The 57,085-nt window shown below is 60.3% G+C and carries 54 protein-coding genes (2 of these 54 only partly in view); 22 read left to right on the top strand and 32 right to left on the bottom strand.

From position 1 onward, the window contains the following. From rnhB to rpsB, 15 genes are all read right to left on the bottom strand, one after another. On the bottom strand, positions 1–75 hold the start of the coding sequence (gene rnhB, locus V3W27_RS07815; RefSeq protein ID WP_027611036.1) for a ribonuclease HII. Its footprint begins 552 nt before the window's first position; the window shows 75 of its 627 coding nt (coding positions 1–75); its start codon is at positions 73–75; the stop codon falls past the left edge of the window. Between the two features lie 8 nt (positions 76–83). Further along, positions 84–1,214, bottom strand: a complete 1,131-nt coding sequence (gene lpxB / locus V3W27_RS07810; protein ID WP_135295057.1) for a lipid-A-disaccharide synthase — start codon at positions 1,212–1,214, stop codon at positions 84–86. A gap of 2 nt (positions 1,215–1,216) precedes the next feature. Next, a complete protein-coding gene (lpxA, locus tag V3W27_RS07805) occupies positions 1,217–1,993 on the bottom strand; it encodes an acyl-ACP--UDP-N-acetylglucosamine O-acyltransferase (protein ID WP_007964278.1) in 777 nt (258 codons plus the stop codon). Continuing rightward, positions 1,990–2,430 (bottom strand): 3-hydroxyacyl-ACP dehydratase FabZ, encoded by a 441-nt coding sequence (gene fabZ / locus V3W27_RS07800; RefSeq protein ID WP_003222142.1) that lies wholly within the window; start codon positions 2,428–2,430, stop codon positions 1,990–1,992. Before fabZ ends, lpxA begins: the two co-directional genes overlap by 4 nt. Positions 2,431–2,536: 106 nt before the next feature. Next, complete coding sequence (gene lpxD, locus V3W27_RS07795; protein ID WP_123587100.1) at positions 2,537–3,592, bottom strand: UDP-3-O-(3-hydroxymyristoyl)glucosamine N-acyltransferase; 1,056 nt, start codon at positions 3,590–3,592, stop codon at positions 2,537–2,539. 3 nt (positions 3,593–3,595) lie between these two features. Beyond that, complete coding sequence (locus V3W27_RS07790) at positions 3,596–4,099, bottom strand: OmpH family outer membrane protein (RefSeq protein ID WP_003222140.1); 504 nt, start codon at positions 4,097–4,099, stop codon at positions 3,596–3,598. A gap of 45 nt (positions 4,100–4,144) precedes the next feature. After that, positions 4,145–6,520 (bottom strand): outer membrane protein assembly factor BamA, encoded by a 2,376-nt coding sequence (gene bamA, locus V3W27_RS07785; RefSeq protein WP_247269401.1) that lies wholly within the window; start codon positions 6,518–6,520, stop codon positions 4,145–4,147. Between the two features lie 74 nt (positions 6,521–6,594). Beyond that, entirely contained in the window at positions 6,595–7,947 is a 1,353-nt protein-coding gene (rseP, locus tag V3W27_RS07780; protein WP_330206335.1) for a sigma E protease regulator RseP, read from the bottom strand. A gap of 54 nt (positions 7,948–8,001) precedes the next feature. Further along, on the bottom strand, positions 8,002–9,192 hold the full coding sequence (gene ispC / locus V3W27_RS07775; RefSeq protein ID WP_135295055.1) for a 1-deoxy-D-xylulose-5-phosphate reductoisomerase: 1,191 nt from the start codon (positions 9,190–9,192) through the stop codon (positions 8,002–8,004). Continuing rightward, on the bottom strand, positions 9,189–9,995 hold the full coding sequence (locus V3W27_RS07770) for a phosphatidate cytidylyltransferase (protein WP_027611029.1): 807 nt from the start codon (positions 9,993–9,995) through the stop codon (positions 9,189–9,191). The genes ispC and V3W27_RS07770 overlap by 4 nt, the downstream gene beginning before the upstream one ends. Next, entirely contained in the window at positions 9,995–10,750 is a 756-nt protein-coding gene (gene uppS, locus V3W27_RS07765) for a polyprenyl diphosphate synthase (RefSeq protein WP_003222128.1), read from the bottom strand. Before uppS ends, V3W27_RS07770 begins: the two co-directional genes overlap by 1 nt. A gap of 14 nt (positions 10,751–10,764) precedes the next feature. Continuing rightward, a complete protein-coding gene (frr, locus tag V3W27_RS07760) occupies positions 10,765–11,322 on the bottom strand; it encodes a ribosome recycling factor (RefSeq protein ID WP_047291868.1) in 558 nt (185 codons plus the stop codon). Then, positions 11,319–12,062 carry a UMP kinase gene (pyrH, locus tag V3W27_RS07755; protein WP_003222124.1) on the bottom strand — a complete coding sequence of 248 codons (744 nt, stop codon included), beginning with the start codon at positions 12,060–12,062 and terminating at the stop codon, positions 11,319–11,321. Before pyrH ends, frr begins: the two co-directional genes overlap by 4 nt. Positions 12,063–12,274: 212 nt before the next feature. Then, positions 12,275–13,138 carry a translation elongation factor Ts gene (tsf, locus tag V3W27_RS07750; RefSeq protein WP_027611027.1) on the bottom strand — a complete coding sequence of 288 codons (864 nt, stop codon included), beginning with the start codon at positions 13,136–13,138 and terminating at the stop codon, positions 12,275–12,277. 203 nt (positions 13,139–13,341) lie between these two features. Further along, positions 13,342–14,079: a 30S ribosomal protein S2 gene (gene rpsB / locus V3W27_RS07745; protein ID WP_003222119.1), complete on the bottom strand. Its 738-nt coding sequence runs from the start codon at positions 14,077–14,079 to the stop codon at positions 13,342–13,344. 373 nt (positions 14,080–14,452) lie between these two features. Between rpsB and map the strand changes: the two genes are divergently transcribed. The 5 genes from map to V3W27_RS07720 all read left to right on the top strand — a co-directional run bounded on the left by map (position 14,453) and on the right by V3W27_RS07720 (position 21,065). Then, the gene (gene map / locus V3W27_RS07740; protein WP_007964271.1) at positions 14,453–15,235 is read left to right on the top strand and encodes a type I methionyl aminopeptidase; all 783 of its coding nucleotides are present in this window, start codon (positions 14,453–14,455) and stop codon (positions 15,233–15,235) included. A 41-nt stretch (positions 15,236–15,276) separates the two neighbouring features. Then, on the top strand, positions 15,277–17,979 hold the full coding sequence (locus tag V3W27_RS07735) for a [protein-PII] uridylyltransferase (RefSeq protein ID WP_098967462.1): 2,703 nt from the start codon (positions 15,277–15,279) through the stop codon (positions 17,977–17,979). Positions 17,980–18,100: 121 nt separating this feature from the next. After that, positions 18,101–19,300, top strand: coding sequence for a succinyldiaminopimelate transaminase (gene dapC / locus V3W27_RS07730; RefSeq protein ID WP_115988116.1), 1,200 nt, complete (start codon positions 18,101–18,103; stop codon positions 19,298–19,300). Positions 19,301–19,463: 163 nt separating this feature from the next. Further along, a complete protein-coding gene (locus V3W27_RS07725) occupies positions 19,464–20,156 on the top strand; it encodes a M12 family metallopeptidase (RefSeq protein ID WP_097086437.1) in 693 nt (230 codons plus the stop codon). A 147-nt stretch (positions 20,157–20,303) separates the two neighbouring features. Beyond that, positions 20,304–21,065 (top strand): hypothetical protein, encoded by a 762-nt coding sequence (locus V3W27_RS07720; protein WP_223849621.1) that lies wholly within the window; start codon positions 20,304–20,306, stop codon positions 21,063–21,065. Between the two features lie 21 nt (positions 21,066–21,086). Here V3W27_RS07720 and V3W27_RS07715 read toward each other — a convergent pair whose 3' ends face one another. Further along, positions 21,087–22,718 carry a Na+/H+ antiporter gene (locus tag V3W27_RS07715; protein WP_027611022.1) on the bottom strand — a complete coding sequence of 544 codons (1,632 nt, stop codon included), beginning with the start codon at positions 22,716–22,718 and terminating at the stop codon, positions 21,087–21,089. Between the two features lie 293 nt (positions 22,719–23,011). Between V3W27_RS07715 and V3W27_RS07710 the strand changes: the two genes are divergently transcribed. The 4 genes from V3W27_RS07710 (at position 23,012) to V3W27_RS07695 (ending at position 26,200) form a co-directional block, all read left to right on the top strand. Beyond that, entirely contained in the window at positions 23,012–23,374 is a 363-nt protein-coding gene (locus V3W27_RS07710) for an ArsC family reductase (protein ID WP_003222107.1), read from the top strand. 32 nt (positions 23,375–23,406) lie between these two features. Continuing rightward, complete coding sequence (gene dapD / locus V3W27_RS07705) at positions 23,407–24,441, top strand: 2,3,4,5-tetrahydropyridine-2,6-dicarboxylate N-succinyltransferase (RefSeq protein ID WP_139055356.1); 1,035 nt, start codon at positions 23,407–23,409, stop codon at positions 24,439–24,441. 152 nt (positions 24,442–24,593) lie between these two features. Beyond that, positions 24,594–25,799 carry an aminotransferase class V-fold PLP-dependent enzyme gene (locus tag V3W27_RS07700; protein WP_330206334.1) on the top strand — a complete coding sequence of 402 codons (1,206 nt, stop codon included), beginning with the start codon at positions 24,594–24,596 and terminating at the stop codon, positions 25,797–25,799. Beyond that, positions 25,796–26,200 (top strand): SufE family protein, encoded by a 405-nt coding sequence (locus V3W27_RS07695; RefSeq protein ID WP_330206333.1) that lies wholly within the window; start codon positions 25,796–25,798, stop codon positions 26,198–26,200. The genes V3W27_RS07700 and V3W27_RS07695 overlap by 4 nt, the downstream gene beginning before the upstream one ends. A gap of 102 nt (positions 26,201–26,302) precedes the next feature. On the opposite strand, the gene tcdA is transcribed toward V3W27_RS07695, so the two are convergent. Next, entirely contained in the window at positions 26,303–27,121 is an 819-nt protein-coding gene (gene tcdA / locus V3W27_RS07690; protein ID WP_330206332.1) for a tRNA cyclic N6-threonylcarbamoyladenosine(37) synthase TcdA, read from the bottom strand. Positions 27,122–27,335: 214 nt separating this feature from the next. On the opposite strand from tcdA, the gene V3W27_RS07685 reads away from it, so the two are divergent. The 4 genes from V3W27_RS07685 (at position 27,336) to V3W27_RS07670 (ending at position 32,580) form a co-directional block, all read left to right on the top strand. Beyond that, the gene (locus V3W27_RS07685) at positions 27,336–29,927 is read left to right on the top strand and encodes a glycosyltransferase (protein WP_096795823.1); all 2,592 of its coding nucleotides are present in this window, start codon (positions 27,336–27,338) and stop codon (positions 29,925–29,927) included. Between the two features lie 239 nt (positions 29,928–30,166). Next, positions 30,167–31,318 carry a succinyl-diaminopimelate desuccinylase gene (dapE, locus tag V3W27_RS07680; protein ID WP_330206331.1) on the top strand — a complete coding sequence of 384 codons (1,152 nt, stop codon included), beginning with the start codon at positions 30,167–30,169 and terminating at the stop codon, positions 31,316–31,318. Further along, positions 31,318–32,127, top strand: a complete 810-nt coding sequence (locus tag V3W27_RS07675; RefSeq protein WP_330206330.1) for a putative RNA methyltransferase — start codon at positions 31,318–31,320, stop codon at positions 32,125–32,127. Before dapE ends, V3W27_RS07675 begins: the two co-directional genes overlap by 1 nt. Positions 32,128–32,202: 75 nt before the next feature. After that, a complete protein-coding gene (locus tag V3W27_RS07670) occupies positions 32,203–32,580 on the top strand; it encodes a hypothetical protein (RefSeq protein ID WP_330206329.1) in 378 nt (125 codons plus the stop codon). A 154-nt stretch (positions 32,581–32,734) separates the two neighbouring features. On the opposite strand, the gene V3W27_RS07665 is transcribed toward V3W27_RS07670, so the two are convergent. Beyond that, positions 32,735–32,944, bottom strand: a complete 210-nt coding sequence (locus V3W27_RS07665; RefSeq protein ID WP_003222087.1) for a cold-shock protein — start codon at positions 32,942–32,944, stop codon at positions 32,735–32,737. A 237-nt stretch (positions 32,945–33,181) separates the two neighbouring features. Between V3W27_RS07665 and plsB the strand changes: the two genes are divergently transcribed. The 4 genes from plsB to V3W27_RS07645 all read left to right on the top strand — a co-directional run bounded on the left by plsB (position 33,182) and on the right by V3W27_RS07645 (position 37,624). Then, the gene (gene plsB / locus V3W27_RS07660) at positions 33,182–35,680 is read left to right on the top strand and encodes a glycerol-3-phosphate 1-O-acyltransferase PlsB (protein WP_027611015.1); all 2,499 of its coding nucleotides are present in this window, start codon (positions 33,182–33,184) and stop codon (positions 35,678–35,680) included. Between the two features lie 97 nt (positions 35,681–35,777). Continuing rightward, positions 35,778–36,464, top strand: a complete 687-nt coding sequence (locus tag V3W27_RS07655) for a hypothetical protein (RefSeq protein WP_330206328.1) — start codon at positions 35,778–35,780, stop codon at positions 36,462–36,464. Positions 36,465–36,514: 50 nt separating this feature from the next. Beyond that, positions 36,515–36,913, top strand: a complete 399-nt coding sequence (locus V3W27_RS07650) for a YbaY family lipoprotein (protein ID WP_247269410.1) — start codon at positions 36,515–36,517, stop codon at positions 36,911–36,913. A gap of 21 nt (positions 36,914–36,934) precedes the next feature. After that, complete coding sequence (locus tag V3W27_RS07645) at positions 36,935–37,624, top strand: DUF4197 domain-containing protein (protein ID WP_086792179.1); 690 nt, start codon at positions 36,935–36,937, stop codon at positions 37,622–37,624. A 63-nt stretch (positions 37,625–37,687) separates the two neighbouring features. Here V3W27_RS07645 and V3W27_RS07640 read toward each other — a convergent pair whose 3' ends face one another. The 3 genes from V3W27_RS07640 to V3W27_RS07630 all read right to left on the bottom strand — a co-directional run bounded on the left by V3W27_RS07640 (position 37,688) and on the right by V3W27_RS07630 (position 43,253). Next, a complete protein-coding gene (locus V3W27_RS07640; protein ID WP_330206327.1) occupies positions 37,688–38,083 on the bottom strand; it encodes a DUF6124 family protein in 396 nt (131 codons plus the stop codon). A gap of 994 nt (positions 38,084–39,077) precedes the next feature. Continuing rightward, entirely contained in the window at positions 39,078–42,146 is a 3,069-nt protein-coding gene (locus V3W27_RS07635; RefSeq protein WP_139055365.1) for an efflux RND transporter permease subunit, read from the bottom strand. Positions 42,147–42,152: 6 nt separating this feature from the next. After that, complete coding sequence (locus tag V3W27_RS07630; RefSeq protein ID WP_096795817.1) at positions 42,153–43,253, bottom strand: efflux RND transporter periplasmic adaptor subunit; 1,101 nt, start codon at positions 43,251–43,253, stop codon at positions 42,153–42,155. Positions 43,254–43,347: 94 nt separating this feature from the next. Between V3W27_RS07630 and V3W27_RS07625 the strand changes: the two genes are divergently transcribed. Continuing rightward, positions 43,348–43,983 (top strand): TetR/AcrR family transcriptional regulator, encoded by a 636-nt coding sequence (locus V3W27_RS07625; RefSeq protein ID WP_247269412.1) that lies wholly within the window; start codon positions 43,348–43,350, stop codon positions 43,981–43,983. Between the two features lie 104 nt (positions 43,984–44,087). Here the strand turns inward: V3W27_RS07625 and V3W27_RS07620 are convergent, their stop codons facing one another. Continuing rightward, entirely contained in the window at positions 44,088–44,870 is a 783-nt protein-coding gene (locus V3W27_RS07620; protein ID WP_442962647.1) for a class I SAM-dependent methyltransferase, read from the bottom strand. A gap of 93 nt (positions 44,871–44,963) precedes the next feature. On the opposite strand from V3W27_RS07620, the gene V3W27_RS07615 reads away from it, so the two are divergent. After that, positions 44,964–45,584: an energy transducer TonB gene (locus tag V3W27_RS07615; protein ID WP_086792244.1), complete on the top strand. Its 621-nt coding sequence runs from the start codon at positions 44,964–44,966 to the stop codon at positions 45,582–45,584. A 4-nt stretch (positions 45,585–45,588) separates the two neighbouring features. On the opposite strand, the gene V3W27_RS07610 is transcribed toward V3W27_RS07615, so the two are convergent. The 7 genes from V3W27_RS07610 to ppc form a co-directional block, all read right to left on the bottom strand. Beyond that, on the bottom strand, positions 45,589–46,284 hold the full coding sequence (locus tag V3W27_RS07610; protein WP_330206326.1) for an extensin-like domain-containing protein: 696 nt from the start codon (positions 46,282–46,284) through the stop codon (positions 45,589–45,591). 2 nt (positions 46,285–46,286) lie between these two features. Then, the gene (locus V3W27_RS07605; protein WP_330206325.1) at positions 46,287–47,123 is read right to left on the bottom strand and encodes an isocitrate lyase/PEP mutase family protein; all 837 of its coding nucleotides are present in this window, start codon (positions 47,121–47,123) and stop codon (positions 46,287–46,289) included. 33 nt (positions 47,124–47,156) lie between these two features. Next, positions 47,157–48,017, bottom strand: a complete 861-nt coding sequence (locus V3W27_RS07600) for a DUF72 domain-containing protein (protein WP_103368432.1) — start codon at positions 48,015–48,017, stop codon at positions 47,157–47,159. Further along, a complete protein-coding gene (locus V3W27_RS07595; protein ID WP_003222071.1) occupies positions 48,017–48,325 on the bottom strand; it encodes a hypothetical protein in 309 nt (102 codons plus the stop codon). The genes V3W27_RS07600 and V3W27_RS07595 overlap by 1 nt, the downstream gene beginning before the upstream one ends. Before the next feature lie 256 nt (positions 48,326–48,581). Then, a complete protein-coding gene (gene tsaB / locus V3W27_RS07590; RefSeq protein ID WP_103368433.1) occupies positions 48,582–49,256 on the bottom strand; it encodes a tRNA (adenosine(37)-N6)-threonylcarbamoyltransferase complex dimerization subunit type 1 TsaB in 675 nt (224 codons plus the stop codon). Positions 49,257–49,349: 93 nt separating this feature from the next. Further along, positions 49,350–50,000, bottom strand: a complete 651-nt coding sequence (gene adk, locus V3W27_RS07585; RefSeq protein WP_102900560.1) for an adenylate kinase — start codon at positions 49,998–50,000, stop codon at positions 49,350–49,352. Between the two features lie 289 nt (positions 50,001–50,289). Beyond that, entirely contained in the window at positions 50,290–52,920 is a 2,631-nt protein-coding gene (gene ppc / locus V3W27_RS07580) for a phosphoenolpyruvate carboxylase (protein WP_096795809.1), read from the bottom strand. Positions 52,921–53,133: 213 nt separating this feature from the next. On the opposite strand from ppc, the gene V3W27_RS07575 reads away from it, so the two are divergent. The 3 genes from V3W27_RS07575 (at position 53,134) to V3W27_RS07565 (ending at position 55,094) form a co-directional block, all read left to right on the top strand. After that, entirely contained in the window at positions 53,134–53,478 is a 345-nt protein-coding gene (locus tag V3W27_RS07575; RefSeq protein ID WP_007964220.1) for a hypothetical protein, read from the top strand. A gap of 366 nt (positions 53,479–53,844) precedes the next feature. Further along, positions 53,845–54,249: a DUF4398 domain-containing protein gene (locus tag V3W27_RS07570; protein ID WP_007964219.1), complete on the top strand. Its 405-nt coding sequence runs from the start codon at positions 53,845–53,847 to the stop codon at positions 54,247–54,249. 56 nt (positions 54,250–54,305) lie between these two features. Next, positions 54,306–55,094, top strand: a complete 789-nt coding sequence (locus V3W27_RS07565; RefSeq protein WP_007964218.1) for an OmpA family protein — start codon at positions 54,306–54,308, stop codon at positions 55,092–55,094. Positions 55,095–55,270: 176 nt separating this feature from the next. Here the strand turns inward: V3W27_RS07565 and V3W27_RS07560 are convergent, their stop codons facing one another. The 3 genes from V3W27_RS07560 to V3W27_RS07550 form a co-directional block, all read right to left on the bottom strand. After that, complete coding sequence (locus tag V3W27_RS07560) at positions 55,271–55,600, bottom strand: hypothetical protein (protein WP_007964217.1); 330 nt, start codon at positions 55,598–55,600, stop codon at positions 55,271–55,273. After that, entirely contained in the window at positions 55,597–56,502 is a 906-nt protein-coding gene (locus V3W27_RS07555; protein WP_330206324.1) for an alpha/beta hydrolase, read from the bottom strand. Before V3W27_RS07555 ends, V3W27_RS07560 begins: the two co-directional genes overlap by 4 nt. Positions 56,503–56,653: 151 nt before the next feature. Then, positions 56,654–57,085, bottom strand: the final stretch of a protein-coding gene (locus V3W27_RS07550; protein WP_003222055.1) for a flavohemoglobin expression-modulating QEGLA motif protein. It continues 846 nt past the right edge of the window; 432 of the gene's 1,278 nt are visible here — the last part of the coding sequence; its start codon lies off the right edge, out of view — the gene reads right to left on this strand; it ends in the stop codon at positions 56,654–56,656.

Raw genomic sequence — 57,085 nt, 5'->3', positions numbered from 1 at the left:
ACGACCGACTTCGTCGACACCGGCCACCAGTTCTTCGACTTCGGCGACCAGGGTGAAATCCAGGCCCATCTGCATCGTCTTGCTCATTGTTTCTGACCGATCAGGTTGAGGACGGCATCCGCCGCCTGATTGGAAGCATCCAGCCGCAGGGTGCGGTGGATCTCGTCGAAGCCTCGGGTCTGCTCTTCGCCGCCTTCGATCAATGGCAACAGTGTCTGGGCCAGGGCCTCGACTGTCGCATCATCCTGCAACAATTCCGGCACCAACAGACGCTGGGCCAGCAGGTTCGGCAGCGACACGTACGGGCTCTTGACCATGCGCTTGAGAATCCAGAAGGTCAGCGGTGCCAGGCGATACGCAACGACCATTGGCCGCTTGTACAGCAACGCCTCAAGCGTCGCCGTGCCCGAAGCGATCAGCACCGCGTTACACGCCGCCAAGGCCAGATGCGACTTGCCGTCGAGCAGGGTTACTGGCAAGTCGCGGCCAACCAGCAACTCTTCGAGCTGAGCGCGACGCTCGGCATTGGCGCACGGGATGACGAAGCGAAGCCCGGGGCGCATGGCCCGCAGACGTTCGGCAGTATCCAGGAACAGCGCACCGAGACGGCCGACTTCACCACCGCGACTGCCGGGCATCAATGCCACCAGCGGCCCGTCGGGCAAGCCGAGTTCGGCACGCGCTGCGGCGCGATCGGCCTGCAACGGAATGGTATCGGCCAGCGTATGACCGACGAACCGCACTGGCACGCCCTGCTCTTCGTAAAATTTTGCTTCGAACGGCAACAGGGTGAGCATCAGATCGCAGCCTTCGCGAATCTTCAGCACACGCTTCTGGCGCCACGCCCACACCGAAGGGCTGACGTAATGCACGGTCTTGATCCCGGCCTGACGCAGCTTGAGTTCGATGTTGAGGTTGAAATCGGGAGCGTCGATGCCGATGAACACATCCGGTTTCTCGGCGATCAGCGTGGCGATCAGGTCCTTGCGGCGCTTGAGCAACTCGCGCAGCCGCCCAAGGACTTCCACCAGCCCCATGACCGACAGACGTTCCATGGGGAAATAAGACGTCAGGCCCTCGGCCTGCATCAACGGACCGCCGACACCGATGAACTCGACTGCCGGATGTTGAGCCTTGAGGGCGCGCATGAGGCCGGCGCCCAGAATGTCGCCGGAAGCTTCGCCCGCCACCAGCGCAATACGCAGACTGGCCATGATCAGCGGGTGATGCCGCGAGTCGACGACTGGATCGAGTCACGAAACAGCGCAACTTCCGGGAACTGCGCAGCAGGTTCGGCCAATTCGGCCAACGCTTGCTCCACGGTCAGGCCCTGGCGATACACGGTCTTATAAGCGCGGCGCAGCGCGTGAATCGCGTCTTCGCTGAAACCACGACGGCGCATGCCTTCGAAGTTCATGCTGCGCGCTTCGGCCGGGTTGCCGAACACGGTCACGAACGCCGGAACGTCCTTGCCGATGGCGGTGCCCATGCCGGAAAAACTGTGGGCGCCGATGTGGCAGTACTGATGCACCAGGGTGAAACCGGAAAGGATCGCCCAATCGTCAACGTGCACATGCCCGGCCAACGCGGTGTTGTTGACCAGGATGCAGTGGTTGCCGATCACGCTGTCATGCCCGATGTGGGCGTACGCCATGATCAGGTTGTGATCGCCCAGCGTGGTTTCCGAACGGTCCTGCACGGTGCCACGGTGAATCGTCACGCCTTCGCGAATGACGTTGTGATCACCGATCACCAGACGGGTTTCTTCGCCTTTGTACTTCAGATCCGGCGTGTCTTCGCCTACCGAGGAAAACTGGTAGATGCGGTTGTGCTTGCCGATGCGGGTCGGGCCTTTGAGGACCACATGCGGCCCGATCACGGTACCCTCGCCGATTTCCACACCTGCGCCGACGATCGACCACGGGCCGACCTCGACGCCGTCAGCCAGAACGGCCGACGGATCGATGATTGCGCGAGGGTCAATCAAACTCATAGCTTGCGTTCCGCACAGATGATTTCAGCCGAGCAGACTGGCTTGCCGTCGACCGAAGCCTGGCATTCGAATTTCCAGATCTGGCGCTTGCAGCTGATGAACTTGGCTTCCAGGATCAACTGGTCACCCGGCAGCACCGGCTGACGGAAACGCAGCTTGTCGGAACCGACGAAGTAGTAAAGGGTGCCATCGGCCGGTTTCACGTCGAGCATTTTGAAACCGAGGATCCCGGCAGCCTGGGCCATCGCTTCGATGATCAGTACGCCCGGCATGATCGGGTGCGCCGGGAAGTGGCCGTTGAAGAATGGCTCATTGATGCTGACATTCTTGTAGGCGCGAATGCGCTTGCCTTCAGTGTCCAGTTCCACCACCCGGTCCACCAGCAGGAACGGGTAACGGTGAGGCAGGTATTCGCGAATCTCGTTGATGTCCATCATTTCGGGGGGAAGCCTATGTAAAGATTGGGAGCGCGACTGACGCGCACTCCTCTAGCAAATCAAGGAGGCAGTCTAGAGGCTGTGCACACTTGATATGGAAATGGTATCAGCCATCAGATGAAGCATTGCTGCCGGGGGTCACTTCCCCGACGCGCTTTTCCAGTTGCTTCAAACGTCGCGCGAGGTCATCGAGCTGACGGATGCGGGCCGCGCTTTTGCGCCATTCGGCCGCCGGTTGCATGGCTGTGCCGGAAGAATAGGCGCCTGGCTCGGTAATCGAGTGGGTCACCATGGTCATCCCGGTCAAGAAAACGTTGTCGCAAATATCGATGTGCCCCACCAGGCCGACACCACCGGCGAGCATGCAGTGCTTGCCGATTTTGGTGCTGCCGGAGATACCGACACAGGCCGCCATGGCGGTGTGATCACCGACCTGGACGTTGTGCGCGATCTGGATCTGGTTGTCGAGTTTCACGCCGTTGCCGATCACGGTATCTGCCAGCGCGCCACGGTCGATGGCGGTATTCACGCCGATCTCGACATCGTCGCCGATGGTCACGCCGCCGATCTGGGCGATCTTTTGCCAGATACCTTTCTCGTTGGCAAAACCGAAGCCTTCACCACCGAGAACGGCACCGGACTGGATCACTACACGCTTGCCGATGCGCACGTCGTGGTACAGCGTCACCCGCGGAGCGAGCCAGCCGCCCTCGCCGATTTCACTGCGGGCACCGATGACGCAATGGGCCCCCAGGGTGACCTGCGCACCAATGCGCGCACCGGCCTCGATCACCACAAACGGACCGATGCTGGCGCTTGGATCAACTACCGCATCCGGTGCAATCACCGCCGTGGGATGAACGCCCGCAGCGGCTTTCGGTTTGGGATCGAACAGATGGGAGATACGGGCGTAAGCCAGGTAAGGATCCGGCACCACCAGCGCGTTGCCGGCAAAACCTTCGGCGTCGGCTTCCTTGAGCAATAGCGCAGCCGCCTGGGAACTTGCCAGGTATTTGCGATATTGAGGATTTGCCAGAAAGCTCAACTGAGCTGGGCCAGCCTCCTGCAAGGTGGCTAGCCCAGTAATTTGCGTCTCGGGGTCGCCACGCAGGGTGGCGCCGAGGAACTCGGCCAACTGGCCGAGCTTGATAGTCACGGTCATGGGTTACTTCAGCTGATTCATGCGCTCGATAACCTGGCGCGTGATGTCGTACTGAGGTTTGACATCGATCACTGCGCCACGCTCGAACACCAGGTCAAAACCACCTTTCTTGATGACTTCTTCCACTGCGCTATCCAGTTTCGGCTTCAGTTGCTTGAGCATTTCGCGGTCGGCAACTGCCTTGGCTTCGTTCAGTTCCTTGGACTGGAACTGGAAGTCACGGGCCTTTTGCTTGAATTCAAGCTCCAGACGCTCACGCTCGCCCTGCTGCATCTTGTCGCCACCGGCCATCAGACGGTCCTGAATGCCCTTGGCGCTGCTTTCCAGCGTCTTGAGCTTGGTCAGTTGCGGACCGAACTTCTTCTCGGCATCCACGGCGTATTTCTTGGCCGCGTCGGACTCCAGCAGTGCCATCTGATAGTTCAGAACGGCGATTTTCATGTCGGCGAACGCCGGGCCTGCCACCAGTACGGAGGCCAGGAGAACCAATTGAGTCAACTTACGCACGATGCACTCCTACAAAATCCATTGTCGTTATCTTGGGTCAGACGCTTAGAACGTCTGGCCGAGGGAGAATTGGAACACTTGAGTTTCAGCGTTATCCGGTTTCTTGACCGGCATCGCCAGAGCAAAACTCAGAGGACCCAGTGCGGTGACCCAGGTCACACCCACACCAACGGAACTGGCCATGTTGCTCAGGCTGATGTCGTTACACTTGGTGTTGGACGTCGAGCCATTTGCGTTGGTGGTGTCCTTGCACTGCGAATCGAAAACGTTACCCACGTCCCAGAATACCGAGGTACGCAAGGAGCGTTGATCCTTGACGAACGGCAGCGGGAACAGAACCTCGGCACCGCCCTGGATCAGGACGTTACCACCGAACGGCAGCGGATCCTGATCCGGGTCAACCGAAGTACCCGGATTGGTACCACGACTCGGAGTACTGCGCGGCCCCAGAGTACTGTCCTTGAAGCCACGTACCGAGTTGAAACCACCAGCATAGTAGTTTTCATAGAACGGCAAGCCGTCGGTCGAACCATAACCGTCGCCATAACCCAGCTCGGTGTGCAGACGCAGGGTGTAGTTTTCGGTGATCGGCTGGAACAACTGACCACGGTAGTCGAGTTTGTAGAACGACAGGTCGCTGCCCGGAATCGTGGTTTCCAGCGTCAGGCTCTGCGAACGACCACGGGTCGGCAGTACGCCCTTGTTCAGGGTCGACTCGGACCAACCGGCCGATGCCTTGAAGTTCAGGTACTGGTCGCCTTCCTTGTTAACGAAGTCGAAGATCTCGTCAACGGTGTACTGACCGGTCTTGATCTTGTCCTGCTGAGCGGACAGACCGAAGGTCAGACGCGAAGTCTCGCTGATCGGGTAGCCAACGTTGACGCCGGCACCCAGGCTGTCTACCGCATAGCTTGCTACGTCGACGTCGAGGTCTTTGTAGTCGGTGGTGCGATAGAACGCGTTGTAACCCAGGCTCACGCCATCGGCGGTCCAGTACGGGTCAACGTAGCCGAAGTTGTAGCGGCTCTGGTATTCGCTGCGGGTCAGGCCCACGCTCACACGGTTACCGGTACCGAGGAAGTTGTTCTGGGTGATCGAACCACCGAGGATCAGACCGGCGCTCTGGGCGAAACCGACACTGGCGGTGATCGAACCGGAGGCCTGCTCTTCAACGGCGTAGTTCACGTCAACCTGGTCGTCGACACCCGGTACAGCCGGCGTTTCAACGTTCACTTCCTTGAAGAAGCCCAGACGCTCCAGACGGGTCTTGGACTGGTCGATCAGGTAGGTCGAAGCCCAGCCACCTTCCATCTGACGCATTTCACGACGCAGCACTTCGTCCTCGGACTTGGTGTTGCCACGGAAGTTGATGCGATTGACGTAGGCACGCTTGCCCGGATCGACGGCGAACAGGATGTCCACAGTGTGATCGTCGTCATGCGGCTGAGGTACGCCGTTGACGTTGGCGAAGGTGTAACCCTCGTTACCCAGACGGCGGGTGATCAGTTCGGAGGTGGTGGTCATCAGCTTGCGCGAGAACACCTGGCCTTTCTGCACCAGCAACAGCGACTTGACCTGGTCTTCAGGCACTTTCAGGTCACCGCTGAGCTTGACGTCACGAACGGTGTACTTCTCGCCTTCGGTGATGTTGACGGTGATGTAGACGTGCTTCTTGTCCGGGGTGATGGACACCTGGGTCGAAGCGATATCCATGTTGATGTAGCCACGGTCCAGGTAGTAGGAACGCAGGCGCTCCAGGTCACCGGAGAGTTTTTCACGGGCATACTTGTCGTCGTTCTTGAAGAACGACAGCCAGTTGGTGGTTTTCAGCTCGAACAGGTCGATCAGATCGTCATCAGGGAAGACCGTGTTACCCACCACGTTGATGTGCTGGATGGCCGCCACGGTGCCTTCGTTGATCTTCACTTTCAGCGCGACGCGGTTGCGCGGCTGCGAGACCACTTCGGTGTCGACGGTCGCCGAGTAACGGCCCTGGGCAACGTACTGACGTTGCAGCTCGTTACGGACACCTTCGAGGGTGGCGCGCTGGAAGATTTCACCTTCGGACAGACCGGACTGCTTGAGGCCCTTCATCAGGTCTTCGGTGGAGATCGCCTTGTTGCCTTCGATCTCGATACTGGCGACCGACGGACGTTCGACGACCGTGATCACCAGAACGTTGCCTTCGCGGCCCAGCTGGATATCTTGAAAGAAACCGGTTTTGAACAACGCACGAGTGGATTCCACCAGGCGACGATCATCCGCCTGCTCGCCGACGTTCAACGGCAAGGCACCAAAGACGCTACCCGCGGAGACCCGCTGGAGGCCATTGACGCGAATATCAGAGATAGTGAAGGACTCGGCGTGAACTTCGGCGATCATCAATACGGTGAGAACCGCAGTTAGCAGCAGACGTTTCATGAAGTCCTTTCTTATTCCAACTGGCAATAAACAAACTGCCGCAAAATGCGGCAGATTCGCAATTCAGCGAAGCTTTACAGTCGACCCAGATCATTGACCAGAGCAAGCAACATCACTCCGACCACCAAACTGATACCGATCTGCACCCCCCAACCTTGCACCCGATCCGACAAGGGGCGACCACGCACCCACTCAATCAGATAAAACAACAAATGCCCCCCATCCAGTACAGGAATGGGCAGCAAATTCAGAACCCCCAAGCTAATACTCAGATAAGCAAGGAAATTCAGGAAATCAGCAACGCCCGACTGGGCAGAAGCGCCCGCCACTTTAGCAATGGTTATCGGCCCACTCAAGTTTTTTACCGAGAGCTCGCCAAACAGCATTTTCTTCAGTGAGTCCAGCGTCAGGATGCTCATGGTCCAGGTACGCCGGGCACCCTCGCCAATTGCGGCCAACGGGCCATAACTGACCTCGCGGATCATTTCCGGCGGCCAGTCCACTGCTTTCACGCCAGCACCCAGATAACCGCTCGGCGCCTTGCTTTCGCCACGCGCAGCCAAGGTCACCGGGACGTCGATTTGAGCACCGTCGCGCTCGACGCGCAGCAAGATTCTGGTATCAGGACGCGTACGAACGGTATCAACCACTTGCTGCCAGTCACCCAGCGCCTGGCCATCGAGCGACAACAGGCGGTCGCCGGTTTTCAGACCAGCGGCCTGCGCCGGACCTTTTGGATCGAGCTCGGCCAGCACCGGCGGCAACGCCGGGCGCCATGGGCGAATACCCAGCGAGCGAATCGGATCGGGTTCATCAGCCCCTTTGAGCCAGTGGTCCAGCGCCAGTTCGCGCGGCGTGTCAGCGGTAGAGCCCTGCTCGCGCACGAGCAATCGCAGGGAACCGCTTTCCCCAAGACGACGAACCAACTGCAAATTGACGGCCGCCCAGCCGGAAGTCGGCTCGCCATCGATGGCGACGATTTCCTGACCGGCACTCAAACCGGCCTTGGCCGCGATGCTGCCGGACTCGACGGCACCGATGACCGGACGGATCTGCTCACTGCCGAGCATCGCCAGCACCCAGAAAAACACCAGGGCCAGCAGGAAGTTGGCGATCGGTCCCGCCGCGACAATAGCGATGCGCTGGCGAACCGATTTGCGATTGAAGGACTGATGAAGCTGATCGGCTGGCACCTCGCCTTCACGCTCATCGAGCATTTTGACGTAGCCACCCAGCGGAATCGCGGCGACGACAAACTCGGTGCCCTGCTTGTCGTGCCAGCGCAGCAGGGGCATGCCGAAGCCTACGGAAAAACGCAAAACCTTGACGCCACAGCGACGCGCGACCCAGAAGTGGCCGAATTCGTGAAAGGCGACCAGTACACCCAAAGCGATCAGGGTGCCGGCAATCATATAGAGCGCGCTCATCTACTTTCTCCGCAATCCTGTTCAGTGCCGCGTGAAGCCATGGGTCTGCAACGGCTATCGGCCGTGACGATCAAGCCACTGTTCGGCCAGAATCCGCGCTTTCGCGTCCGCGGTAAACACCGCGTCCAGATCCTCAAGCGCAACCACTGGCTCGAGGTTCAGCACGTCCTCGATAATACTCGCGATTTCCAGATAACCAACGCGTCCGTCGAGAAACGCCGCGACTGCCACTTCGTTGGCCGCATTGAGCATGGCCGGCGCACTGTTGCCGGCCTCCGCCGCCTGTCGCGCCAGGCGCAGACAAGGGAAGCGCTGTTCGTCCGGCGCCTCGAAATCCAGGCGCGCAACGGCAAACAGATCCAGCGGCGCCACACCCGAGTCGATTCGCTCAGGCCAGGCCAGTGCGTTGGCAATCGGCGTGCGCATGTCAGGGTTGCCCAACTGCGCCAATACCGAGCCATCCACATAGTCGACCAGCGAGTGAATCACACTCTGCGGATGGATCACCACCTCGACCTGCGACGGCTTGGCATCGAACAGCCAGCAGGCCTCGATCAACTCCAGGCCCTTGTTCATCATGCTGGCCGAGTCCACTGAGATCTTGCGACCCATCGACCAGTTCGGGTGCGCACACGCCTGATCAGGCGAAACATGCGCCAGCTCGCTCATCGGCGTCTGCCGGAAAGGACCGCCCGAAGCCGTCAGCAGAATCCGCCGCACGCCGACCGCACCCAGTCCACGGGCAAAATCCTGCGGCATGCACTGGAAGATCGCGTTGTGTTCGCTGTCGATCGGCAGCAACACCGAACCGCTCTTGTGCACCGCCTGCATGAACAGCGCGCCAGACATCACCAGCGCCTCTTTGTTGGCCAGGAGAATTTTCTTCCCGGCCTGCACCGCCGCCAGCGTCGGGCGCAGGCCCGCGGCGCCGACAATGGCCGCCATCACAGCATCAACTTCAGGGGCGGAGGCGACCTGGCACAGGCCCTCTTCCCCCACCAGCACCCGAGTGGACAGCCCGGCAGCCCGCAAGTCGTCCTGCAAGCCACGCGCCGCAGCCACTTCAGGCACCACCGCAAACTGCGGCACATGCCGAACGCACAAGGCCAGCAACTCGCTCAGGCGCGTGAAACCGCTCAGGGCGAAAACCTGATAACGCTCGGGATGCCGAGCGATAACGTCGAGGGTGCTCAGGCCAATCGAACCGGTAGCCCCCAGGACAGTGATCTGTTGCGGGCGGCTCACGGTGCAGCCATCCACAGCAGTACGGCAAAAATCGGGATCGCAGCGGTCAGGCTGTCGATGCGATCAAGCACACCGCCATGACCGGGCAGCAGGTTGCTGCTGTCCTTGATGCCGGACTGGCGCTTGAACATACTTTCGGTGAGGTCGCCCACCACCGAAATGAACACGATCAACGCAGCGCCGATCAAGCCCTTGAGCAGTTCGGCCACGGTCCAGTCACGCACCAGGCCGACGATCGCAGTGATCACCAGACTCAGCGCCAGACCACCATAAACGCCTTCCCAGCTCTTACCCGGGCTGACTTGCGGCGCCAGCTTGCGCTTGCCGAAAGCACGGCCGGAGAAGTAAGCACCGATGTCGGCACCCCAGACCAGCACCATCACCGCCATGATCAGCCAGTTACCCAGCGGGTACTGTTTGATCTGCACCAGCCCTTGCCAGGCCGGCAACAGGATCAGCAAGCCGATCACCAGTTTGGTGGCCGCCGTAGACCAGTGCTCGCTCGAGCGCGGGTACGTCAGCACCAGGTACGTCGCTACCGCCCACCACAACACCGAAGCGCCCAACACCCAAGGGGCGAGGCCCGGCAGGACGTACATGACGAACAGCATCAGCGCGACGACAGCGGCATAGCCGACACGGAACGACTGTGCGGTAAAGCCAGCCAGGCGCGCCCATTCCCAGGCGCCCAGGCTTACGACCAGACCGATGAACAGCGCGAAACCGGAGCCTTCGAGCAGGAAAAACCCGCACAGGGCGATCGGCAGCAGGATCAGCGCAGTGATGATTCGTTGTTTAAGCATTAAACCCGGGCTCCAGCTTCAACCTGTTCGCTCGTTTTACCGAAGCGACGCTGGCGTGAAGCGAAATCGGCCAGCGCAGTGCGCATGGCTTCGTGTTTGAAGTCCGGCCAGAACAGGTCGGAGAAGTACAACTCGGCATACGCCAGTTGCCACAGCAGGAAGTTGCTGATGCGGTGCTCGCCACCGGTGCGGATGCACAGGTCCGGCAGCGGCAGATCACCGGTGGCCAGACAGGTTTGCAGCAGATCCGGGGTGATGTCCTCCGGACGCAGATGCCCGGCCTGGACTTCACGCGCCAGACGCTGCGCCGCCTGGGCAATATCCCACTGACCGCCGTAGTTGGCGGCGATCTGCAAGATGAAGCGGTTGGCACCAGCGGTCATGGCCTCGGCCTCGCGCATCGCCGCCTGAAGCTCAGGATGAAAGCGCGAGCGATCGCCGATGATGCGCAGGCTGATGTTGTTGTCATTGAGACGCTTGGCCTCACGACGCAGCGCCTTGAAGAACAAATCCATCAAGGCACTGACTTCATCGGCCGGGCGCTGCCAGTTTTCACTGGAAAAGGCGAACAGGGTGAGCACTTCGACCTTGGCCTCGGCGCACACCTCGATCACTGCCCGCACAGCATCCACGCCGGCCTTATGCCCGGCGACACCCGGCATAAAGCGTTTTTTCGCCCAGCGATTATTGCCATCCATGATGATCGCGACATGGCGCGGCACCGCGGACGGCGCAGACTGCTTGGTCTTGTCCATTAAAAGCTCGACCCTTATACGGCCATCAGGTCTTTTTCTTTCTCGTCCGTGGCCTTGGTGATCTGGGCCTCGGATTCCTTGGTCAGCTTATCGATATCAGCGATGGCACGACGCTCTTCGTCTTCACTGATTTCCTTGTCCTTGACCAGCTTTTTAAGCTCACCCAATGCGTCACGACGAATATTGCGCACGGCAACACGCGCGTCTTCCGCTGCGCTACGGGCCTGCTTGGTGAAGCCCTTGCGCGTTTCCTCGGTGAGGGCAGGCATCGGGATCAAAAGCAACTCACCCAGGTTGGTCGGATTGAGGTTCAGACCGGCGCTCTGGATCGCCTTGTCGACGGCAGCAAGCATGTTGCGCTCGAAGGCCACGACTTGCAGGGTACGCGAATCTTTCACGGTGACGTTGGCGACGCTGCTCAGCGGGGTATCAGTACCGTAGTAAGGCACCATGACGCTGCCGAGAATGCTCGGGTGAGCCTTGCCGGTACGAATCTGGCCGAACGCGTGGTTCAGAGATTCCAGGGATTTCTGCATACGCGCTTGGGCGTCTTTCTTGATTTCGTTGATCATTGTTGGCCTTCCTCGATCAAAGTCCCTTCAGCGCCGCCGTGCACAATGTTCAGCAGGGCGCCGGGCTTGTTCATGTTGAATACGCGCAGCGGCATCTTGTGATCGCGGCACAGGCAGATAGCAGTCAGATCCATCACGCCCAGCTTGCGATCCAGCACTTCATCATAAGTCAGATGATCGAACTTCTCGGCATGCGGGTCTTTGAACGGGTCTGCGGTGTAAACGCCATCAACCTTGGTCGCTTTCAGCACGACGTCGGCATCGATTTCGATGGCACGCAGGCAGGCTGCCGAATCCGTGGTAAAGAACGGATTACCGGTACCGGCGGCGAAGATCACCACGTCCTTGGAGTTCAGGTGGCGCATGGCTTTGCGGCGATCATAGTGATCGGTCACGCCAACCATGGAAATGGCCGACATCACGATGGCCGAGATATTGGCACGTTCCAGCGCATCGCGCATGGCCAGGGCGTTCATCACAGTGGCCAGCATGCCCATGTGGTCGCCTGTCACCCGATCCATGCCAGCCTTGCTCAAGGCCTCACCACGGAACAGGTTGCCACCGCCGATCACCAGACCGACCTGTACGCCGATGCCGACCAGTTGGCCGACTTCCAGCGCCATCCGATCCAGCACTTTTGGATCGATCCCGAACTCTTCCGAGCCCATCAGGGCCTCGCCGCTAAGCTTGAGTAGAATGCGTTTATAGCGAGCCTGATAACCACTGCCCTGCTGAGCCATTGCGAATCTCTCCTGCGGCGTATTTAAAAAATTCTGTGCAAGCTGTTTTACAGCTGCCGTTCACTCTAGCTTGGCGCTGCTTCAGCGCCATCGGAACCTGGCTTTGTAAGTCAGTTCCCAGTGGAAACCAATTAAAAAATGGTAACCCCATCTGAAAAGAGGCTGCGCGCGTGAGCGGGCAGCCTCTTTCGGGCGACAGTTGAAAAACCGTCTTATTGCTTGGCGGCAGCCAGCTGGGCAGCAACTTCTTCAGCGAAGTTGTCGACCGGCTTCTCGATGCCTTCGCCTACTTTGAAGTAGGTGAAGGAAACGATTTCTGCGCCGCCTTTCTTGGCCAGCTCGCCAACCTTGATTTCAGGGTTCTTGACGAACGCCTGCTCAACCAGGCTTGCTTCTGCCAGGAACTTGCTGATACGGCCTTTGACCATGTTCTCAACAATGTTTTCTGGCTTGCCTTTGATCTTCTCTTCGTTCAACTGCAGGAACACAGCTTTTTCACGCTCGATCGCTTCAGCCGAAACTTGCGAAGGCAGCAGGAACTCAGGGTTGCTGGCAGCTACGTGCATCGCGATGTCTTTGGCCAGCTCGACGTCACCGCCTTTCAGAGCCACAACCACGCCGATCTTGTTGCCGTGCAGGTAAGAACCGACAACGTCACCTTCGATACGGGCCAGACGACGGATGTTGACGTTCTCGCCTACTTTGGCAACCAGTGCTTCGCGAGCAGCTTCTTGCGAAGCGATCAGCGGAGCAGCGTCGGTCAGCTTGTCAGCGAAAGCTTTTTCAACGCTGGCAGCGACGAAGTTTTTGAAGTCGTCTTGCAGAGCCAGGAAGTCGGTCTGCGAGTTCACTTCCAGGATAACGGCAGCTTTACCGTCGTCCTTGATTGCGATTGCGCCTTCAGCGGCAACGTTGCCAGCCTTTTTCGCAGCCTTGATCGCGCCCGAAGCACGCATGTCATCAATGGCTTTTTCGATGTCGCCGTCAGCCTTTTCCAGGGCTTTCTTGCAGTCCATCATGCCTTCGCCGGTACGCTCGCGCAGTTCTTTAACCAACGCTGCAGTAATTGCTGCCATTTTCAAATTCCTCTTGGATAGGTTTTCAACCATTCCACCCGATCGAACGGGCGTTCAATTCTTCCCGAAACACCTTGTAGCTGCTGCACGTTACAAATGCAGGAGGTGCGCTGCCACAAGTGGGCGCCAACAAACGGTTTTCGAGGTGGCAAAAAGGGGGCCAAGCCCCCTTTTTGCTTACTGAGTCAACGCCAGGGCGTCGATTACTCAGCTGCAGCCTGAGTTTCTTCAGCTGCGAATTCAACAGTGCCGCCAGCAACATTGTTGCGACCACGGATCACTGCGTCAGCCATCGAACCCATGTACAGCTGGATAGCGCGGATTGCGTCATCGTTGCCTGGGATGATGTAGTCAACGCCTTCCGGGCTGCTGTTGGTATCGACAACGCCGATGACCGGGATGCCCAGCTTGTTGGCTTCGGTGATCGCGATGCGCTCGTGGTCAACGTCGATCACGAACAGTGCGTCTGGCAGACCGCCCATGTCCTTGATGCCGCCCAGCGAACGATCCAGCTTTTCCAGGTCACGGGAGCGCATCAGCGCTTCTTTCTTGGTCAGCTTGGCGAAGGTACCGTCTTCGGCTTGAACTTCAAGGTCACGCAGACGCTTGATGGAAGCACGAATGGTTTTGAAGTTGGTCAGCATGCCGCCCAACCAGCGGTGATCGACGTACGGCGAACCGCAACGTGCTGCTTCTTCAGCAACGATCTTGCCAGCGGAACGCTTGGTGCCGACGAACAGAATCTTGTTTTTGCCCTGGGCCAGACGCTCTACGAAAGTCAGAGCTTCGTTGAACATTGGCAGGGTTTTTTCAAGGTTGATGATGTGAATCTTGTTACGCGCGCCGAAAATGTACTTACCCATTTTCGGATTCCAGTAACGGGTTTGGTGACCGAAGTGCACACCGGCCTTCAGCATATCGCGCATGTTGACTTGGGACATGATAGTTCCTTAATAAGTCGGGTTTGGCCTCCACGTATCCCAATGACCAACCAGTGGCATAAAGCCAAAAGCACCCAGGTCATCGTGTCGACACGTGTGTGGATTTAAGCTTTTCGGGGCATCCCCGGAAAGCGGCGCATTTTATACCACAGGGTGCACAGAAACGGAACCCGGAATCTGCAATCGCACCAGGGACATGGGCGCAGCCCCCTTGGAATCGCCTTCAAGCGCACCATTGTATAGACAGACGCGATGCACGCAGGCGCGGATTTGCGCCTTTCGTCTGTTAGAATCGCGTTTTTCAGGGTCGCAAAACGCACACCTGCCACCCTATCCGTATCAGCAAGCGCCGCCGAGCGCAGAGAGAGCCTGTATGACCGTCAACCTCAAAACCCCCGAGGACATCGCTGGCATGCGTGTCGCCGGCAAACTGGCCGCCGATGTGCTGGAAATGATTGCCGAACACGTCAAACCGGGCGTGACCACCGATCAACTGAACCAGATCTGCCACGACTACATCGTCAACGTGCAGCAGGCCATCCCTGCTCCGCTCAACTACAAGGGCTACCCGAAGTCGATCTGCACCTCGATCAACCACGTGGTCTGCCACGGCATCCCGAATGACAAGCCGCTGAAGAATGGCGACACGCTGAACATCGACGTCACCGTGATCAAGGACGGCTACCACGGCGACACCAGCCGCATGTTCCACGTTGGCGAAGTGCCGGTCTGGGCCGAACGCCTGTCGCAGGTCACTCAGGAATGCATGTACAAGGCGATCGAAATCGTCAAACCTGGCTGCCGCCTCGGCGACATCGGTGAAATCATCCAGAAGCACGCGGAAAAGAACGGTTTCTCGGTGGTTCGCGAGTTCTGCGGCCACGGCATCGGCAAGGTGTTCCACGAAGAGCCGCAGATCCTGCATTACGGTCGCGCCGGCACCGGCATGGAACTGAAGGCCGGTATGACCTTCACCATCGAACCGATGATCAACCAGGGCAAGGCCGACACCAAGGTACTGGGCGACGGCTGGACCGCGATCACCAAGGACCGCAAACTCTCGGCGCAGTGGGAACACACCCTGCTGGTGACCGACACCGGCTACGAGATCTTCACCCTGCGCGCCGACGACACCATCCCGCGCGTCTCGGCCTGATCCCAAGAACGCTCCCAGCCCTATAGAAGGAAAGCCAATCGATGCCGCAGGTGGATCCCGAACTCTTCGACCGCGGCCAGTTCCAGGCTGAACTGGCCCTGAAAGCGAGTCCCATCGCGGCGTTCAAGAAGGCGATCCGCCAGGCGCGCGAGGTCCTCGACACGCGTTTTCGCAGCGGCCGCGACATCCGCCGACTGATCGAAGACCGTGCGTGGTTCGTCGACAACATCCTGCAAAAAGCCTGGGAGCAGTTCAACTGGAGCGAAGACGCTGACATCGCGCTGGTCGCGGTCGGCGGCTACGGCCGGGGTGAGTTGCACCCCTATTCCGACATCGACCTGCTGATCCTGCTGGACAGCGCCGATCACGAAGTCTTCCGCGATTCCATCGAGCGTTTTCTGACGCTGCTGTGGGACATCGGCCTGGAAGTCGGTCAGAGCGTACGCTCGGTCGACGAATGCGCCGAAGAGGCCCGCGCCGACCTGACGGTGGTCACCAACCTGATGGAAAGCCGCACCATCTGCGGCCCCGAACGCCTGCGCCAGCGCATGCTCGATGTCACTAGCACCGCGCATATGTGGCCGGCCAAGGAGTTTTTCCTGGCCAAACGCGCCGAGCAAAAGGCCCGTCACCACAAGTACAACGACACCGAATACAACCTGGAACCCAACGTCAAAGGCTCGCCCGGTGGCCTGCGGGATATCCAGACGATTCTGTGGGTGGCCCGGCGTCAGTACGGCACCCTGAACCTGCGCGCCCTCGCCGGTGAAGGTTTCCTGGTCGAGAGCGAAAACGCCCTGTTGGCGTCGTCCCAGGAATTCCTCTGGAAAGTGCGTTACGCCCTGCACATGCTCGCCGGGCGCTCGGAAGACCGTCTGCTGTTCGATCATCAACGAACCATTGCCGGCCTGCTGGGTTTTGAAGGCGACGACGCCAAACAGGCCGTCGAAAACTTCATGCAGCAGTACTTCCGCGTGGTCATGAGCATCGCCCAGCTCAGCGACCTGATCATCCAGCACTTCGAGGAAGTGATCCTCGCCCCGGAAGACGAAGCACCGCCGCAGCCGATCAACTCGCGCTTCCAGCTGCACGACGGCTACATCGAAGCACGCAACGACAACGTGTTCCGCCGCACGCCGTTCGCCATGCTCGAGATCTTCGTGCTGATGGCCCAGCAGCCGGAAATCAAAGGCGTGCGCGCCGACACCATTCGTCTGCTGCGCGAGAACCGGCACCTGATCGACGACAACTTCCGCAACGATATCCGCAACACCAGCCTGTTCATCGAGCTGTTCAAGTGCAAGATCGGTGTACACCGCAACCTGCGCCGGATGAACCGTTACGGCATCCTCGGGCGCTATCTGCCGGAGTTCGGTTTCATCGTCGGGCAGATGCAGCACGACCTGTTCCACATCTATACGGTCGATGCGCACACGCTGAACCTGATCAAGCACCTGCGTAAGTTGCAGTACACCCAGGTGTCGGAAAAATTCCCGTTGGCCGCCAAGCTAATGGCCAAACTGCCCAAGCCCGAACTGATCTACATGGCCGGCCTGTATCACGACATCGGCAAGGGCCGGCATGGCGACCACTCCGACATCGGCGCGGTCGATGCCGAAGCGTTCTGCCAGCGCCATCAGTTGCCGCTGTGGGACAGCCGCCTGATCGTCTGGCTGGTGCAGAACCACCTGGTGATGTCGACCACTGCACAGCGCAAGGATCTGTCCGATCCGCAGGTGATCCACGATTTCGCCCAGATCGTCGGCGACGAAACCCGTCTGGATTACCTGTATGTGCTGACCGTGGCCGACATCAACGCCACCAACCCGACCCTGTGGAATTCGTGGCGCGCCAGCCTGCTGCGCCAGCTCTACACCGAGACCAAACGCGCTCTGCGCCGTGGCCTGGAAAATCCGGTGGATCGCGAAGAGCAGATCCGCCAGACCCAGAGTGCGGCGCTGGACATCCTGGTGCGCGGCGGCACCGATCCGGACGACGTCGAACAGTTGTGGGCGCAGTTGGGCGATGACTATTTCCTGCGTCACACCGCCGGCGACGTGGCTTGGCACAGTGACGCGATCCTGCAGCAGCCGGCTGATGGCGGTCCGCTGGTGCTGATCAAGGAAACCACCCAGCGCGAGTTCGAGGGCGGCACGCAGATCTTCATCTACGCCCCGGACCAGCACGACTTCTTCGCCGTGACCGTGGCCGCGATGGACCAGCTCAACCTGAACATTCACGACGCCCGGGTCATCACTTCGAGCAGCCAGTTCACCCTCGACACCTACATCGTGCTCGATACCGACGGCGACTCGATCGGCGACAACCCGGCGCGGGTCAAACAGATTCGCGACGGTCTGACCGAAGCGCTGCGCAATCCTGACGATTACCCGACGATCATCCAGCGCCGGGTGCCGCGCCAGCTCAAGCACTTCGCCTTCGCGCCGCAGGTGACGATCCACAACGACGCCCAGCGTCCGGTGACAGTGCTGGAACTGACGGCACCGGATCGCCCGGGCCTGCTGGCACGGATCGGCGGGATCTTCCTCGAGTTCGACCTGTCGCTGCAGAACGCCAAGATTGCGACCCTGGGCGAACGCGTAGAAGACGTGTTCTTCATCACCGACGCCCACAACCAGCCGCTCTCCGACCCGCTGCTGTGCAGTCGCCTGCAGGACGCAATCGTCGAGCAACTGAGCGTCAATCAGGAACCGGATATCAAGCTTTCGCGCATTAGTATTTGATCCAGCAATTCCCCCCCTGTGGGAGCGGGCTTGCTCGCGAAAGCGGTGTGTCTGGCAACACATCATTCACTGACACACCGCTTTCGCGAGCAAGCCCGCTCCCACATTGAACGAGGCCCCCATGAACAACGCTCTGAACCAGCTCCAGCCCTACCCGTTCGAAAAACTCCGCGCGCTGCTTGGCACGGTCACGCCGAACCCGGACAAACGCCCGATCGCCCTGTCGATCGGCGAGCCGAAACATCGCTCGCCAAGCTTTGTCGCCGAAGCGCTGGCGAACAATCTGGATCAGATGGCGGTGTATCCGACCACCCTCGGCATCCCGGCCCTGCGCGAAGCCATCGCCGGCTGGTGCGAACGTCGTTTTGGCGTACCGAGCGGCTGGATCGATCCGGCGCGCAATGTGCTGCCGGTCAACGGTACCCGCGAAGCGCTGTTCGCCTTCACCCAGACTGTGGTCAACCGTGGCGACGATGCACTGGTGGTCAGCCCGAACCCGTTCTATCAGATCTACGAAGGCGCAGCGTTCCTCGCCGGGGCCAAGCCGCACTACCTGCCTTGCCTGGACGAAAACGGCTTCAACCCGGATTTCGACGCCGTGTCACCGGACATCTGGAAACGCTGCCAGATCCTGTTTCTGTGCTCGCCAGGCAACCCGACCGGCGCACTGATCCCGGTTGATGTACTGAAAAAACTCATCGCCCTGGCCGACGAATACGACTTCGTGATCGCCGCCGACGAGTGCTACAGCGAACTGTACTTCGACGAACAGACCCCGCCGCCGGGCCTGCTCAGCGCCTGCGTCGAACTGGGCCGCAAGGACTTCAAGCGTTGCGTGGTGTTCCACAGCCTGTCCAAGCGCTCCAATCTGCCGGGCCTGCGCTCCGGGTTCGTCGCCGGTGACGCGGATATCCTCAAGGGTTTCCTGCTGTACCGCACCTACCACGGTTGCGCGATGCCGGTGCAAACCCAACTGGCCAGCGTTGCGGCGTGGAATGACGAAGTGCATGTACGCGCCAACCGTGCGCTGTACCGCGAGAAGTTCGACGCAGTGCTGGCAATTCTCAGCCCGGTGATGGACGTACAGCGTCCGGACGGCAGCTTCTACCTCTGGCCGAACGTGGCCGGTGACGATGCCGCATTCTGCCGCGACCTGTTCGAGCAGGAACATGTGACTGTCGTGCCAGGCTCGTATCTGTCGCGCGAGGTCGACGGCGTGAATCCGGGCGCCGGGCGCGTGCGCATGGCACTGGTTGCGCCTTTGGCTGAATGTGTTGAAGCTGCAGAACGGATCCGCGACTTCATCACCCGCCAACACTGAGTTTTTAATATCCGTGCCAGTCATCTGGCACGGACATACCCCTCAAGTTACATTTAAAACCACTTTACGACTACTCCAGACACTGCCCGAAGCTTAATCTCGCGCAGTGGTTTTTTGCATGCGCGAAACAACCAAAAAGACAAATCAAGGAGCAAGACAAAGCATGGACAACTTTCAATATTGCACGCTGCAAAAACCGGCTAAAGAACTCAAATCCAGCGCCCTTAACAACAGCCGAAAAAAACGCTCGTTGGTACACTACGACAAACTTTGGCCAAGCCGACACACTCTGAAAATAGCTTTCATGGACAACCCAACTCCGGAACACAAAGATAAAATCATTGCCGCCGCCGAAAAATGGCTTCCTTATATCAGTTTGAAGTTTGAGTTCGTTGAAGGCGTAGAGGGTGAGATCCGAATCGCCACCGAGGGTGTGGTGAACAGCTCATTTCTGGGTACCGATGCACTGGATATGTTTCCTGACACGCCAACCATGAACCTTGGCATCGACCCCGAACACGAAGACTTCGAGACGGTCGTCATCCACGAGTTTGGCCACGCACTCGGCGCGATGCACGAACACCAGCACCCCAAGGCGCAAATCCCCTGGAATAAAGAAAATGTTTACAACTACTACCAGAACAGACCGATGAATCCACTGTCGCGAGCCGAAGTTGACGACAATATATTTACGCCTTTTGACGATGCCGACGCGCTTTACTTGCCATACGATCGAAAATCCATCATGCACCATCCTGTTCCCAACAATTTGACGCTTGGCAATTGGGCGAATCCGATCAATCGCGAAATCAGTGATAAAGACAAACAGCTCATGCGGTTGATTTACCCACGTTGAATCACATCTTTACCGTGCCAGTTCTGTTGGCACGGTAATCCGTCATAAAATCGTACACATATCCAATTTACCTGCTCAGGCGCAGCAACTAGCATCCTTCATTCAAAGCGACTTTTCGGGAACAAAAAGCAGCCCGAGAAGTTACATATGACGAACGAAAACATGGATGTTCAGTTATGCACTCAACCCGGCTTCAGCCAAACAAAAAAACCGAAACCACACGCACCTCCCGCAACATCAAATGCACTTCGGAGGTTCAGTAAAATGTGGGCTAAAAACAATCCGGCAAAATTCTGGACTCCCGGCAGCACTCTCCGCATCGCCTTCCTCAACGGTACGCAGGAATTCAAGGACGCGACCATTGCCGCTGCCAGCAACTGGTTGCCGCACATCAACTTGAAATTCGATTTCGTTGAAGGTGAAGTGGGCGACATCCGCATACTCAGTCAGGAAGGAACGTTTTCCTCCCGGATAGGTACGGATGCTCTGCTACACCCCGATGAGCCGACCATGACACTGTGGCCGCATCCGAGTCTGCCACGTTACTTCGCAGCCAATGTCATGCATGAGTTCGGTCACATGCTGGGCGCGGAGCATGAACAGACCAATCCCACGGCAGATATTCCCTGGGACAAGCCAGCCATCTATGCACAATTTGGAATCACCGCCGACCCGGAAGAAGACGACTCCCAGGCCAGCGTGACGCGCAAACGCCTGCACGACTGGTACTTTGACCGCGGCAATCCCGACGAAAGCATTTATTCGGAATACGATCCAAAGTCGATCATGCACTATCGCATCAGCCAGTCCTGGACCATCGGAGACTTCCAGCTCTTCATTAATCTGGATCTCAGCGAAAAGGACAAAATCTTCATGGCGAACGCTTATCCCTGCCCCGCGAGTGAGTGAGCGCATCAGGTCCGTGTCAGGCTATTTGACCTGACCCAGATTCGCCTCACTCAAATCCAGCTCACCCAATACCTCACGCAACACGTCATCACCGATCTGGTGCTGACGACTGAGGCTATACAACTCCAGGCGCTGCGCCCGCAACGCCTTCAAGCGCAAGCGGCGTTCCAGCAGATCCATCTGGAACGCCAGCGCCTGGGCTTCGGCCGAATCATTGAACACGTCGAGCTGATGACGATACTCGGACATGATCCGCGCCTTGAGTTCCGCCGAGAGTGCGGCCTGCGCCGCATCCTGCGGGCCGACCTCTTCGGTTTCCAGCGCATGGATCGCCGCTTCGGCGGTCTTGCGCCAGGCGTCGCGCACTTCCTGACGGCGCTTGTCGTCCGGGCTTTTCTCGATGCCGCGCAACAGCAACGGCAAGGCTATGCAGGCGCAAATCAGCGACAACAGAATCACCCCGGCGGCGATGAAAATCAGCAGATCACGCTCGGGGAACGCCTCGGCCCCCATCAACATCGGTACCGACATCACACCGGCCAGCGTCACCGCCCCGCGCACTCCGCCGACAGTCAGCAACCAGCAGGATCGAGCGGTCGGCACTTGCGTCAGGTCGCCCTTGCCGCGCAGCCGTCGCAGCAGCACCGACAAACGCCAGATGCTCTGTACCCAGATAAAGCGCAACAGCACCAGCGCGAGGAAAATCGCCACCACGTCGAGGCCGCGATACATCAGCGTCGGCCACAACGTCGGTTCGTGGCTGACCACGGCCTTGATGATGTCCGGCAATTGCAGACCCAGCAGCAGAAAGATCAGGCCGTTGAAGGCAAATTCGAGCAATGACCAGACGCTGCGATTGAGCAGCCGGGTGCTGGTCTGCCGCGGCAGCAGATCGAGCCAGCTCTGCATCATCCCCGCCGCGACAGCCGAAAGAATCCCCGAAGCGCCCAGTCGCTCGGCCAAGACATAGGCGGCGAACGGCAGCAGCAACATGAACACCACGTGGGTGGCCGGATCGTCCCAGCCCCGGGCAATCATCCACGCGCGCAAGCGCCCGACCAGCCAGCTCAGCGCGACGCCGACGGCCAAGCCCCCGACCGCCACCAGTACGAACGTCAGGCTGGCATTGGCCAGCGAGAACACCCCGGTCACCGCCGCCACCAAGGCAAACTTGAACGTCACCAGACCCGAGGCATCGTTCATCAACGCCTCGCCTTGCAGGATGTGCATCAGCGGTGTCGGCAAGCGGTTCTGCGAGATCGCCGAGACCGCCACGGCGTCGGTCGGCGAGAGCACGGCGGCCAGCGCGAAGGCCACCGGCAGCGGAATGCTCGGCAACAGCCAGTGAATGAAGTAACCGGCGCCGACCACGGTGAACAGCACCAGGCCAACCGCCAGCGTCAGGATCGGCCCGCGCAGATGCCAGAATTCGCGTTTGGGCATGCGCCAACCGTCGGAAAACAGCAGCGGCGGCAAGAACAGAAACAGGAACAATTCGGGGTCCAGCGCGACGTGCAGGCCCAGTGTCGGCCAGGCCAGCAAGGCACCGGCGGCGATTTGCACGAGGGGCAGCGGCAGCGGGACGACCCGTCCGACCAGCCGCGAAACGCTGACCAGCATCAGCAGGATCAGGACGGTATAAGCGGTTTGCATAAAGCGGAAATCTCAGACAATCGACAGCGTTGAACTGCCATATTAGCCGCTTAGGATGCGTCTGGCGTTTGCACCTATGTCGCAGCCCTGTCGCAGATCCCCTGTGGGAGCGGGCTTGCTCGCGAAGGCGGTGGGTCATTGAGTAATGATTTCGACAGAAACGGCCCTTTCGCGAGCAAGCCCGCTCCCACAGGGTAATCTGCAAGCATATAAACCTCAGGCGCCGCGAAACCGTTTGGTCATGGCATAATCCGACACCATTTTTTTCCAGCACCTGTAAAGGGGGCGATTCCTTGACCGTTTCAAGTAAAACGTTGCACCTTTTCGGCATCAAAGCCTGCGACACCATGAAGAAGGCGCGCACCTGGCTCGATGAACACGCTGTCAGCTACGACTTCCATGACTACAAAACCGCCGGTATCGACCGTGAGCACCTGACCCAATGGTGTGACGAGCACGGCTGGCAAACGGTGTTGAACCGTGCAGGCACGACCTTTCGCAAACTCGACGACGAACGTAAAGCCGATCTCGACCAGTCGAAAGCCATCGAACTGATGCTCGCTCAACCCTCGATGATCAAGCGCCCGGTGCTCGATCTCGGTGACCGAACCCTGATTGGCTTCAAGCCAGACATCTACGCGGCCGCACTCAAGTAAGCAGCCCGTCACTTATTGCTAGAGGTATTCACATGTCCAACTCTCTGTTCAGCATCGCCTTTGGTGTCGGCACGCAAAACCGTCAAGGCGCCTGGCTGGAAGTGTTCTACGCTCAGCCACTGCTCAACCCGTCGGCCGAACTGGTCGCCGCTGTTGCGCCGATCCTCGGTTACACCGAAGGCAACCAGGCCATCACCTTCACCACTGCGCAGGCTGCGCAACTGGCTGAAGCGGTCAAAGGCATCGACGCCGTTCAAGGCAAGCTGCTGACCCGTCTGGCCGAGAGCCACAAGCCACTGGTCGCCACCCTGCTGGCCGAAGACACACAACTGACCTCGACGCCTGAGGCGTACCTCAAGCTGCACCTGCTGTCGCATCGTCTGGTCAAACCACACGGCGTAAGCCTGGCCGGGATCTTCCCGCTGCTGCCGAACGTGGCCTGGACCAGCCAGGGTGCAATCGACCTGAGCGAACTGGCCGAAATGCAACTGGAAGCGCGTCTGCGCGGCGAGCTGCTGGAAGTGTTCTCGGTGGACAAGTTCCCGAAAATGACCGACTACGTGGTTCCGGCCGGCGTGCGTATCGCTGACGCTGCACGTCTGCGTCTGGGCGCTTACGTGGGCGAAGGCACCACCGTGATGCACGAAGGCTTCATCAACTTCAACGCCGGCACCGAAGGCCCGGGCATGATCGAAGGCCGCGTTTCCGCTGGCGTATTCGTCGGCAAGGGTTCGGACCTTGGCGGCGGCTGCTCGACCATGGGCACCCTGTCGGGCGGCGGCAACATCGTGATCAAGGTGGGCGAAGGCTGCCTGATCGGCGCCAACGCCGGTATCGGTATCCCGTTGGGCGACCGCAACACCGTCGAGTCGGGCCTGTACGTGACCGCCGGCACCAAGGTCGCGCTGTTGGACGAGCACAACAACCTGGTCAAGGTGGTGAAGGCGCGCGAGCTGGCCGGTCAGACCGACCTGCTGTTCCGTCGCAACTCGGAAACCGGTGCCGTGGAGTGCAAGACCCACAAATCGGCGATCGAGCTGAACGAAGCGCTGCACGCGCACAACTAAGCAGCCACATGATCCCCCCTGTGGGAGCGGGCTTGCTCGCGAAGGCGTAGTGTCATTCAGCAACTTATTGACTGACAGGACGCATTCGCGAGCAAGCCCGCTCCCACAAGGTTCGGCGTACATCCCGCCCCTCTTCACCAGGGCTGAAAACTGTGATGATTCCCTCCCCGTGGCGCGCCGACTTTCCGGCCATCGCCGCCCTGCAACGGCAAGACCAGACCTATCTGGACAACGCCGCCACCACGCAAAAACCCCAGGCCCTGCTCGACGCACTGACGCATTACTACGCCAACGGCGCAGCCAATGTGCACCGTGCGCAGCATCTGCCCGGCGCCCACGCGACGCAGGCGTTCGAAGACAGTCGGCTCAAGGTTGCCCAGTGGCTGAATGCCGGTGACAGCGGGCAGATCATCTTCACCCATGGCGCCACCAGTGCGCTGAATCTCCTGGCCTATGGCCTGGAACATCTTTTCCACCCGGGCGATGAAATTGTCATCAGCGCCCTGGAGCATCACGCCAACCTGCTGCCGTGGCAGCAACTGGCACAGCGTCGCGAGCTGAAACTGGTGATCCTGCCGCTGGACGCCGACGGCGTGATCGACCTCGGCGCCGCCGTGCGTTTGATCACCCCGCGCACTCGCTTGCTGGCGGTCAGTCAGCTGTCCAACGTGCTCGGTGCCTGGCAACCATTGCCGGCGCTGCTGGCGATGGCCAAGGCGCAGAACGCGCTGACCGTGGTCGATGGCGCCCAGGGTGTGGTGCATGGTCGCCACGATGTGCAGGCGCTGGGTTGCGACTTCTATGTGTTTTCCAGCCACAAGCTATACGGCCCCGATGGCCTCGGCGTGCTATTCGGGCGCAACAAGGCGCTTGAGCAACTGCGGCCGTGGCAGTTCGGCGGCGAAATGGTGCTGGAAGCCAACTATCACGATGCACGCTTCCGCCCTGCCCCGCTGGGTTTCGAGGCGGGCACGCCGCCGATTGCCAGCGTGATCGGCCTCGGCGCAACCCTCGATTATCTGGCTGGCCTGGATCAGGACGCGGTGTCGGCCCACGAAGCTGCGCTGCACGCTTACCTGCTGCAAGGCCTGGCCGCGCGCAACGGCATTCGTCTGCTGGGCAAGCCGCAATTGGCGCTGGCGAGTTTCGTCGTCGAGGGCGTGCACAACGCCGATCTGGCGCACTTGCTGACCGAGCAAGGTATCGCCGTGCGCGCCGGGCATCACTGCGCCATGCCGTTGCTGAAAAGCTTCGAACTGGCCGGGGCTATTCGCGTGTCACTGGCGCTGTACAACGACTCCGAGGATCTGGAGCGTTTCTTCGAAGCGCTGGATCAGGCCCTGGAGTTGCTGCGATGAGCCTGCCGCTCGCCGCCGCCGAAGCGCTGCAGACCTTTCAGAATGCCGCCGGTTGGGAACAACGGGCGCGGTTGCTGATGCAGTTTGGCGATCGTCTGCCGCCGCTGGATGACGCGGACAAATGCGAAGCCAACCGGGTGCATGGCTGTGAGAGCCAAATGTGGCTGATGGGTGAGTTGCAGGACGGTCACTGGCAGTTCAGCGCTGCCAGCGATGCGCGGATGATTCGTGGGTTGGTGGCGTTGCTGCTGTTGCGGGTCAACGGCTTGAGCGCTGCCGAGTTGCGGCAGGTGGATTTGCCCGAGTGGTTCAATCAGCTGGGACTTTCGCGGCAGTTGTCGCCGTCGCGCAGTAATGGCTTGAATGCCGTGCTCCAGCGGATGAATAAGTTGGCTAAATAAAGCGCCTGCTTCGCAGCCATCGCGAGCAGGCTCACTCCTACAATTGGAATGCGTCCCCCTGTAGGAGTGAGCCTGCTCGCGATGAGGCCATCAGCCCCAGAATCAAACCTGAGGCTTCACCCGATCCGCTGGCCGCCGCACACCCGCCACAATCTTGTCCACCGCCTTGGTCGCCGCGACCATGCCGAACGTCGCCGTGACCATCATCACCGCGCCAAACCCGCCGGCGCAGTCCAGCTTCACGCCATCGCCGACAAAACTCTTCTGCAAACAAATGCTGCCATCCGGTTTCGGATAACGCAGCTGTTCCGTGGAAAACACACACGGCACGCTGTAATGCCGGGTCACGGTGCGCGAAAAGCCATAATCACGACGCAACGTCGAGCGCACTTTCGAGGCCAGCGGGTCATTGAACGTGCGGTTGAGGTCGCAGACCTGAATCAGCGTCGGATCGATCTGCCCGCCCGCACCGCCGGTGGTAATGATCTGGATCTTGCGGCGCTTGCACCAGGCGATCAGCGCCGCCTTGGCGTTGACCGCGTCAATGCAGTCGATCACGCAGTCGATGTTCGGCGTGATGTACTCGGCCATGGTGTCGCGGGTGACGAAATCCGCCACCGCATGCACTTTGCAATCCGGATTGATCCCGCGCAGACGCTCGGCCATCACCTCGACCTTGGGCTTGCCGACAGTGCTGTCCAATGCGTGCAACTGGCGGTTGGCGTTGCTGACGCAGACGTCGTCGAGGTCGAACAGCGAAATCTCGCCGACGCCACAGCGGGCCATGGCTTCCGCCGCCCAGGAACCGACGCCACCGACGCCGACAATCGCCACATGGGCCGCGCGCAAGCGCTCCATGCCTTCGATGCCATACAAACGGGCGATGCCTGCAAACCGCGGATCTTCTGTACTCATGACCATTACCCCAAAAACCGGCGCGCATTATAGGGCTACGCAGCGACAAGTTTTAAGCTTCGAGCTACAAGTGTAAGAACTTAAGTCAAAGTCGGCTGCCCAATGTCGGGCATTTTCCTGCCCGGTGTACGAGCAGTGAACTGCCGGTGTAGGATTCGCGCCCTTTTGGCGTAAGCCGATCCGTTCCTTCGTTCCACAGCCTTTGGAACCCGAAATAGCTATGTCATCGCGTAAATTTGGTCTCAACCTGGTGGTGGTTCTGGCAATCGCCGCCCTGTTCACCGGTTTCTGGGCGCTGATCAACCGCCCGGTCTCCGCGCCCAACTGGCCGGAACAGATCTCCGGTTTTTCCTATTCGCCATTCCAGCAGGGCCAGTTCCCGCAGAAGGATCAGTATCCGACTGACGACGAAATGCGTCGCGACCTGGAGATCATGAGCAAGCTGACGGACAACATCCGCATCTACTCGGTCGACGGTTCGCTGCAGGACATCCCGAAACTGGCGGAAGAGTTCGGTCTGCGCGTGACCCTCGGGATCTGGATCAGCCCCGATCAGGAACGCAACGAGCGCGAGATCCAGCGCGCCATCGAACTGGCCAATACTTCGCGCAGCGTGGTTCGCGTGGTGGTCGGTAACGAGGCGATCTTCCGCAAGGAAATCACTGCCGAGCAACTGAGCGTGCTGCTGGATCGCGTGCGCGCGGCGGTGAAAGTGCCGGTGACCACCTCCGAGCAGTGGCACGTCTGGGAAGAACACCCGGAACTGGCCAAGCACGTCGACCTGATCGCTGCGCACGTGCTGCCGTACTGGGAATTCATCCCCGTGGACAAGGCCGGACAGTTCGTCTTCGACCGTGCCCGCGACCTGAAAAAGCTGTTCCCGAAAAAACCGTTGCTGCTGTCCGAAGTCGGCTGGCCGAGCAATGGGCGCATGCGCGGTGGCGCCGATGCGTCGCCGGCGGATCAGGCTATCTATCTGCGTACGCTGGTCAACAAACTCAACCGTCAGGGCTTCAACTACTTCGTGATCGAAGCCTTCGACCAGCCGTGGAAGGCCAGTGACGAAGGTTCGGTGGGCGCCTACTGGGGCGTGTTCAACGCCGCGCGCCAGCAGAAATTCAACTTCGAAGGCCCGGTGGTCGCCATCCCGCAATGGCGCGTGCTGGCCATCGGTTCGGTGGTGCTGGCGCTGCTGTCGCTGACCCTGCTGATGATCGACGGCTCGGCCCTGCGCCAGCGTGGCCGCACCTTCCTGACCTTTATCGCGTTCCTTTGCGGTTCGGTGCTGGTGTGGATCGGTTACGACTACAGCCAGCAATACAGCACGTGGTTCAGCCTGACGGTGGGTTTCCTCCTGGCACTGGGTGCGCTCGGGGTGTTTATCGTGTTGCTGACCGAGGCGCATGAACTGGCCGAAGCGGTCTGGACCCACAAGCGCCGGCGTGAATTCCTGCCGGTGGTGGGCGACTCGGACTACAGGCCGAAAGTCTCGATCCACGTCCCTTGCTACAACGAGCCGCCGGAGATGGTCAAACAGACCCTCGATGCCCTGGCCGCCCTCGATTACCCGGACTACGAAGTCCTGATCATCGACAACAACACCAAAGACCCGGCCGTGTGGGAGCCGGTGCGCGACTACTGCGCGACTCTTGGTCCGCGTTTCAAGTTCTTCCACGTTGCGCCATTGGCCGGGTTCAAGGGCGGTGCGCTGAACTACCTGATTCCGCACACCGCCAAGGACGCCGAAGTGATCGCGGTGATCGACTCCGACTACTGCGTGCATCCGAACTGGCTCAAGCACATGGTGCCGCACTTCGCCGATCCGAAAATCGCCGTGGTGCAGTCGCCGCAGGATTACCGCGACCAGAACGAAAGCACCTTCAAGAAGCTCTGCTACGCCGAATACAAGGGCTTCTTCCACATTGGCATGGTCACCCGTAACGACCGCGACGCGATCATTCAGCACGGCACCATGACCATGACCCGCCGTTCGGTTCTGGAAGAGCTGGGCTGGGCCGACTGGTGCATCTGTGAAGACGCCGAACTCGGCCTGCGCGTGTTCGAAAAAGGCCTGTCCGCGGCGTATTACCACGACAGCTACGGCAAGGGTCTGATGCCGGACACCTTCATCGACTTCAAGAAGCAGCGTTTCCGCTGGGCCTATGGCGCGATCCAGATCATCAAGCGCCACACCCGCAGCCTGCTGCGCGGCAAGGACACCGAACTGACCCGTGGCCAGCGTTACCACTTCCTCGCGGGCTGGCTGCCATGGGTCGCGGACGGCATGAACATCTTCTTCACCGTCGGCGCCCTGCTGTGGTCGGCGGCGATGATCATCGTGCCGCAACGGGTCGATCCGCCGCTGCTGATTTTCGCCATCCCACCATTGGCGCTGTTCGTGTTCAAGGTCGGCAAGATCATCTTCCTCTACCGTCGCGCCGTCGGCGTGAACCTCAAGGATGCGTTCTGCGCCGCACTGGCTGGCCTGGCGTTGTCGCACACCATCGCCAAAGCGGTGCTGTACGGCTTCTTCACCAGCAGCATTCCGTTCTTCCGCACGCCGAAAAACGCCGACAACCATGGTTTCTGGGTGGCGATTTCCGAAGCGCGCGAAGAGCTGTTCATCATGCTGCTGTTGTGGGGCGCGGCGCTGGGGATCTACCTGGTGCAGGGCATTCCGAGCAACGACATGCGCTTCTGGGTCGCAATGCTGCTGGTGCAGTCGCTGCCATACCTGGCCGCGCTGATCATGGCGTTCCTCTCGTCGCTGCCAAAACCTGCGACAGCGCCTGAACCGGCGCCTGTCGTCTAATTCCTCTTTGATCCACTAAACGGCGGCCAATGGTCGCCGTTTTGCTTTAAGATAACCGCCATTTTGCGGGGCTTGGCGTGATAACGGTCTGACTGACCGAACACTATCCCCTGTAGGAGTGAGCCTGCTCGCGATTGCGGTGTAACAATCAATGTTTAAGTTGACTGACACACCGCAATCGCGAGCAGGCTCACTCCTACAGTCAATCCGCGCCCACATTCATGACTCCGGAGTTTTCCATGACGGCCCACGCCGACCTTTCGCCGACCCTCCAACTCGCCATCGACCTGATCCGCCGTCCGTCCGTGACGCCGGTCGACGCCGATTGCCAGAAGCAGATGATGCAGCGCCTGGGCGATGCCGGTTTCACCCTGGAGCCGATGCGCATCGAAGATGTGGATAACTTCTGGGCCACCCACGGCAACGACGACGGCCCGGTGCTGTGCTTCGCCGGCCACACCGACGTGGTGCCGACCGGTCCGGTGACCGCCTGGCAGATCGACCCGTTCAACGCGCTGATCGATGAGCACGGCATGCTCTGCGGTCGCGGCGCAGCGGACATGAAAGGCAGCTTGGCGTCGATGACCGTGGCCGCCGAGCGTTTTGTCGCCGACTACCCGAACCACAAGGGCAAGGTCGCGTTTCTGATCACCAGCGACGAAGAAGGCCCGGCCCACCACGGCACCAAAGCGGTGGTTGAACGTCTGGTGGCGCGCAAGGAACGTCTGGACTGGTGCATCGTCGGCGAACCGTCGAGCACCACGCTGGTCGGTGACGTGGTGAAAAACGGTCGCCGTGGCTCTCTGGGCGCCAAACTCACCGTGCGCGGCGTGCAGGGTCACGTGGCCTACCCGCATCTGGCGAAAAACCCGATCCACCTCGCCGCCCCGGCACTGGCCGAACTGGCTGCCGAGCATTGGGATCACGGCAACGATTTCTTCCCGCCGACCAGTTTCCAGATTTCCAACCTCAACTCCGGCACCGGCGCGACCAACGTGATCCCGGGTGATCTGGTGGCGGTGTTCAATTTCCGTTTCTCCACCGAATCCACCGTCGAAGGCCTGCAGAAACGCGTGGCCGACATCCTCGACAAGCACGGTCTGGACTGGCACATCGACTGGGCGCTGTCCGGCCTGCCGTTCCTCACCGAGCCAGGCGCGCTGCTCGACGCGGTGTCGTCGAGCATCAAGGACATCACCGGCCGCGAGACCAAGGCGTCGACCAGTGGCGGTACCTCCGATGGCCGTTTCATCGCGACCATGGGCACGCAAGTGGTTGAGCTGGGCCCGGTCAACGCAACCATTCACCAGGTCAACGAACGTGTGCTGGCGGCCGATCTCGACGTGCTGACCGAGATCTACTACCAGACCCTGATCAAGTTGCTCGCCTGATGCTCGCGTGCCCGATCTGCAGTGAACCGCTGAACAGCGTCGATAACGGTGTGGTCTGCCCCGCCGGCCACCGCTTCGACCGCGCGCGGCAGGGTTATCTGAACCTGCTGCCGGTGCAACACAAGAACAGCCGTGATCCTGGCGACAATCAGGCGATGGTCGAGGCGCGCCGCGACTTCCTGAACGCCGGGCATTACGCGCCGGTGGCCAAGCGTCTGGCCGAGCTGGCGGCAAGTTATACGCCGGCACGTTGGGTCGATATTGGTTGCGGTGAGGGTTACTACACCGCACAGATTGCCGATGCCCTGCCGGACGCCGATGGCTACGCGCTGGACATCTCCCGCGAGGCGGTCAAACGCGCCTGCAAGCGTAATCCGGCAATCACCTGGTTGATCGCCAGCATGGCCCGCGTGCCATTGGCGTCGGGCAGTTGCCAGTTTCTCGCCAGCGTTTTCAGCCCTCTGGACTGGGCAGAAGCCAAGCGCCTGCTCAGCGTCGGCGGCGGCCTGATGAAGGTCGGCCCGACCAGCGGCCACCTGATGGAACTGCGCGAACGCCTGTACGACGAAGTGCGCGAATACACCGACGACAAGCATCTGGCATTAGTGCCCGAAGGTATGGCGCTGGCGCACAGCGAAACCCTGGAATTCAAACTGACGCTGGACAAGCCCGAGGATCGCGCCAACCTGTTGGCGATGACGCCCCACGGCTGGCGCGCCAGTGCCGAACGCCGCGCCGCCGTGATCGAACAGGCCGAGCCGTTCGTGACCACCGTATCGATGCGCTACGATTATTTCGTTCTTCAATAACTTTTGGTCTCGGGCAAGTGCCCGGGGCCGGCTAAATCCGCGAATGGATTTTTCAGACCCGCAGTGAGGACATCCATGCGCCAACCGGATATCGAGATTTACCTGAAAGACGCCGACGTCGACCACAAGGCGATTTCCGCCTGGCTCGGTGAGGCTCTGGGCCCGTGCAGCGACTGGGTACAGAAAGGTCAGACCTACAAGTGCAAGGCCGGCAACATCCCGGTGACCTGGCTGCCGAAAGCCGTGGGCAAGTGGAACAGCCTGTACCTGGAAAGCGACGCGACCCCATGGGGCGACGACATCGCCTGCGCCCGTGCAGCTTTCGCCGCGCTGAACGTCGAGGTGCGTTGCGCACCGGGCACGTGGGTCGAGGAAGAGGGTGAGGAAACGGCTGATCGCTGGATTCGCATCAGCGCCGACGGTGAAGAAGAGATCACCTGGAAAACCGCGTAATCCCGGGCAACACAGATCCAAATGTGGGAGCGGGCTTGCTCCGGGCGGCGTTCCGACGAATGCGGTGTATCAGCTCCAGATGTGCTGAATGACACGACGCATTCGCGAGCAAGCCCGCTCCCACAGTGGTTTTGGGATGTTTTGGAGGGTTGTGTTACAGACCTACCACATCCTCAGCCTGCAATCCCTTCTCCCCCGTCACCACCGCATACTCAACCTGCTGACCTTCAGTCAGCGACCGATGCCCTTCCCCGCGAATCGCGCGGTAGTGCACGAACACGTCCACCCCGTCGTCGCGCTGAATGAAGCCGTAGCCCTTGGCGTCGTTGAACCACTTCACGTTGCCGGTTTCACGTGTTGCCATCTGTTCATACTCCTTTTTTATTATTGAACAGGCTTTTCGCAGGAAAGCCTTTGCGGAACGTCAGACTGCGCCCGACGTCCATAAAGGGCCCCGGCGACAGATTGCCGAGTATATGACAGGCGCAAAAAGTCTCAACAGGAGATTACTTCGCCGCTTTTTTGCCGATTTTCGGTGAATACGGCAAACTGTCGACCTCCCGAGCAAACGCTCGGTTTTATTCACTCACGCAGAAGCCGTATGACCCGTTCCCCGTTCCGCCGTCTTGTGTTTGGCACCTTGCGCCGACTGTTGTACCTCTGGGTTCGCTCGGAGACGATCAACCAGTCGTCGTTCACCCTCAACCTCGACCGCAGTCGTCCGGTGTTCTACGTCCTGCAAAACCCTTCGCTCACCGATCTGGCGGTGGTCGACACCGAGTGCACCAAGGCCGGTCTGCCGCGTCCGGTGCTGCCGGTGTCGGTGGGGCCGTTGATCGAACCGGCGGCGTTTTTCTACCTGACGCCGGATCCGGACTGGCTCGGTCGTCAGGACAAGCGCGGCGCACCGCCGACCCTGACCCGTCTGGTCAGCGCCCTGACCCAGAACGCCGCCGAAGATGCGCAGATCATTCCGGTCAGCGTGTTCTGGGGCCAGTCGCCGGACAGCGAAAACAGTCCGTGGAAGCTGCTGTTCGCCGACAGCTGGGCGGTCACCGGGCGCTTGCGTCGACTGCTGAGCATCATCGTTCTGGGGCGCAAGACCCGCGTGCAGTTCTCCGCGCCGATTCACCTGCGCGAACTGATCGAGCACAACAAGGGCCACGAACGCACCGTGCGCATGGCCCAGCGCATCCTGCGCGTGCACTTCCGCAATCTGAAAGCCGCCGTCATCGGCCCGGACATCTCGCACCGTCGTAACCTGGTCAAAGGCCTGCTCAACCAGCCACTGGTCAAGCAAGCGATCCTCGACGAAGCCGAACGCGAGAACATCTCCCCGGAAAAAGCCAAGGCTCAGGCCCTGCGCTACGGCAACGAGATCGCCTCGGACTACACCTACACCGCGATCCGTTTTCTCGAAGTGGTGCTGAGCTGGTTCTGGAACAAGATCTACGACGGGATCAAGGTCAACCACATCGAAGGCGTGCAGAAGGTCGCCCAGGGTCACGAAGTGATCTACGTGCCGTGCCACCGCAGCCACATCGACTATCTGTTGCTGTCGTACTTGCTGTTCCGCAACGGCCTGACCCCGCCGCACATCGCCGCCGGGATCAACCTCAACATGCCGGTGATCGGCAGCCTGCTGCGCCGTGGCGGCGCGTTCTTCATGCGCCGCACGTTCAAGGGCAATCCGCTGTACACCTCGGTGTTCAACGAATACCTGCACACCCTGTTCACCAAAGGTTTCCCGGTGGAATACTTCGTAGAGGGCGGCCGCTCGCGCACCGGACGCATGCTGCAACCGAAGACCGGCATGCTCGCGATCACGATGCGCAGCTTCCTGCGCTCGTCGCGCATGCCAATTGTCTTCGTGCCGGTGTACATCGGTTACGAGCGCGTGCTGGAAGGCCGGACCTACCTCGGCGAACTGCGTGGCGCGAGCAAGAAGAAAGAGTCGATCTTCGACATTTTCAAAGTCATCGGTGCGCTCAAGCAACGCTTCGGTCAGGTCGCGGTGAACTTCGGCGAGCCGATCAAACTCGCGGAATTCCTCGACAGCGAACAGCCAGACTGGCGCCAGCAGGAACTCGGCCCGCAGTACAAACCGGCGTGGCTCAACGAGACCACCAACCGCCTTGGCGAGAAAGTCGCGCAGCACTTGAACGAAGCAGCGGCGATCAACCCGGTCAACCTGGTGGCGCTGGCGCTGCTGTCGACCACCCGCCTGGCGCTGGACGATCGAGCCATGGCGCGGGTGCTGGACCTGTATCTGGCATTGCTGCGCAAAGTCCCTTACTCGCCGCACACGACCCTGCCGGAAGGCGATGGCCGTGCGCTGATAGAGCATGTGAAGGACATGGATCTGCTGTCCGAACAGAACGATGCGTTGGGCAAGATTCTCTATCTGGACGAGCAGAACGCTGTCCTGATGACCTACTACCGCAACAACGTGCTGCACATCTTCGCCTTGCCGGCGCTGCTGGCGAGCTTCTTCCAGAGCACCTCGCGCATGAGCCGCGAACAGATCCTGCGCTACACCCGCGCGTTGTATCCGTACTTGCAATCGGAGCTGTTCATTCGCTGGAGCCTGGAGGAACTGGACGGCGTGGTCGATCAATGGCTGGAAGCTTTCGTCGAGCAAGGCCTGCTGCGTTTCGAGAAGGACGTATACATGCGTCCGGCGCCAAGTTCGCGGCACTTTGTCCTGCTGACCCTGCTGTCGAAAAGCATCGCGCAGACCCTGCAGCGCTTCTACATGACCGTGTCCCTGCTGCTCAACAGCGGCCAGAACAGCATCAGCGCCGAAGAGCTGGAGGATCTGTGCACGGTCATGGCCCAGCGCCTGTCGATCCTCCACGGTTTGAACGCCCCGGAGTTCTTCGACAAGAGCCTGTTCCGCCACTTCATCCAGACCCTGCTCGACCTCGACGTGCTGCGCCGCGACGAAGCGGGCAAGCTGAGCTACCACGAACTGCTCGGCGAACTGGCCGAAGGCGCTGCCAAACGGGTGTTGCCGGCGGAGATTCGTCTGTCGATTCGTCAAGTGGCCTTGCATCGCAGTGAAGATGCCGCCGAAACAGCGGATACACCACAAGTCTGAAACTTGCTGACAACTAACGGGCGCGCACTTCAATGGCCCCGTTAGTTGATTCATGGATTAATAGGCGCAACCCACCAATCACGATACGGATATCGAGATGAGCCTGTTAAACGAAGAAACTTGCGCAGTAATCCTGGACTTCCGTCTACCGCCCGAATTCCACGCGCCTGCCGATGGTGTCAATGAAACCATTGTCAGCGTCAAAGTATTCAATTCCCAATCGCCTATTAACATCAAGGACTGGCACCGTGCTGCGATCTTCGACGCCGGCTGGAAATTTGACTTCCCTCATCACTACGGCGATGTAGGCGTCAGGTACCAAGTCAATGTGCAGATCCTTCATGACCAAATACCCTTGCTGATCGAGCAGGACTACTTCGTCACTGTCAACAACACTCCCCATCGCCAAACCCTGCACCTGAGCCCGATCGGTTTTCTATATGTCGAGGCTCAAGAAGCCGAAATTGTTGCGCCAGAAGAAGCGGTCACCATCAGTCTGCATGAAGCAGAGTCTCCCGAAGTTGAGCTGGTGCATGTCAAACAAGACGAACAGTCAGTCTCCGGTTTTTATCTGAAATATGATCCTGACAGCGTTATACCCGGTAAACGCTATGCACTGACGGGTATTGAAAACCGCTACCATCAACGTCTTGTGATCTCACCTGAACAAGTCGAACTGGCTCCCGCGATGCCCAGCACAAGCGCGCTGTCGTTTCATAAATTGATGCAGTGGCTGGAAAAACCCTTACGTTTGTTCACTGACGCTGGCACCAAAATCCGCTAGATTTCCTTCGGCGCCGGGATTCTTCCGGCGCAACCGTCTCAGAGGCCCCGATGAAAAAACTCACCCTTCTCGCCGCAGCCACCCTGTTGAGCGCCTGCCAGTCGACCACCCCCGCCGGCAAAGTCGGCCTCGACGGCGAAGTGTTCTACCTGCAACGCATCGCCCTGCCACCGAGCGCGACTTTGAGCGTGAGCCTGCAGGACGTATCGCTGGCCGACGCCCCGGCGGTGGTCCTCGACGAACAGAAAGGCCCGGCCAAAGGCCAGGTGCCGCTGCCGTTCCACTTGAGTTACGATCCGGCCCAGGTCAAACCCGGCCACCGCTACTCGGTCAGCGCGCGCATCGAAGTCAACGGCGAGTTGATGTTCATCACCACCGAAAACCACGCCGTGAAACTGGACGGCAACGATCCGCAGCCGCTGAAAATCCGCGTCGACGCCATTCGCTAATTGTCTTTCAAGGAAGCTGCCATGCTCCGCCCTACCCTTCGCTTCGCCGGCCTGTGCGCGGGCCTGATGATCTCTGCCAGCGCCCTGGCACTGTCGCTCAGCGACCTCTCGCAACAAGATGCCACCGGCGGCCTCAAGGACGCCCTGACCCAAGGCGCGCAAATCGCCGTCAAACAACTCGGCACCCCGGGCGGCTTCAGCAACAACCCGGAAGTGAAAATCGAACTGCCGGGCAAACTCGGCAAAGTCGCCGGCAAGATGAAAGCCTTCGGCATGGGCGCCCAGGTCGACGAACTCGAAACCGCGATGAACAAGGCCGCAGAAAGCGCCGTAACCCAGGCCCAACCGATCCTCGTCGACGCCGTGAAGAAAATGACCGTGGCCGACGCCAAGGGCATCCTCAGCGGCGGCACCGACTCGGCCACCCAATACCTGGACAAAACCAGCCGCGAACAGATCCGCGCCAAGTTCCTGCCCATCGTCAAACAAGCCACCGACAAAGTCGGCGTCGCACAAAAGTACAACGCCTTCGCCGGCCAGGCCGCGACCCTCGGCGTGGTGGATGCGAAGAGCGCCAACGTCGAAAACTACGTCACCGAACAAGCGCTCAATGGCCTGTTCGAAATGATCGGCAAACAGGAAGAAACCATCCGCAAGAATCCGGCTGCTGCAGCGACGGGTCTGGCGAAGAAAGTGTTCGGCACCTTGTAATTTTTGCCGCGGCACGAAAAAGCCCGCTGAACCGGTGAAGGTCAGCGGGCTTTTTATTGTGGGTCAGCCTTGCGGATCCACCTGATCGAGGACGCGGTTAACCGACAGCTCCGCGAGCGAAATCATCTGCTGGATACCGAGAAGCTGACTGCACGTCGGGCCGCTCAGGGTAAACGCCAACTCACTGGCCATGACATTGGCCGAGGCCAGCGTTTCACAGGCATGGGCCAGCAGGGTTTCGGAATCGACTTCGGGGAGGACAGTGAAAATTGTGCTGGGCTGAGTGACGGGTTTGGGCTGTTTTTCAGGCTGGGGCAGGAGGTAGTGATCGAGCGCATGCAGGGCTGCGTCGTGGAGCTTGCGCGAGTCAAGGAAGGCGTAGGGCGAGACGGGGTCGGTTGGCCGTTCGGGGGTGGTTTCGGGTGCGGATTCGGGGGGATTCGGGGTGTGTTTGAACATGGTGGAACTCCTGAAGTAGTGGAGCCGCCACCGTTCGCTGCGAAACGAATGTAGGGTGGCAGCTGTACGCAGGTTCGCAGACCGGGACTTCAGGCACCCGGCATACCCGAAGGTATCCCGCGCACAACCGCCATGACACAGGCATAAAAAAGCGCCCGCTTTCGGATGATGGACGCTGTGCGTCTGAAGTTTAACCGGGCTGCGAAACCCGGTCGCTGATTTTTGCAGCGACAGACTCAGGCTAGAGATCGCGCTTCCGACGGGCAACCTGAAAACCTTGTGGGAAGGTTCTGGTTATCTGGAACATTTTTAAACAGACCAAAGAGGTTGGGTGGCTGGGCGGGCCTCTTCGCGAGCAAGCCCGCTCCCACAGTGGGATTGGCTGCGGTCAGTGGGAAATTGGTCGGCTGTCAGGCCGCCATCGCGAGCAGGCTCACTCCTACAGTGGGGTTGGGTGCAGGCAGTTGGAGATTGGTCGGCAGTCAGGCCGCCTTCGCTGGCAAGCCAGCTCCCACATTTGGATTGGGTGCAGGCAGTTGGAGATTGGTCGGCTCGAAGGCCGCCATCGCGAGCAGGCTCACTACTACAGAAAAGCAAAGCAGTCCAGACAAACCGCATGCTTTTCACCACTCAAATGGCCGAGTGTCAGCTCGCCGAAAGCTCTTGATCTTGCCGTGCCGGCCCCTTCGGCAGGCTGAGTGGAGGGGTTTATCCGGGGGTGGGAGCGCAGCGACCGTTTGGCGAAGCCAAACACATCGAGAGGAGGTGCAGCGAAGCAAACCGGAGGCGATGCCCCCGGATGAACCTCGCAACGAAGGAACCCGAGCCTAAGCGAGGGCCGTACGCCGGGGCCAAGACCTTTGCTTCCTTTGGGGCGTTTGCCAAAGGGAGTCGCCGTAAGGGCGAAACCGCCAGCCGCAACCCCCGAAGAAACGGATATTCACAAAGAACACCCAGAACCTGGTCGGCCCAAAGGCCGCCAAGTCCAAAAGCCTCACCCCTCCCGACGCACCCGGAACCAGGCCGCATACAAAGCAGGCAAAAACAAAAGCGTCAAAGCCGTAGCCACAATCAACCCCCCCATAATCGCCACCGCCATCGGCCCGAAAAACACACTGCGCGACAAAGGAATCATCGCCAGCACCGCCGCCAAAGCCGTCAAGACAATAGGCCGAAACCGCCGCACCGTCGCCTCGATAATCGCCTGCCAAGGCTTGAGACCAGAGGCAATATCCTGCTCGATCTGATCCACCAGAATCACCGAGTTGCGCATGATCATCCCCGACAGCGCGATCGTCCCCAGCATCGCCACAAACCCGAACGGCTGGCGGAACACCATCAGAAACAACACCACCCCGATCAACCCCAGCGGCGCCGTCAGAAACACCATCGCCGTGCGCGAGAAACTGCGCAATTGCACCATCAGCAACGTCAGCACCACCACAATGAACATCGGCACCCCGGCATTCACTGACTTCTGTCCACGCTCCGAATCTTCAACCGTACCGCCAACATCCAGCAGATACCCGTCAGGCAATTCGGCACGGATCGGATCCAGCGTCGGCTCGATCTGCTTGACCAGCGTCGCCGGCTGCTCCTTGCCGTAAATGTCGGCACGCACAGTCACGGTCGGCAGACGATTACGGTGCCAGATGATCCCTTCCTCAAACCCGTACTCCAGCGTGGCAATCTGCGACAGCGCCACACTGCGACCGTTATCGGTCGGCACCGCCAGACTCGGCAGCAACGTCAACTCGGTGCGCTCATGCACCGTGCCGCGCAGCAGAATCTCGATCAACTCGTTGTCCTCGCGGTACTGGCTGACACTCGAGCCGGTCAGCGAACTCTGGAGGAATTTCGCCAGATTGGCCGTGCTCACACCGAGCGCCCGCGCACGATCCTGATCGATGTTCAGGTACACCACTTTGCTCGGCTCTTCCCAATCCAGGTGCACGTTGACCACATGCGGGTTTTCGCGCACCTTGGCCGCCACTTTGCGCGCCAGCGCACGGACTTCCTCGATGTGTTCACCGGTGACGCGGAACTGCACCGGATAGCCAACCGGCGGACCGTTTTCCAGACGCGTAACCCGCGAACGCAGGGTCGGGAATTGCTCGTTAAGGGTCTCGATCAACCAGGTGCGCAGGGTCTCGCGCTCTTCGATGTTTTTCGCCAATACCACAAACTGAGCGAAGCTCGCCGCCGGCAGTTGTTGATCCAGCGGCAGGTAGAAGCGCGGCGAACCGGTGCCAACATACGCCACATAGTTATCGATGCCGGCGTGATCCTTGAGCATCGCCTCCAGGCGTTTGACCTCGGCCGTGGTGTTGGCCAGCGACGCGCCTTCAGCGAGTTTCAGATCGACCATCAACTCCAATCGATTGGAGGCCGGGAAGAACTGCTGCGGGACGAAACGGAACAGCATCACCGACGCAATAAACAGCCCCACTGTCAGCACAATCACGGTTTTGCGGTGCGCCACGCACCACTCCACCAGACGTCTAACCCGTTGATAAAACGGCGTGCCATACGGGTCGGCTTGCCCGTCAGTCGTGCCATGTTTGGCCGCATGAATCTTCGCCAGATCCGGCAGGAGTTTTTCCCCCAGATACGGCACAAACATCACCGCTGCCACCCATGAGGCGAGCAACGCGATGGTCACCACCTGGAAGATCGAACGGGTGTATTCGCCAGTGCCGGACTGCGCGGTGGCGATCGGCAGGAAGCCGGCGGCGGTGATCAGCGTACCGGTAAGCATCGGGAACGCAGTGCTGGTCCAGGCGTAGCTCGCAGCCTTGATCCGGTCGAAGCCCTGTTCCATTTTGATCGCCATCATTTCCACGGCGATGATCGCGTCGTCCACCAGCAAGCCCAGCGCCAGCACCAGCGCGCCGAGCGAGATCTTGTGCAGACCGATGCCGAGGTAATACATGCAGGCGAAGGTCATCGCCAGCACCAGCGGAATGGTCAGCGCAACCACCATGCCGGTGCGCACGCCGAGGGAGAAGAAGCTCACCAGCAACACGATCGCGAGTGCCTCGACCAGCACCTGGACGAACTCGCCGACCCCGGTTTTCACTGCCGCCGGTTGGTCGGACACCTTGCGCAATTGCATGCCGGCCGGAAGGTTTTTCTGCAGGCGCGAGAACTCGCCTTCCAGCGCTTTGCCCAGCACCAGAATGTCGCCGCCGTCCTTCATCGCTACTGCGAGGCCAATGGCATCTTCACCCATGAAGCGCATGCGCGGCGCCGGTGGATCGTTGAAACCGCGATGCACATCGGCGACATCGGAGATGCGGAACGTCCGGTCACCGACGCGGATCGGGAAGTTCTTGATCTCCTCGACCGTCTGAAAATTCCCCGAGACCCGCAGTTGCACACGCTCGCTGCCGGTTTCGAAGAAGCCGGCGGTGGACACCGCGTTCTGCTCTTGCAGCGCTTGCTGCACGGCCGCCAGTGGCAAACCGAGGGTGGCGAGTTTGACGTTGGACAACTCGACCCAAATCTTCTCGTCCTGCAAACCGAGCAGATCGACCTTGCCGACATCTTTGACTCGTTGCAGCTGAATCTGGATACGGTCGGCGTAATCCTTGAGCACCGCGTAGTCAAAACCGTCGCCGGTCAGCGCATAGATGTTGCCGAACGTAGTGCCGAATTCATCGTTGAAGAATGGCCCCTGAATATCCGGCGGCAAGGTCTGACGAATGTCACTGACCTTCTTGCGCACCTGGTACCAGAGGTCGGGGATTTCCTTGGAATGCATCGAATCGCGGGCAATAAACGTGACCTGCGACTCACCCGGGCGGGAGAACGACACGATGCGTTCGTACTCGCCGGTTTCCATCAGTTTCTTTTCGATGCGTTCGGTGACCTGGCGCGAGACTTCCTGCGCGGTCGCCCCCGGCCAACGGGTCTGGATGACCATAGCCTTGAAGGTGAACGGCGGGTCTTCGCTCTGGCCGAGTTTGGTGTAGGACAAGGCGCCGACGATGGCCAGCAAAAGCATCAGAAACAGTACGATCTGGCGATTACGCAGCGCCCATTCGGAAAGGTTGAAGCGCATCGGGACTTACTCCTTGTCCGCCAGATTGACCACACGGTTGGAGCGATCCACTGGACGCACCTGCTGGCCTTCGAGCAATACGTGAACACCGGCGGCGACTACCCAGTCGCTGGCATTCAGGCCTTCGAGCACCGGCACGCTTTTCTCGCCAAACGGGCCGATACGCACCGGAGTCTTTTTCAGGGTGTTGTTGGCGTTGACGACCCAGACGTAGGTCGCGCCGTTTTCCGCGGTGAGCGCCGAGAGCGGCACGGACAGCGGCACGCTTTCTGCCGATTGCACGAACACCCGGGCACTCTGCCCGAGCTCAGCCGGTACTTTGCCGCTGGTGAACGAGATGCGCGCGGCGAAGGTGCGGGATTTCGGGTCGGCTGCCGGCGATAGCTCACGAATCTGCCCGGCGAAGCGCTGGTTCTGCTGAGTCCACAGTTCAACGGTGACTGGCTGGCCGACCTTGAACCGTCCGAAGCTCTGCTCCGGCAGGCTGATCGACACTTCACGCTCGCCATCGGTGGCGAGGGTGAACACGGTTTGCCCGGCGGCAACCACTTGCCCGACTTCCACCGAACGCTTGGCCACCACGCCGTCCTGCGGCGCGCGCAACACGGCGTAACTGGCCTGGTTGGTCGAGACGTTGAATTCGGCCTTGATCTGCTTGAGGCGCGCTTCGCCGGAACGGTAGAGGTTTTCCGCGTTGTCGTAGGCCGAACGGCTGACCATCTGCCGTTCCATCAAGGTTTTGTAGCGGTCACGCTCGGCGCGTACCAGATTCAGATTGGCTTCAGCGGCAGCGACCTGTGCGCGGGTGGCTTCCAGTTGCAGGCGCACATCCTGCGGATCGAGCTCGGCCAGTGGCTGATCGGCCTTCACGCGCTGACCTTCCTCGACCAGTCGTCGGCTGACTTTGCCACCAATGCGGAATGCCAGATCCGGTTCGTAACGGGCGCGCACCTCGCCCGGATAACTTTCCATCGCCTGCGCTGAAGGCTCTGGCTGCACCACCATGGCCGGTCGAACGCTGACTTGCGTCGCCTCTTCCTGACCGCATGCGGACAATAAAACAGCCAGGCTGACTGGCACGGCAAACGACAACGCATGGCGGAACATGGTGACGGACCTTTCGCTAATGGTGCTTGGAATATTTATACTGGCCGGTATGGTATTAATAGCAAACTCACCAGTCCAGTATTAAAAGCGAAGAATGTCGAACAATCTTGCAGCTCCAAACGGCCCGGGCCGTCCGAAGGATCCGGCCAAGCGCCGGGCGATCCTCGACGCGGCGAAAACCCTGTTTCTGAGTCACGGCTACGCCAACACCAGCATGGACGCAGTCGCCGCCGAGGCTGGCGTGTCGAAACTGACGGTTTACAGCCACTTCAACGACAAGGAGACGCTGTTCTCCTCCGCGGTGATGGCCAAATGCGAGGAGCAGTTACCGCCGTTGTTCTTCGAATTGCCCGCCGGAATCCCCGTGGAAAATGTGTTGCTGAACATTGCCCGAGGCTTTCATCAACTGATCAACAGCGACGAGTCGGTGAATCTGCACCGTTTGATGATGGCGCTGGGCACGCAGGATCCGAAGTTGTCACAGATTTTCTTCGACGCCGGTCCCGAGCGCATGGTGCAAGGCATGGAACGGTTGCTCAAACGCATCGACGAGACCGGCGCGCTGAGCATCGACCTGCCGCGTAATGCGGCCGAGCATTTCTTCTGCCTGCTCAAGGGTGCGGGGAATTTTCGTTTGCTGTATTGCTGCGGTGAGCCGCTGAGCGAAGAAGCTGCAGAGAGTCATGTGCAGGAGGTGGTGGGGTTGTTCATGCGGGCTTACAGACCCTAGTGACCTGGTGATTGGTCTACCCCCTTCGCGAGCAGGCTCGCTCCCACATTTGAAAGGCATTCCAATGTGGGAGCGAGCCTGCTCGCGAAGGGGGCGACGCGGTCTCAAGCCTTGAGCGCTTTCTTCGGGTAGATGTCATACCGGCTCGACTTGCCATCCAGCGCATGGCTCGGTTTTGGCCCCTCGATGCACGGCGCCTTGCGCGGACGCTTGACCACCACCCGATGCGTCGCCAGTGCCAATGCCGCTTCGAGCAGCGCCGGCGCATCCGGATCATCCCCGACCAGCGGCCGAAACAGGCGCATTTCCTTCTTCACCAGCGCGGTTTTCTCGCGGTGCGGGAACATCGGGTCGAGGTAGATCACCTGCGGCGGCTCGTCCTCCCAGTTGCGCATGACCTCGATCGAGTTGCCCTTGAGCAGCTTCATCCGCGCGACAATCGGCGCCACATCAAAATCTTCCGCCGCCCGCGCCAGACCATCCTCCAGCAACGCGCCGATCAACGGCTGGCGTTCGATCAGGCTCATCTCGCAGCCCAGACTGGCCAGCACGAACGCGTCCTTGCCCAGCCCCGCCGTGGCATCCAGCACCCGAGGGCGCACGCCTTGGGCGATGCCGACCGCCTTGGCGATCATCTGCCCGCTGCCGCCGCCGTACAGACGCCGATGCGCCGCGCCACCCTCGACAAAATCCACCCGCACCGGCCCTGGTGCATCCGGGCCGAGCTGCTGCAGCTGCAAACCCTGCTCGCCGACCTGCAAGGCGAACTCGCCGCCGTCCACCTGCAGCGGCAGGCCCAGACGCTCGGCCCACTGCTCGGCTTGCGCTTCAAACGTCGGGCCGAGGGCCTGGACATGGATGCGGCAGGCCGCGGGTTGCTCAATCATGAAAACACGCTCAAAAAAGTTAAGGATCGGCAAAAAGTGGCCGATAAACCAATCAACGCGCATTTTGCCAGAGCTGAGCGTCAACCGAAAAAAATGTCAGGCATTCTTCCCACATCGATTGGCTACATTTCGCCCAAGGGCGACTTCAGCCGTCATAACACTCAAGCATTGGGCGGCGTCAGTCACCTGTGGCAGGATTTCTTTGCCCAGGCGATGGCCGAACAGACGAGTGATGTGGTGCCGGCCTGTGGCACCTTTCCACCGGTTGACCTGAACAGCCCGGAAGAACCGACCCTGGGCAGCGAGTTGCACGCGCACATCGTCGAGCAGCGTCAGTGCGACGTGGTCGAGACCGAAGTGCGCCCGCCGGAGCCGCTGTTCCTGCCGATCGCCGAGTTCGAAACCGATCTGCTGGACAAGCCGTTCCCACCGTTCCCGCCAGAAGAACTCAAAGCTCAGCAAGAGCAGCAGGACTTCGATAGCAGCTGGGTTCGCCCGATCGTGATCAACAACGGTCAGCCGCTTCCCGAGCCTGGCCCGGCGCCGCAGAAGAAGCCGCTGTACCTGCCGATTGCCGAATTCGACCTCGACCTGCTGCAAAAACCTTATCCGCCGTTCCCGCCGGAAGAAATCGTCGAGCAGCAGAAGGCTTTGGACTTCGATAACGGTTGGGCGCGCCCGATCGTCCTGCAGAACCTGCGCCTCGCCGCCTGATCCCTCAGCGACACACGCTCCAGCGCCCGACATCGACATGAAAGTGATTGCGGTGGGCGGCGTTGTAATCCGGACTCAACACCACACTGAACGCCTCACAGGCGCCATCGCGCACCTGCCGCAGAAACTGCGCATCCTGATTCTGCTTCGGCCAGTCCTTGAGCACGCTGATAGTGCGCCCGTCCGCCAGACGAAAACCGGCAATGTCCAGCGCATCGGCACTGGCATGCCGGCTGAGCGCCCCGCTCTCGCGGTTATAGACATTGCGGCAGGCGAAGCTGCCGAGGTGATCAAGGCGCGCCACCCTCTGCCCGTAAACAGATTGCGCGGCGGGTTGCAGGGTATGCCGTTCAAACATCGCGTAAGCCACCGCCAGCGGACAACTGGCGAGGAAGCTGCTGCTCAGCGCCACCTCACCACCGCCCTGCACGCGCACGGTGCCGATCAGCGGGCACTTGGCATCGGGACTGTCGGCTTGCGCGGTGACGCGCAGACCCGAGTTGCTCAGGACTTGTGCGCATAATTCGGGATTGCCGCGCAGGCGCATCAGCTTGAAACCGGTCAGCCAGTTCGGCGCGGCCTTCACGTCCAGCGGCGCCCACGGGTTCCACTCGGCCGGCACATCGAGCCAGCCGCGCCAGACGCTGAACACGGCACCCGCGATGATCAGCAGTAGCGACAGCGCGATCCAGCGACCCATGCTCAGCCTTTGAAAAACTGATTGGCCTTGGCGTATGGCATCGACTGCGACGTAAAGCCGAAGGTGCCGCGCTGCTGGATCTCTTCAGCCGCGCGGAAGAACTCGCCGAACGCTGCCAAGGCCAGCGCCGAGCCGGTGCTGATCCTGCGCACACCCATTTCTTCCAACTCCCGTACGGTCAGTTTCAAACCGCCGGACATCAACACATTGACCGGCTTCGGCGCCACTGCGCGCACCACCGCCAACACCTCTTCGGCGCTGCGCAGACCCGGCGCATACAGCACGTCGGCACCCGCCTCGGCAAAGGCTTGCAGGCGGCGAATGGTGTCGTTGAGATCGGGATTGCCGTGCAGGTAGTTTTCCGCGCGGGCAGTCAGGATGAAGGGAAATGGCAGCGTGCGCACCGCAGCGACGGCGGCCTCGATGCGTGCAACGGCGTGTTCGAAGCAGTAGATCGGTGCGTCGGCACGGCCCGTGGCATCTTCGATCGAACCGCCCACCGCGCCGGCCTCGGCCGCACGCAGCAAGCTTTTGGCGCACTCGGCCGGGTCATCGGCGAAACCGTTTTCCAGGTCCACCGCTACCGGCAAATCCGTGGCCGCGACAATCGCCCGGACGTTGGCCAAAGTGTCATCGAGACTCAGGGCGCCGTCAGCCTTGCCTTGGGAAAACGCGTAACCGGCGCTGGTGGTCGCCAACGCCTGATAGCCCAGACTGGCGAGCATCTTCGCCGAGCCGGCATCCCACGGGTTGGGAATGACGAAAATCCCCGCACCTTCATGCAGGGCCTTGAAGGCCTGGGCTTTGCGGGTTTGTTCTTGAAGGGCGTGGGCGTCCATCGGCAGGCTCCTGGGCAGGGGAAAAATCCGCCTTCAGAGCAAGCCGAGTTGCTCGGCGGCGGGTTCTCTGTATAGCTCAGGCAGGGATGGCAGGCCAGGCAAACGTTGCATCAATTGTGCGTGAAAACGTTGCGCCAGCTTCGCCGCCATGACGTTGTCGGCGGTGTGCAGGAAGATGTACGGCGTGCGGCCCTCTTCGATCCACTCGGCGATTTTAGCCACCCACGGCACCAGGAACGGATCATTGGCTTCCAGCTCCGGGTGGCCGATAAAGCGCACCTGCGGGAACTGGGTAAACGCCGCCGGCCGCGTCGGCACCCGCGGCTTTTTCGATTGCGCGTGGATCACCGAAGACTCGGTCGACAGGCAACTGAACAGCGCCCGTGGATCGAGGCAGATGCGCTCCACACCACGGTCGAGCAGCAAGCGATTGAGCAGGCGTTCGCTCTCGCCCTTGGCGAAGAACTGTTCGTGGCGCACTTCCACCGCCAGTGGCCGGTCCAGTGCGTCGATGAACGCGGTCAGCTCCGGCAGACGATGCGGGGTGAAGCTTTTCGACAATTGCAGCCACAGCGGCGAAACACGTTCGCCGAGCGGGCTGAGGAGGTTTACGAACGTTTCGGCGGCGGTCAGTTGATCGCGCAGATCACCGCTGTGGCTGATGTCGCCGGGAAACTTGGCGGTGAAGCGAAAGTGTTCGGGCATGGTCTCGGCCCAGCGCTGCACGGTGGCCGGCGAGGGGCTGGCGTAGAAGGTCGTGTTGCCTTCGACGGCATTGAATACTTGGGAGTAGAGAGCGAGGAAGTCGGAGGTCTTGGCGTCTTCGGGGTACAGATACTCGCGCCAGGCGTTTTCGCTCCAGGACGGACAACCGAGGTAGTAAGGCAGATCCATCAGATGTACAGATCGAGGCCCAGCACGTCCGCATCCCAATCGACAAAACCGGCGGTGCTCAGGTAGCTGGCCAAGGCCATCGCTACGCTTTTGCTCATGGCGCGGTGATAAATCATGTCTTGCTGACGGGCGGGCAGATTGGCCAGGCGTTGTGCGGAGGCTTTGGCAGCGCGGGCGGCCAGTTGCTCTTCAGTCGGAAATTCCAGCTCGCCGTCGATATCGTCGACGGATTCATCCAGCGCCACATTGCCTTTGCGAGGCTTGCGCTTGATGGGGTAGGACTGAGAGGAGAGGCCGTCTATACGCATAATTTCATGCTCGGTATCGATGATGGCAATTTAGCGGCACTTGACCGACTTAGCAAATTGCCGAGTGATAACTAGAACACATAAAGCGCAAAAGGTTTAAAGCCCGGGGTTGGAAACTGACGATTGGCAGTGACTTTAAGTGAACACCGGACCTGTGGGAGCGGGCTTGCTCACGAAATCGGTGTGTCAGGCACCTGGATAGAGACTGACATGGCCTCTTCGCGAGCAAGCCCGCTCCCACAGGTTTTGTGGTGAATCAGCGAGCCTTGGGGGTGGCGACTTTGTCGCGCAGGTAAACCGGTTGCGCATCATCGGCAGGGATCGACTCGCCGCGTTCCCAGGCAAACCGCGCCAGGGTCAGCAGGTCTTCGGCGTGAGGCAGCATGCCGGCATCGGAGCCGGTGAGGTTGACCGCGATCCGCTCGCCATAGCCCCAACCGGTACCTGCACCGAACCACTCACCGCTGGCATCGCCCGGCAGCGCCGCGACTTCCGGCGGCAGTACCGCCTCGACGCCGACCAGACGCATCTCGCCAGCCGTTTCGCGGTAGCAGCCCCAATACACTTCATCCATCCGCGCATCGATAGCCGCCGCGACCTGGCTCACGCCGTGCTCGCGATACGCACGCTGCGCCAGGACGGCGAGGTTGGACACCGGCAGCACCGGACGATCCAGCGCGAACGCCAGACCTTGCACCACACCGATGGCGATCCGCACACCGGTAAACGCACCCGGCCCGCGACCGAACGCGATCGCGTCCACCGCCTGCAGCGTGGTGCCGGCATCGGCCAGCAGTTGCTGGATCATCGGCAGCAGCTTCTGCGCGTGCAGACGCGGGATCACCTCGTAATGGCTCGTGACCTTGCCGTCATGCAGCAAGGCAACGGAGCAAGCTTCGGTCGCGGTGTCCAGGGCCAGCAAGGTGCTCATCGATGTATCCAAAACAGGTGAGGGAAAAAGTGCGTCAGTATAAACAACTACGGCCCGCAAGCGGGCCGTGGATGATGCAGCCAATCAGCTTTTTCAGCTCAGCGCTTCAAGCACCTTGGCGGTGATCGCTTCAACCGAACCAACGCCCGGAATGTGGCTGTACTTTGGCTTGCCAGCGTTTTTGGCGGACAGGCTCTGATAGAACTCCACCAGCGGCTTGGTCTGCGAATGGTAGACCGACAGGCGATGACGCACGGTTTCTTCGGTGTCGTCCTTGCGCTGCACCAGCTCTTCGCCAGTGATGTCGTCTTTGCCAGCGATTTTCGGCGGGTTGTAGACGATGTGGTAAACGCGGCCGCTGGCCTCGTGAACGCGACGACCGGCGATACGCTGAACGATTTCTTCGTCTTCAACCGCGATTTCAACCACGGCGTCCAGCTCGACACCGGCAGTTACCAGCGCTTCGGCCTGTGGAATGGTGCGCGGGAAACCGTCGAACAGAAAGCCGTTGGCGCAGTCTGGTTGAGCGATGCGATCCTGCACCAGCGCGATGATCAGGTCATCCGACACCAGGCCGCCGGCATCCATGATGCTCTTGGCTTGAACGCCCAGCGGAGTGCCAGCCTTGACCGCTGCACGCAGCATGTCGCCGGTGGAGATTTGCGGAATGCCGAATTTCTCGGTGATGAACTTAGCCTGAGTACCTTTACCGGCCCCGGGAGCTCCCAGCAGAATGACGCGCATCGATGTGCTCCTCAATTTTTTATATAGAAAACAACGGGATTCGCCTCTTTGGGCCAATCTTAAAAAACGGGTCGTGGCCGCACAAACGGCCAAAGGCTGATCAAGATACACAGCAGGCTGCGCCCACACAAGACGCCAAAAGTCGGAGAAACCGGCGCCCGCCGCGACCTCGCGACGCGGTAACCCAAGTCGCAACCCCATCACTAACTGTCGCCTGACCGCACTTTCTCTCTGTGTACAAAGCGGCACCCGGCCTGTGCACCGGGTGCCTGATGCCACCGCAAAAACCTTAGCCGGTATTGCGCAACCCGGCGGCAATCCCCGCCACAGACACCAGCAGCGCCTGCTCCACCGGGCTGCCCTGCTCGACATTTTGCTGCCGTGATCGGGCCAACAGCTCGGCCTGCAATAGATGTAGCGGATCAAGATAAGTGTTGCGCAGACGGATGAATTCCAGGGTGTCCGGGCTATGTGCCAGCAGCTGCGACTGCCCGGTCAAGCCGAGCACCACCGCACACGCCTGCGACAATAGGTCGCGTAACTGCGCGCCCAACGGCAGCAAGTCCGGCTCGACCAGACGCTGGTCGTACGACAGCGCGATGTCAGCGTCGGCCTTGGCCAGGACCATTTCCAGCATGTCGATACGGGTGCGGAAGAACGGCCACTGTTCGCGCATCTGCCCGAGCAGTTCGCCTTCGCCGCGCTCCAGCGCCTTGCTCAACGCAGTTTCCCAGCCGAGCCACGCCGGCAGCATCAGCCGCGTTTGCGTCCAGCCGAAGATCCACGGAATCGCCCGCAGGCTCTCGATCCCACCGGCACGGCGCTTGGCCGGACGGCTGCCAAGGGGCAAGCGCCCCAGTTCCTGCTCCGGCGTCGATTGGCGGAAATACTCGACGAACTGCGGATTTTCACGCACCACGGCGCGGTACGCGGCGACGCCATCGGCGGCCAGTTCATCCATCAGGTGTCGCCATTCGGGCGTCGGTGGCGGTGGTGGCAACAACGTCGCTTCGAGCACGGCAGCCAGATACAGATTGAGGTTCTGCTCGGCGATGTCCGGCAGGCCGAATTTGAATCGAATCATTTCGCCCTGCTCGGTGGTGCGGAAACGCCCCGCCACCGACCCCGGCGGCTGCGACAGGATCGCCGCGTGCGCCGGACCGCCGCCACGGCCCACGGTGCCACCGCGACCATGGAACAACAGCAGTTCGACTTGCTGCTCGCGGCAGATCTCCACCAGCCGCTCCTGCGCGCGATATTGCGCCCACGCCGCCGCGGTGGTGCCGGCGTCCTTGGCCGAGTCGGAATAACCGATCATCACTTCCTGCGGGCCTTGCAGCCTCGCGCGGTAGCCCGGCAGCAGCAACAGACGCTCCATCACCGGCCCGGCGTTGTCGAGGTCGGCGAGGGTTTCGAACAGCGGCACCACGCGCATCGGCCGCAGCACGCCGGACTCTTTCAGCAGTAGTTGCACCGCCAGCACGTCGGAGGCGGCGCCCGCCATCGAGATCACGTAGGAACCCAGCGAGGCGCCCGGTGCGGCAGCGATTTCCTTGCAGGTGGCGAGCACTTCAGCGGTGTCGGCGGACGGTTTGAAATGCGCCGGCAGCAGTGGGCGACGATTGCTCAATTCGCGGGTGAGGAAGCTGATGCGCTGCTCTTCGTCCCAGTCTTCGTAGCGACCGAGGCCGAGGTAATCGGTGATTTCGGTCATTGCCGAACTGTGCCGCGTCGAATCCTGGCGCACGTCGAGGCGCACCAGGAACAGGCCGAAGGTCACCGCCCGACGCAGGCAATCGAGCAACGGCCCATCGGCGATCACGCCCATGCCACATTCGTGCAGCGAGTTGAAACACAGTTCCAGCGGATCGAGCAGATCGCGGTTGTTGTGCAACACGTCGGCTGGCGGTGGCGTTGTTGCGCTCAGCGAGGCGTGCGCCCAGTTGCGCGTGGCGCGCAGGCGTTCGCGCAATTGCTTGAGCACCGCCCGGTAAGGTTCGGCGCTGTCGCCGGCCTTGGCCTTGAGCGCATCGCTCGCCTGCTGCATCGACAGCTCGGCCGCCAGGTGATCGACATCGCGCAGATACAGGTCGGCAGCCATCCAGCGCGCCAGCAACAGCACTTCGCGGGTCACTGCGGCCGTGACATTCGGGTTGCCGTCGCGGTCGCCACCCATCCACGAGGCAAAGCGAATCGGCGCCGCCTCCAGTGGCAAGCGCAGGCCCGTCGCTTCATACAGCGCCTTGTCGGCCTTGCGCATATGGTTGGGAATCGCCTGCCACAGCGAATGCTCGATCACCGCAAAACCCCATTTGGCTTCATCGACCGGAGTCGGCCGGGTGCGGCGGATTTCTTCGGTGTGCCAGGCTTCGGCGATCAGTCGTTGCAGGGTGTTCTGGATCTGTTCGCGTTCGGCGCTGGTCAGATCGCGATGATCCTGCGCGGCCAGTTGCGCAGCGATCGCGTCGTACTTCTGGATCAACGTGCGCCGCGCCACCTCGGTCGGGTGCGCGGTCAGCACCAGTTCGATTTCCAGGCGCGCCAGTTGCCGCGCCAGGGATTCGGCGCTGTGGCCTTCATTGCGCAGGCGCGCTAGCAGTTCCGGCAGCACGCGGGACTCGAACGGCGCCGGTTGCGACTCTTCGCGGCGATGAATCAATTGATACTGCTCGGCGATGTTCGCCAGGTTGAGAAACTGGTTGAACGCCCGCGCCACCGGCAGCAGTTCGTCTTCGCTCAACTGATTGAGGCTGGCGCTGAGTTCGGCGTCCATCGAGCCACGGCGGTCGGCCTTGGCGCCCTTGCGGATCTGCTCGATCTTGTCGAGAAATTCCTCGCCGTACTGGTCGCGGATGGTATTGCCCAACAGCTCACCCAACAGGTGAACGTCCTCGCGCAAGCGTGCATCAATATCGGTCATCAGCAGTTCTCCAGCGTTAATCGGGACGGCGCAGAAACGAATGCTTTGCCCAGAGAGTGCCGCTCTACGGCGCTTCTTACAAGCAGACGACGAAGGGACTTTAAACCTTGTGGCTTGAAGCTAGTCTCAACAGTAAGCCGTACAACGGCTTGCCGCCGGCCCCGCCGGACACTCACCCAGGCCTGCCACGAGCAGGCGCGAAATGAGGTCATCATGAAAATTCGTGAACTCGCCCAGCATTGGGAAGAAAACGCCAAGGGTCGCCTGACCGACACCGGCTACACGATTCATCTGGACGTCGAGGCCGCTGCGCGACTGGCGGCGATCGCCGAGATGTACCCCAAACGCCACCCGGAAGAACTGCTCGGCGAACTGATCGGCGCCGCGCTCGAAGAGTTCGAGGCGAGCCTGCCGTATGTGAAAGGTTCGACCGTGGTCGCCACCGATGAGGAAGGTGATCCGCTGTACGAAGATGTCGGGCCGACACCGCGGTTTCTGGCGCTGTCGAGGCGGCATCTGCAGGATTTGTCGACTGCTGCCGGAAAGCAAAAACACTGACACAACAAAGATCAAACTGTAGGAGTGAGCCTGCTCGCGATAGCGGTGTATCTGTAGCTTTTGATGCTGACTGACACAATGCTATCGCGAGCAGGCTCACTCCTACAGGGTCGTGTTTCCTTTTGAAAAGTTGTCTGACTTTTCCCCGCGCGTACCTCTCCCCGCCTCCAAAGTTCCCGGTTTAGAGCCTTGTCCATCTGGTCAAAAAAAAATTTGGCGATAGGCCATCTTTTCTGAACTTTTGAAAAACGCCTCCGGTCGGAAGCTGTAACCACGCCTGGAACGAGCGTTTCAAAAACGCGCTTTTACACGACGCTTGCGGCTCCTCGACCAGGATGGATTTTCGGTTTTATCAGGAGTTAAACAATGGAGTTGAAGACCATGAAGACCCAAACCTCGTTCTCCCACCTGCGCGGTCTGAAACTGGCTGCTCTGGCTATCGGTACCAGCTTCGTTCTGGCCGGTTGCGCCGGTAACCCGCCGACCGAGCAGTACGCCGTGACTCAATCGGCCGTCAACAGCGCCGTCAGCGCCGGTGGTACCGAGTTCGCTGCAGTGGAAATGAAGCAGGCTCAGGACAAGCTCAAGCAAGCCGAAATTGCCATGCACGACAAGAAGTATGAACAGGCTCGCACCCTCGCCGAGCAAGCCGAATGGGACGCTCGCGTAGCAGAACGCAAGGCTCAGGCTGCCAAGGCCGAACAGGCTGTGAAGGATTCCCAGAAAGGTGTTCAGGAACTGCGTCAGGAAAGTCAGCGCACCGTGCAGTAAGCGCGCATCCCGAATCGCAAAGCTGAAACTTTTATCGATAGAAAGGACGACAAATTATGCGTAAGCAACTGATGATCCCCGCTCTTCTGGCCGCAAGCGTTGCCTTGGCTGCCTGCTCTACTCCGCCTAACCCGAACCTGGAACAGGCGCGCACCAACTACGCCGGCCTGCAGGCCAACCCACAGGCGAGCAAAGTCGCTGCCCTGGAAACCAAGGACGCCAGCGATTACCTGGACAAGGCCGACAAGGCTTATCTGGACAAGCAAGACGCAGCCAAGGTTGACCAACTGGCCTACCTGACCAACCAGCGCGTGGAAGTGGCCAAGCAGACCATCGCCCTGCGCACCGCTGAAAACAACCTGAAAAACGCTGCCGCGCAACGTGCTCAGGCGCGTCTGGACGCTCGTGATCAGCAGATCAAACAACTGCAGCAGAGCCTGAACGCCAAGCAGACCGATCGCGGTACCCTGGTGACCTTCGGTGACGTGCTGTTCGCCACCAACAAGGCTGACCTGAAATCCAGCGGTCTGGTGAACATCAACAAACTGGCGCAATTCCTTCAGGAAAACCCTGATCGCAAAGTGATCGTCGAGGGTTACACCGACAGCACCGGCGCGGCTTCGTACAACCAGTCGCTGTCCGAGCGTCGTGCCACCTCGGTGCAAGTCGCTCTGATCAAGATGGGCGTAGATCCTTCGCGCATCGTGGTTCAGGGTTATGGCAAGGAATACCCGGTTGCTGATAACAGCAGCGTTTCCGGTCGTGCGATGAACCGTCGTGTGGAAGTGACCATTTCCAACGACAACCAGCCAGTGATGCCACGTTCGGCGGTCAGCTCGAACTAAGCAGCACGCGCTAACGCAAAAGCCCCGCCTGAGTGATCAGGCGGGGCTTTTTTTGGCCTTACACATTCCCCCCTTGTGGGAGCGGGCTTGCTCGCGAAAGCGGTGGATCAGTCGGAATATAGAGTGGCTGAGACACCGCTTTCGCGAGCAAGCCCGCTCCCACAGTTTTTATCGGGTTATGGTTCGAGTTTTTGTGGGGTTTCCTGGCCCATGCAGCGCACGGCTTTTTTCTGCGCATTGATCAGCACCCCGGTCAGGCCTTTCTGCTCGGTGTCGAACAGCACCAGCACGCCATCGATGCACTGCGCCACTTGCGGCGCCGGGTCCAGTGAGACTTTGTAGTCTTCGCCCGGCACGGTCTTGAGCATGGTGAATTCGTTGAGCAGCAGCGCATCCTCGGGTTTGGCGAAGTGCAGGTAGCCGTAGTACCACAGGGCGCCGACGGTGCCGAGGATGCTGCAGATACCGGTGATGATCAGCGGGATGGCGTTACGTTCTTCAGTCATTGCGGACTCTCATCTTCAGAATTCGGGGGTTGCGGGTAGTTCGGGATCTCGCCGAGGCGGCGCAGGCCGTTGAAATGTTCGGGATCTTCCAGATAGCGCAGCATCACCTGGCGCCAGACCGGGTCGCCGAAGGTCTGCACGTGGCCGCCGCGGGTCAGCTGCAGCACGCGCGGTGGTGGCGCCGCCTGATACAGGCGAATGGCGTTGGCCATCGGCACCAGCGGGTCATCGATGCTGTGAAAGATCAGTTTCGGCACGCCCGTGACCTGCGGCATCGAGTTGATCGCGCTGTCGCCGTCCGGCACCAGCCACGACAGCGGTACCTGGAACGGCCAGGTCAGCCACGACGTGCTGAGGGCATATTGGCCGACACTGCGGTAACTGGCGGGCACACCGTCGAGCACGAAAGCCTTGAGCTGTTTCTGCCGCTCCGGGTGCTGCACCAGCCAATGCACGGCCATCGAGCCGCCGAGGCTCTGGCCGAGGAGGATCAGCGGTTTGCCTTTGACCTCTGGCGCCTTGTCGAGCCAGGCGAACGCAGCGTCGATGTCCTGATAGATCGCCGGCAGGCTCGGCTTGCCCTCGGACAAGCCATATCCGCGATAGTCCACCAGCAGCACCTGATAGCCGTTTTTCGGCAACCACCAACTGCCGCCGAGGTGCATCGGCAGGTTGCCGCCGTTGCCGTGCAGGTGCAGGACTGTGCCTTTGACTTCGACGCCAGGTTTGGCCGGTAGCCACCAGGCGTTCAGCTTCAAGCCATCCGCCGTGACCAATGTGACGGTGCGGTATTCGAGCCTGGCCTTTTCCGGGGTGAAGATCTGGCCCGGCTCGGGGTAGAACAACAACGAACTGCAACCACTGAGGGTCAGGAGCAGGCAAAGGATGCCGAGGATTCTCATCCGGTGAAACCTCGCAGAATTCGAATTGGAATACCGTCAAAAACTGTAGGAGTGAGCCTGCTCGCGATAACGGTGTGTCAGTCGATATTTATGTTGATTGATACACCGCTATCGCGAGCAGGCTCACTCCTACAAGGGATTTGTGTGTGGATTAGAGGATGTTGGAGTAATCCGCCTCGATCCGGTCCAGGCTCAGGTGATTGAGGAAGTTGGAGAAGCACATCCACGCCGACAGCGCGTTCATGTCACGGAACTGCTCCGGCAGATATTTCGGCGGCACCACCAGACCTTCATCGACCAACTGACGCAGGGTACGCATGTCTTCCAGGGTGGTCTTGCCGCAGAACAGCAGCGGCACCTGCTCAAGCTTGCCTTTACGCACGGCCAACTGAATGTAGTTGTAAACCATGATAAAGCCCTTGAGATAGGACAAGTCTTTGGTGAATGGCAGACCGGTCGGGGTCGAACCACGGAACACCCGGCTGGCGTTGCCGTAGCTTTCGGCCATTTCAAAGCCCTGCTCGCGGAAGAACTCGAACACCTGCAAAAAGTCCGCGCCCTCCTCGACCATGTGAATGGCGCG

Origin of the sequence: Pseudomonas sp. AM14(2022) (assembly GCF_036346455.1) — a bacterium.
GTDB classification, from domain to species: Bacteria; Pseudomonadota; Gammaproteobacteria; order Pseudomonadales; family Pseudomonadaceae; genus Aquipseudomonas; species Aquipseudomonas putida_A.
This window is presented reverse-complemented; position numbering and strand designations above follow the sequence as displayed.

Bases quoted from the DNA above. Each gene is read 5' to 3' on its own strand.
- lpxB (WP_135295057.1), bottom strand. From the start codon at position 1,214: ATGGCCAGTCTGCGTATTGCGCTGGTGGCGGGCGAAGCTTCCGGCGAC.
- lpxA (WP_007964278.1), bottom strand. From the start codon at position 1,993: ATGAGTTTGATTGACCCTCGCGCAATCATCGATCCGTCGGCCGTTCTG.
- fabZ (WP_003222142.1), bottom strand. From the start codon at position 2,430: ATGATGGACATCAACGAGATTCGCGAATACCTGCCTCACCGTTACCCG.
- lpxD (WP_123587100.1), bottom strand. From the start codon at position 3,592: ATGACCGTGACTATCAAGCTCGGCCAGTTGGCCGAGTTCCTCGGCGCC.
- bamA (WP_247269401.1), bottom strand. From the start codon at position 6,520: ATGAAACGTCTGCTGCTAACTGCGGTTCTCACCGTATTGATGATCGCC.
- rseP (WP_330206335.1), bottom strand. From the start codon at position 7,947: ATGAGCGCGCTCTATATGATTGCCGGCACCCTGATCGCTTTGGGTGTA.
- V3W27_RS07770 (WP_027611029.1), bottom strand. From the start codon at position 9,995: ATGCTTAAACAACGAATCATCACTGCGCTGATCCTGCTGCCGATCGCC.
- uppS (WP_003222128.1), bottom strand. From the start codon at position 10,750: ATGGACAAGACCAAGCAGTCTGCGCCGTCCGCGGTGCCGCGCCATGTC.
- frr (WP_047291868.1), bottom strand. From the start codon at position 11,322: ATGATCAACGAAATCAAGAAAGACGCCCAAGCGCGTATGCAGAAATCC.
- pyrH (WP_003222124.1), bottom strand. From the start codon at position 12,062: ATGGCTCAGCAGGGCAGTGGTTATCAGGCTCGCTATAAACGCATTCTA.
- tsf (WP_027611027.1), bottom strand. From the start codon at position 13,138: ATGGCAGCAATTACTGCAGCGTTGGTTAAAGAACTGCGCGAGCGTACC.
- rpsB (WP_003222119.1), bottom strand. From the start codon at position 14,079: ATGTCCCAAGTCAACATGCGCGATATGCTGAAGGCCGGTGTGCACTTC.
- map (WP_007964271.1), top strand. From the start codon at position 14,453: ATGACCGTCAACCTCAAAACCCCCGAGGACATCGCTGGCATGCGTGTC.
- V3W27_RS07735 (WP_098967462.1), top strand. From the start codon at position 15,277: ATGCCGCAGGTGGATCCCGAACTCTTCGACCGCGGCCAGTTCCAGGCT.
- dapC (WP_115988116.1), top strand. From the start codon at position 18,101: ATGAACAACGCTCTGAACCAGCTCCAGCCCTACCCGTTCGAAAAACTC.
- V3W27_RS07725 (WP_097086437.1), top strand. From the start codon at position 19,464: ATGGACAACTTTCAATATTGCACGCTGCAAAAACCGGCTAAAGAACTC.
- V3W27_RS07720 (WP_223849621.1), top strand. From the start codon at position 20,304: ATGACGAACGAAAACATGGATGTTCAGTTATGCACTCAACCCGGCTTC.
- V3W27_RS07715 (WP_027611022.1), bottom strand. From the start codon at position 22,718: ATGCAAACCGCTTATACCGTCCTGATCCTGCTGATGCTGGTCAGCGTT.
- dapD (WP_139055356.1), top strand. From the start codon at position 23,407: ATGTCCAACTCTCTGTTCAGCATCGCCTTTGGTGTCGGCACGCAAAAC.
- V3W27_RS07695 (WP_330206333.1), top strand. From the start codon at position 25,796: ATGAGCCTGCCGCTCGCCGCCGCCGAAGCGCTGCAGACCTTTCAGAAT.
- tcdA (WP_330206332.1), bottom strand. From the start codon at position 27,121: ATGGTCATGAGTACAGAAGATCCGCGGTTTGCAGGCATCGCCCGTTTG.
- V3W27_RS07685 (WP_096795823.1), top strand. From the start codon at position 27,336: ATGTCATCGCGTAAATTTGGTCTCAACCTGGTGGTGGTTCTGGCAATC.
- dapE (WP_330206331.1), top strand. From the start codon at position 30,167: ATGACGGCCCACGCCGACCTTTCGCCGACCCTCCAACTCGCCATCGAC.
- V3W27_RS07675 (WP_330206330.1), top strand. From the start codon at position 31,318: ATGCTCGCGTGCCCGATCTGCAGTGAACCGCTGAACAGCGTCGATAAC.
- V3W27_RS07670 (WP_330206329.1), top strand. From the start codon at position 32,203: ATGCGCCAACCGGATATCGAGATTTACCTGAAAGACGCCGACGTCGAC.
- V3W27_RS07665 (WP_003222087.1), bottom strand. From the start codon at position 32,944: ATGGCAACACGTGAAACCGGCAACGTGAAGTGGTTCAACGACGCCAAG.
- plsB (WP_027611015.1), top strand. From the start codon at position 33,182: ATGACCCGTTCCCCGTTCCGCCGTCTTGTGTTTGGCACCTTGCGCCGA.
- V3W27_RS07655 (WP_330206328.1), top strand. From the start codon at position 35,778: ATGAGCCTGTTAAACGAAGAAACTTGCGCAGTAATCCTGGACTTCCGT.
- V3W27_RS07650 (WP_247269410.1), top strand. From the start codon at position 36,515: ATGAAAAAACTCACCCTTCTCGCCGCAGCCACCCTGTTGAGCGCCTGC.
- V3W27_RS07645 (WP_086792179.1), top strand. From the start codon at position 36,935: ATGCTCCGCCCTACCCTTCGCTTCGCCGGCCTGTGCGCGGGCCTGATG.
- V3W27_RS07640 (WP_330206327.1), bottom strand. From the start codon at position 38,083: ATGTTCAAACACACCCCGAATCCCCCCGAATCCGCACCCGAAACCACC.
- V3W27_RS07635 (WP_139055365.1), bottom strand. From the start codon at position 42,146: ATGCGCTTCAACCTTTCCGAATGGGCGCTGCGTAATCGCCAGATCGTA.
- V3W27_RS07630 (WP_096795817.1), bottom strand. From the start codon at position 43,253: ATGTTCCGCCATGCGTTGTCGTTTGCCGTGCCAGTCAGCCTGGCTGTT.
- V3W27_RS07625 (WP_247269412.1), top strand. From the start codon at position 43,348: ATGTCGAACAATCTTGCAGCTCCAAACGGCCCGGGCCGTCCGAAGGAT.
- V3W27_RS07620 (WP_442962647.1), bottom strand. From the start codon at position 44,870: ATGATTGAGCAACCCGCGGCCTGCCGCATCCATGTCCAGGCCCTCGGC.
- V3W27_RS07615 (WP_086792244.1), top strand. From the start codon at position 44,964: ATGTCAGGCATTCTTCCCACATCGATTGGCTACATTTCGCCCAAGGGC.
- V3W27_RS07610 (WP_330206326.1), bottom strand. From the start codon at position 46,284: ATGGGTCGCTGGATCGCGCTGTCGCTACTGCTGATCATCGCGGGTGCC.
- V3W27_RS07605 (WP_330206325.1), bottom strand. From the start codon at position 47,123: ATGGACGCCCACGCCCTTCAAGAACAAACCCGCAAAGCCCAGGCCTTC.
- V3W27_RS07600 (WP_103368432.1), bottom strand. From the start codon at position 48,017: ATGGATCTGCCTTACTACCTCGGTTGTCCGTCCTGGAGCGAAAACGCC.
- V3W27_RS07595 (WP_003222071.1), bottom strand. From the start codon at position 48,325: ATGCGTATAGACGGCCTCTCCTCTCAGTCCTACCCCATCAAGCGCAAG.
- tsaB (WP_103368433.1), bottom strand. From the start codon at position 49,256: ATGAGCACCTTGCTGGCCCTGGACACCGCGACCGAAGCTTGCTCCGTT.
- adk (WP_102900560.1), bottom strand. From the start codon at position 50,000: ATGCGCGTCATTCTGCTGGGAGCTCCCGGGGCCGGTAAAGGTACTCAG.
- ppc (WP_096795809.1), bottom strand. From the start codon at position 52,920: ATGACCGATATTGATGCACGCTTGCGCGAGGACGTTCACCTGTTGGGT.
- V3W27_RS07575 (WP_007964220.1), top strand. From the start codon at position 53,134: ATGAAAATTCGTGAACTCGCCCAGCATTGGGAAGAAAACGCCAAGGGT.
- V3W27_RS07570 (WP_007964219.1), top strand. From the start codon at position 53,845: ATGGAGTTGAAGACCATGAAGACCCAAACCTCGTTCTCCCACCTGCGC.
- V3W27_RS07565 (WP_007964218.1), top strand. From the start codon at position 54,306: ATGCGTAAGCAACTGATGATCCCCGCTCTTCTGGCCGCAAGCGTTGCC.
- V3W27_RS07560 (WP_007964217.1), bottom strand. From the start codon at position 55,600: ATGACTGAAGAACGTAACGCCATCCCGCTGATCATCACCGGTATCTGC.
- V3W27_RS07555 (WP_330206324.1), bottom strand. From the start codon at position 56,502: ATGAGAATCCTCGGCATCCTTTGCCTGCTCCTGACCCTCAGTGGTTGC.